Below are 57,256 nucleotides of genomic sequence, written 5' to 3' on the forward strand. Positions count from 1 at the left end.
GAGCGGATCCGGTTCCCCGAGGCGGCCCGCCACCTGGCGTTCGAGGTCTTCTCCCGCAGCTTCTTCGCCGATCCGCGCCACCTGTCGGCCGCCGAGCTGACGGTGATGTTCCACATCTACTTCCTCGGCTCCTCCGAGGGGCTGCTGTTCGACGTGCCGGGCGAGCCCTACCCGCAGGCGCTGTGGGAGCCGCTGGGCGGGTACCTGGAGGGGCTCGGCGCCGACGTGCGCACCGGGACGCCGGTGCGCGCCGTCCGCGCGGACGGCGCCGACCTGGTGGTGGAGACGGACGGGGGGCGCGAACGGCACCGGGCGGTGGTGCTCGCGCCGGACGCCGGCGGGCTGCGCGCCCTGGTGGCGGCGTCTCCGGGGATCGGCGGCACCGCGTGGCGCGGGGACGTGGCGTCGCTGCGGGACGCGCCGCCGTTCCTCGTCTCGCGGCTGTGGCTGGACCGGCCGGTGCGCCGGGACCGGCCCGGGTTCCTCGGCACCAGCGGCTACGGCGGTCTGGACAACGTCAGCGTCCTGGAGCGCTGGGAGGGCGAGGCGGCGCGCTGGGCCGCGCGCACCGGCGGTTCGGTGGTGGAGCTGCACGCGTACGCCGTCGATCCCGGCGCCGAGCGGAAGGACGTGCAGGACCGGCTGGTGGAGCGGCTGCACGAGGTGTACCCCGAGACGCGGGACGCGCGGACCGTCGACGCGCGGCACGAGTGGCGGGCGGACTGCCCGTTGTTCCCCGTCGGCGCCCACCGCCGGCGCCCCGCCGTCCGCACCGCGCACCCGCGCGTGGTGGCGGCGGGCGACGCGGTCCGCTGCGACCTGCCGGTCGCCCTGATGGAGCGCGCGGCCACGACGGGGTTCCTCGCCGCCAACGCGCTCCTGGCCGGCTGGGGCGTGCGGGGGCAGGTGCTGTGGACGGTCCCCCGCTCGGGGCGGACCGCCGTGCTGCGGGCCCTCGCCGCACTGGCCGGGGAGGGCTGACCGCGGGTCCCACGCCGGGGAGGGGCGCGCCCGCCTCCCCGGCGGGCGCGGTCAGCCGGGGAGGCGGCCCGCGTCGCGCAGTGCCCGGAGCCGTTCGGCGTAGGCCAGGTCGTCGCGCCAGAGCCGGCCGGCCGCCCGGCGCACCACCGGGCGCAGCAGCGGGGCAGCGGCCCGTGCCAGCGCGAAGCCGCGCCGGTCGGAGGCGGCGACGACCGCCTCCACGACGGCGGTCCTCGGGCGGGGCGAGCCGGGCGCGGTGAGCGGGGTGGCGTGCGTCTCCACCACGGAGCCCGCCCCCTCGCCCCCGGTGATGCGCATGACGACCGTGCGCGGCCCGGGGGCGGTGAACTCGGCCCGCACGGGGACGACGAGCCGCCCCGCCACCCGGAACGCCACCTCCACCGAGAACGCGTCCCGCCCGTCCTCCCGCGGCGCGTCCACGACGCGCAGGTCGACGAACGAGTACGGGTGGAACCACGAGCCGTGCCACGGGTCCAGCCGGTTGGCGACCACGTCCCGCGGCTCGCACCGCCCCACCGCGGTGAACACGGCGTCCACCGCGCCGCCCGGCGCCGGGCGCTCCGGGACCGCGGGGCGCTCCAGCGGCTCCCCGCCGCCCGCCCCGTCCAGGCGGACCCAGACCAGCACCCCGTCGTCATGCGCCGGGAACGGCTCCCACCCGGCGGACGGGCGGCCGTCCAGGGCCAGTCCGTGCCAGTGGCACAGCAGCGTCCCGCAGACGACCCGGCCGTCGCGCAGCGGGGCGCCCAGGTGCGGACAGGCGCCCGGTCCCGCCCGCAGCCCGCCGTCCTCCGCCCGCCACAGGACGACCTCCACCCCGGCCACCGTCCTGCCGTACGGGCGGCCGGCCGCGACGTCCCGCGAGGCGCCGACGACGAACCAGTTGCCCGACGGCCTCGCGGCGGCCCGCGCGAGCGCGTCGGCGATCAGGGCCGGTTTCGCCTCCCGCCAGGTGGGCCGCTGCTCGTTCCAGCGCGGGGCCCGGCGGATCCTCAGCGGAGGGGTCCAGCTGGTCCCGCCCCCGGTCCCGCCCCCGGTCGCGCTCATCGGACGCACCCCTCCCGTTCCGTCGTCCCCCGGCCCGCCGGTGCGGGCGCGGGGGCCGCCGCCCGGGCGCGCACCCGGGCGGCCAGGACCTGTACGAGCCCGGCCGCGGCGGTGGCGGCCCGGCGCCGCCGGGGCACCGCCGAGCGGTGGTGCAGCACGGCGTAGCCGTCGTCGGCGATCGCGTCGAGGATGCCGCCGTACAGGACGCGGGCCGCGCGGATGCAGGGCCGCACGCGGGGGTCGAGCATGGCGATGCCCGGCTCGGCCTCCCGGTACACCCCCGCGTGAGGTGCTCGGCGGCGACGAGCGCGGCGCGGATCCGCCGGTCGCGGCGCCCGGTGCGGCGGCTCCACTCCAGCAGGGGGCGGTCCACGCCGTGGGCGGCGAGCAGGTCCGCGGGGAGGTAGACCCGGCCGCGGTCCAGGTCCTCCCCGACGTCCCGGAGGAAGTTGGTGAGTTGGAAGGCCACCCCGAGGGCCGCCGCGTGCGGGGCGGCCTCCTCGCGGGGGACGACCGTGCCGAGCACCGGCAGCATCTGCAGTCCGATCACGGCCGCCGAGCCGTGCATGTACGCGCGCAGGTCCGCGTAGGTCGGGTAGTCCGTGACGCTCAGGTCGCTGCGCATGGAGGCCATGAAGTCGGTGAACAGCCGGTGGTCGACGGCGTACCGGCCGGCGGTGTCCGCCACCGCGCGCACCACGGGTTCGCCGCCTCCGGTCCCGCGCAGCCCGTCGGCCAGGTCGTCCTCCAGGGCGCGCAGCCGCCGGTCGCGCTCCGCGGGGGTCAGCCTGCGGGCCAGGTCGTCGACGATGTCGTCGGCCCAGCGGGCGAAGCCGTACAGGGCGTGCACGGCGGGCCGGCGCTCGACGGGCAGCAGCCGGGTGGCGAGGAAGTAGGTCCTGCCGTGCCGGGCGTTGAGCTGCCGGCACCGCGTGTACGCCGCGCGCAGGACGGGGTCGGCGATCCCCGCCGCGTCCAGTTCACGACGGGTCATCGGCGCCGCCTTTCCGGGAGGGCACGGTGGTGCGGACGGGCCGGCCGGGCCGGGCGGCCCCGGTGATCCGGGCGGCGGCGAGCTTGCCGCTGACGAGGACCGTGGGGACGCCCACGCCGGGGGTGGTGCCGCAGCCTGCGAGGACGACGTTGTCCCAGCCGCGCATGAGGTTGCGCGGCCGGAACGGGCCCGTTTGCGCGAAGGTGTGGGAGACGGAGAACGGGGTGCCCGCCGCGTGGCCCTGCGCCGCCCAGTCCAGGGGGGTGACGAGCAGTTCCCGGTCGACGGAGGCGGCGAACCCGTCCAGTCCCCGGCGTTCGAGTTCGGCCACGAGGCGGTCGCGGTAGCGGGGGCCGAGGTCGCGCCAGGACTCGGGCGCCGGGCCGGTCGTCGTGTTGGGGCAGGGGGCCAGGACGTAGTGGAGGTGGCGCCCCTCGGGGGCGAGGGACGGGTCGTGGGTCGTGGGTCGGGTGATCAGCAGCGACGGGTCGCTCATCAGGCTCCCCCGCCGCGTCAGCTCGTCGAAGGTGTCCTCCCAGGCCGCGCCGAAGGAGATCGTGTGGTGGGCGAGCCCCGGCCACGTGCGGCGGGTCCCGGCGTGCAGGACGACGGCGGACGGGGAGTGCCGCAGCCGCACCGGCCGCCGGGGCGCCCGCCCCAGCAGGCGGTGGACCACGGGCAGGTCGGGGGTGAGCACCACCGCGTCGCAGGCGATCCGCTCCCCCGTCGACAGGTGGACCGCGCGGACCCGGCCCGCACCCCGCTCCAGCCGCGTGACCTCCGCGGACCAGCACAGCCGCGCCCCCGCCTCACCGGCCGCGTCCGCCATGGCCCGCGGGAGGGCGTGCACCCCGCCGCGCGGGAAGTACACGCCCGCCACGGTGTCCATGTAGGCGATGACCGCGTACGCGGCGAGTGCCCGCGCGGGGGCCACCCCGGCGTAAAGGGCCTGGAAGGAGAAGACCCGCCGCAGGCGCCGGTCCGTCAGGAAGGCGCCGACGCGCGGCGCCAGCCGGCCGAAGCCGCCCAGGGCCGCGAGCCGGGCGAGGTCCGGGTGGAGGAGCTGGAACGGGGAGTCGAAGTTGGCGTCGATGAAGCGGCCCATCTGCACCCGGTACAGGCGTTCCAGCCACTCCCTGAGCCTGCGGTAGCCCTCGGCGTCGGCGGGTCCGGCGAACCGCCGCACCTCCTCCTCCATGGCGTCGGCGTCGGTGTGGACGTCGAGGGCCGAGCCGTCCGCGAAGCGCGCCCGGTACGCCGGGTGCAGCGCCACCAGTTCCAGCCGCCGGTACAGGCTGTCGCCGACGGCGGCGAACGCCTCGTCGGCCAGCTCCGGCATGGTGAACACGGTGGGACCGGTGTCGACCCGGTACCCGCCGAGCTCCACCCGGCCCGCCCGGCCGCCCGGCCCGGTCTCCCGCTCGACGACGGTGACCCGCCGGCCCGCGCCGAGCAGGTGGAGGGCTGCGGCGAGGCCGGAGAGCCCCGCGCCGACCACGACGACGTGGCCGGTCGGTCCGGGCACGGTCTTCACGCGGCCTCCCCGCCGTGCATCGGCGCGGTGCCGGACGCGATCCCCACCGAGGCGGCGAACTCCTCCCGGACGGCGCGGTCCGCGCCGGTCCGGGCGAAGTGGCGCACGCCGGCGGCCGCCAGTTCCGCGATCTCCGCCTCGACGACCGTGCGCGCCCCCGTCCGCTCCATCGCGGCGCGCATCCGGTCCACCTCCTCGTCCGTGAGCGGCTCTCCCCCGGGCCGCAGGGCCCCGATCGCCTCCTCGTCGCCGGACGACTCCGCGAGCGAGGAGGCGACGGCGAAGAGGTAGGTGAGGCGGCGTCCGCGCAGGTCCTCGCCGACCGGCTTGCCCGTGGCCGAGGGCTCCCCGAAGGCGCCGAGCAGGTCGTCGCGGAGCTGGAAGGCCAGTCCCGCGCACCGCCCGGCGGAGCGGAGCGCGTCCAGGACGGCCGCGTCGGCGCCGGCCAGGACCGCGCCCAGGGCGAGGGGCCGCCCGACGGTGTACAGCGCGCTCTTGAGCGCGGCGATGGCGACCGCCTCGTCCACGTCGGACGCGCCGGTCGCCTGGGCGTGGACGTCGCGGTACTGCCCCGCGACCATCTCGCCGCGCATGGCCCGCCACTCGGCCAGGAGGGCCGCCGCGCGGGGGTGCCGAGCGCCGTCTCGGCGAGCAGGTCGTCCGCCCAGGCCAGGGCCAGGTCGCCGGCGAGGACGGCGGCGGCGGTCGAGAAGCGCTCCGGCGCGCCCCTCATGCGGCCCGCGGCGTGCATGCGGGCGAAGTCCGCCTGGACGGACGGCGCCCCGCGGCGCGTCGGCGACCCGTCCATGACGTCGTCGTGTATCAGGGCGCACGCCTGGACCAGTTCGAGGGCCGCGCCCACCCTCAGCACGGCCCGCGGGTCGCCGGTCCCGCCGGCCGCACGCCAGCCGCACCAGGCGAAGGCGGCGCGCAGGCGCTTCCCGCGGCGCCGGGTGAACGCGGCGACGCGGCCCGCGACGTCGCGGGCGTGCACCGGATCCACCTCGCGCGCCTCGCGCAACCGGACGCCGAGGTGCTCGTCGAGGATCGCCTCGACGGCCGCGACGGCGTCGCGCGCCGTGCGCGGCGCGCCGTCCCGCCCGGTCCGGCCGCCGCCGGCCGTGTTCGTCCGCGTACCGGGCATGCCCGTCCCCTTCGTTCTCTGGTCCCTGTCACCCGTGCTTTCCGTCTCGGGCCCCGGCACGGATGCGCTTATCCCTGCCCCGTACGCGGCCCGGCCCCGAACGGCTCACCGGTACGGCCCACAGGTGCGGGTGCCCGGGCCGCCCGCCGCGGCCGGCGGGCGGTTCCGGTGCCGCGGTGCGCGGCCCTCCCCGCGGCTCCGCGCCCCACGCCTCCGGCGCCCGCCCGGTCGAGGGCGGCGCGGCGCGGCGGGAGTCCCCCGGCGGACGCGCCGGACAGGCATGGGGGCCGGTTCGCGGGGCAGGCGGATGTCACCCATCGGCCCCCGTACGGGGCGTAAGGAGGAGCGTGACGTGCACACGGACATCTGGGCCTGTCCCGAGGCTGCGAACTACGTTCCCGGCACCGACCTGACCGGGTACGGGGTCGAGGCGGTGGACGGCTCCATCGGCAAGGTCGACAAGCACTCCGCCGAGGTCGGCGCGTGCTACCTCGTGGTGGACACGGGACCGTGGATCTTCGGCAGGCAGGTCCTCCTCCCCGCCGGAGTCATCACCTCCGTGGACGACGAGCAGCGGGTGGTGCGCGTCTCCCGCACCAAGGAGGAGATCAAGAACGCTCCGGAGTACGTTCCGGACAGGCACGACCACGACGGCGGGCACCGCATGGAGTTCGCGGACTACTACCTGGCGTTCTTCCGCTGAGGGCCCGCCCCGCATCCGTACGAGAAGGAGATGACATGTCCGGTCTGATGAATCGGCTCAAGGAGTTCGGCCGCAGCCCGCAGGGGCGGAAGCTGGCGGACCAGGCGCGGCGGGCCGCCGCCGATCCGCGCAAGCGGGAGCAGGCCCGGCGGCTGCTCGGCAAGCTGCGCGGCGGCCGCCACTGAGGCGGCCTCCCCGCCCCCTCACCCGCACGGACGGCGGCGTCCGTGCGGGTGAGGTCGTTCTCCGGGGTATCCGGGCGTGCGGGGCACGCCCCGAGTGCCCCGCCGCGCACGCCCGGGTACCCGGCGCTCCGGTGTGCAGACCTCCAGTCAGGTCGTCCCGGCGCGAGGGGACTTGCGGCCGCGGCCCCACGGGGGCGGCGGTGCGGGAGGCGCGGGCACAACCGTTCGCGGGGGCCGTGTGTCGTACGTGGTGCGGGTGGTTCCGCGGGAGGCGTTCCCCGACCGTCCCCGTGCCGGCGCGCATCCGGAAGACGCCGGTACGCGCACACGTCCGGCGCGGCCTGTTCCGGGGCCGAAGGATACGAGGAGATCCCGTGACACCCCTGCTCGGGCCGGTCCGTGCCCCGGCCGTCCGGCGCCCCCCGCGGCTGGCGGCGCTGGACGGCCTGCGCCTGCTCGCCGCCCTGATGGTGCTGCTCTTCCACTACGTGGGCCTCGGCCACGGGTGGAGGGCCCCCGCCCGGACGCTGTTCCCTGAGGTCTTCCCGTTCGCGGCGTACGGGTGGCTGGGGGTGCAGTTGTTCTTCCTGGTCAGCGGGTTCGTCATCTGCATGAGCTGCTGGGACCGTTCGCTGGGGGACTTCTTCACCTCGCGCGTGGTGCGGCTGTACCCGGCGTACTGGTTCTGCGTACTCGCCACGACGGCCGTGCTGGTGCTCGTGCCGGGCGGTTACGTCCGGCGGCCCTGGCACGAGGTGCTGGCGAACCTGACGATGGTGCAGGCGTTCCTCGGGGTGGAGCCGGTGGACCCGGTGTACTGGACGCTCTTCGCCGAACTGCGGTTCTACCTGCTCTTCGCGATCGTCGCCTGGGGCGGGCTGACGTACCGGCGCGTCCTGCTGTTCTGCTGCCTGTGGGGGACGGCCGCGCTGGTGCTCGACCGGTTCGGCGGGGAGTCGTTCGGCCAGTTCCTGATGCCCGAACACTGCTGGTACTTCATCGCCGGCATCGCCTTCCACCTGATGTACCGCTTCCGGCCGACGGCGCTCCTGTGGGGCGTCGTCCTGATGTCGTTCACGGCCGCGGTGCCGACCGCGCGTGCGACCTGGCGGGCCTCCGTCGGGAACATGGGCCAGTGGGTGCCGTTCTGGCCGGTGATGGCCGTGCTGGCGGTGTCCTTCGCGGCGATGGCCCTGATCGCCACGGGCAGGACCGACCGGATCACGTGGCGCTGGCTGCCGGTCGCCGGATCGCTCACCTATCCGCTCTACCTCCTGCACCAGTACGTCGGCTGGGAGCTCATCACCCACGTGGAGGGGAACTTCCGGATCCACCCCGCCGTCCTGCTGGGGGCGGTGGCCGGCGGGATGGCGGCGGCCGCCCTCCTGGTCCACCGGTGCGTCGAGGAGCCCCTGGGCCGCTGGCTGAGGCCGCGGGTCCGGGCGGGCGTCGAGGACGCCTCGTCCCGTGCCGGGCGGCTGCGTCCGCAGGCGGCGGACCTCCGGGACGCGGGGACGGGGCGGGCGCCGGGCCCGCCCCCGGCCGGCCCCGGCGCCGCGGTGCCCGGCCCGCGCCGGGAGGCGGCCGTCGCGCGGGCTCCGGGGAGCGACCGCGGCGGCCCGGTGTGCACGTCCGGCTGCGGGCGGCCCGTGCCGTCCCGAGCCGGTGCGGGCGAGCCCGGCTGAGGAGCGGCGGCCCCTGCCGGGGCGCGCCGCGGCCCGGTCCGCGGCGGTCCGGACGGCGCCGGCCGGTCAGCGCGCCCCGCCCGTCTCCCCCGCCGGCACCGGCCGCCGGAGCAGGTAGACGCCCGCCGTCGACACCAGAGCGACCATGCTGGCGATGAACACCAGTCCGGCGCCCTCCAGGCCGATCGGCCCGGACAGCAGCCCCACCCCGATGACCGGCACGGAGATCCCCGCGTAGGCCACCACGAACAGCGACGAGATCACGGCCGCGCGCCGGTCGGCGTCGGACGCCCCGGCGACCGCGGACAGCGCCCCGCGGAAGGCCAGGCCCTGTCCGATCCCGCCGACGACCGCGCTCAGCACCACCAGCGGCAGCAGGTCCCACCACAGCGCCCCCGCCAGCAGCGCCAGCCCGCCGAGGAGCGCGGCGCAGCCCAGCGGCAGCGACCGGCCCACGCCGAGCCGGCCGACGGCCAGCTGCCCGGCGGTCGAGGCGAAGAAGGCGAGTGCGACGACCAGCCCGCTCACCGCGCGGTTGTGCACGTCCAGGGACTGGGCGAGGAAGGACGGACTGACCGATGTGAACACCCCGAAGAGGGCGAACCCCACGAAGGCCGCGGTCGCCGCCGGGGCGAAGACCGCCCGCACCCGCGGGGGCAGCCCCGGCCGCTGCGGCCGCACGGTGCTCAGCGGGCGCCGTTCCCGGACGGTCTCCGGGAGCCGGAGCAGGACGGCGGCCGAGCAGGCCACCAGGGCGAGGTGCACGGCGAACGGCAGGTGCAGCGGCCAGTCGGCGTACTGCGCGAGGACGCCGGCGAGCAGCGGGCCGCAGCCCAGCCCGCCCATGTTCACGGAGGTCGCCACGAACGTGGCCCGCGAGGCGCCCCCGGGTGGTGCCAGCTCCATCACGTACGCCGTGGCGGCCCCGGTGAACAGGCCGGCGGACAGGCCCGACAGCAGTCGCCCCGCGTACAGCCAGCCCAGGGCGGTGGCCCCCAGGAAGCAGGCGGCGCTCGCGGCCGCGAACCCCAGCCCCCACCACAGCACCGGACGCCTGCCCACGCCGTCCGAGGCGTTGCCCGCCAGCAGCAGCGCCCCGACGACTCCGAGGGCGTAGACGGCGTAGACGACGGTGACCGTGAGTTCGGCGAAGCCGAACTCCTCCTGGTAGAGGCCGTAGAGGGGGGTCGGCAGCGTCGTGCCGGCCATGCACACGGCGAAGACCGCCCCGCCGAGCAGGCACGGGCGCCAACTCCGGAAACCACCGTTCATACCGGTGACGGTAACCCCGGCCGCGGCCCGCGGCCCGGTGTGCCGCGCCGCCGTGTCCTCCGTCCGCCGCCCCGGCCGCGCCCTGCCCCTCCGTACCGCGGGGGTCAGGCGCCGGATCCCGCGGAGGCGGCCCCGACCAGGCCGTCCAGCCATGCCTGATGGCCGTTGAGCATCGGGTTGGGGACCTGGCGGGCCAGTTCCGCGGCGAGTCTGCCGGTCTGCGTCTCCTGGGTGAGGACGCGGACCCGGCCGCCGGGCAGGTCCTCCACCAGCCAGGCGTGCAGCACCTCGAGCCGCTCCTCGGGCGGGCCGTCCTGGTGGGCGGCCCAGGACAGGCGGCCCGGCGTTCCCTCCGCCGGGGCCCGGAACTGCACGACGCGGGCGTGCTGGGTGCGCACGGACGGGAAGCCGACGGGGTCGAAGGTGAAGACGGTGCCGTCGCTCAGGACGGGACCGCCGCCCTCCGGGAAGGAGATGCCGGTGATGTTGTCGTAGTACGACTCCCAGGTGGAGGTGTCGGTCAGGTAGCGCCAGACCCGGGCGGCGGTGAGACCCCGGACGATCACCTCGTTGGAGACGAAGTTGTCGCCGGTACCGGGCAGCTGGTCCTCGGGCCAGTCGATGGCGTTCTGGACGGTCATGAGGGGGTTCTCCTTTCGCGGACCGGGGCCGGGCCGGCGGTGCCGGGCGGGGCGGGCTCCCGCGGGTGGACGCGGTCCTCACCGGTCACCGGTACCCGCGCCGGGTTCCCCGTCGGGCGCTGTCACCCGAACGTCGGCGCGCACCCGGGTCACGCGCGCCCGCCGGCCGGGAGGCGGCGCGTGGGCCGTCGGCGCAGAGTGGGAGGCATGAGGGACCACGGCGGAGCCGCGCCGACGGCGGCGGTGCGGGGGCTCGACCCCCTGGTCTCGCTCGCCATGTGCGTGCAGGCCGGGCCCGGCGTGTACGCGCTGCTGCTGGGCGCGGGCGTGTCGCGGGACGCGGGGGTGCCCACCGGGTGGGAGATCGTCACGGACCTGGTGCACCGGGCCGCCGTCGCGCGCGGCGCGGACGAGGAGCTCGCCGCGGCCGATCCGGAGTCCTGGTGGGCCCGCCACGGGGACGGCGGGCCGCTCGGCTACTCCGCCCTGCTGGAGGCGCTGGGCGGCACCTCCGCCGCCCGGCACAAGCTGCTGCGCGGTTACTTCGAGCCGGACGACGCGGAGTGGCGGGACGGGCTCAAGCTGCCCGGGGCGGCGCACCGGGCGGTGGCCCGGCTGGTGGCGCAGGGCTGGGTGCGCGTGGTGCTGACCACTAACTTCGACCGGCTCACCGAGCAGGCCCTGGCGGCCGCGGGGGTGCAGCCGCAGGTCGTCCACGGCCCCGGCAGCCTGCGCGGGATGACGCCGCTGGCGCACGCCCGGGCCACGGTGGTCAAGCTGCACGGCGACCTGACCGACCTGGAGGCCCGCAACACCGAGCGCGAACTGGAGCGGTACCCGGCTGCCTGGGCCGGGCTGGTGGACCAGGTGCTGGACGAGTACGGGCTGATCGTCTGCGGCTGGTCCGCCCGGTGGGACCACGCGCTGGTCGCCTGCTTCGAACGCCGCGCCACGCGCCGGTACCCCGTGTTCTGGGCCGCCCCGCACGGGGTGCGGGGCAGGGCCGCCGAGCTCGTCGCCCGGCACGGCGCCGTGGTGGTGCGGGGGCTGACCGCGCAGGAGTTCCTGCCCGGCCTGCTGGCCCGGGTGGAGGCCCTGGCGCACCGGGCGGAGCCCGCGCCCACCCGCGAGCTGTCGGTGGCCCGTCTCAAACGCGCGCTGCCCGACCCGGTGCGCCGCATCGACCTGTACGAACTGGTGGACGCCGAGGCGGCGCGCGTGGTGGAGCGCGTCTCGGACGGCGACCGGTACCCGGCCGGCGTGCGGTTCCCGGATCCGCGGGCGTACCGGGAGGTGCTGGAGCGCTACGAGAGCGACTGCGACACGCTGCTGCACCTGATGGCCGTGGGCGCGTTCCACGACGAGTCCGGGGCGCACACCCGGGTGTGGGTGCGCGCGCTGCGGCGGCTGCTCAACGCGGGCGGGGGCGCCCGCGGCGGGAGGGACGGCGAGCCGCACCTCTACCCGGCCCTGCTCGCCCTGTCCGCCGCGGGCGGCGCCGCCGTACTGGCCGGGCGCGACGACCTCCTCGGCCGGCTGTTCCTCGAACCGGTCCCGGTCCGCCCCCACCGGGCCGCCGCCGAGTCCGGGCCCGCCGTGCTCGCCCTGCGTGCGGGGGGAGGTCCTCGGCCCCGGTGAACGCCTCAACGCGCTGCTGGGGCGGCCGCACCCTCCGGCCGCCGTCCGGGCGGCGCACAGCACCTGGCTGCGGGAACGGCTGCGGGACGTGCTCGCCGAGCCGGCCGCCGACAGCGACCGCACGATCTCCGACGCGCTGGACTGCTACGAGTACCTGGCCGCGCTCCTCCAGGCCGACTTCTCGGAAGCCCCCGACATCTCCGGTGAGTTCGCCCTCCCCGACCGCTGGGACGTCGACGGGCGGCTCCGCGTCGCCGTGCGCGTGCAGGCCCGGTTCTCCGAGACCTGGCCGATGCTCCGCAGCGGCGCGTTCGGCGGCGAACTCCAGCGGGCCCACACGGCCGCGGCGGTGGTGGACGCGCTGTCGTGGGAGCGTCACGCGGAGGCCGCGGGGGGGCCGTCGTGATGACGCGGTGGTCGTGCCCGGTGTCCGCCGTCCCGCGCTCCGCCGCTCCCCGCGCCGGCGCCGCCGGCGATGCGCTCCTTGAACTCCGCGTGGCAGAACTGGTAGACGGGGCCGACTCGTCTGAGCAGGCCGAGCAGCCGGGCGTCCTCCATGAAGGACAGTGGCCGCCGCGGCAGCCGCCCGGTCGCGGCGAGCCGCAGGCCGGTCTCCCGGTACGCGAAGTAGGCGGTGCTCGACACGGCCAGGAGGCCGGCGGCGAGCCCGACCGAGAGGTTCGACTCCAGGGGCAGCAGCGAGCGGCCCACGGCCTGCACGCCGGGGATGTCGCTGTCGGCCAGGCCCCCCTGCAGCGTGACGGCCCATTTCGTCAGGAGCGGCACCACGCTGACCACCAGGAGCGCGACGGCGACCGTGCGGTCGCCCTGCAGTGTAGACTGCGGGGTCTCCTGCTCCAGGTCGGCGGGGACGCGGGCCCAGCGCAGGATGGCGTGCCCCGTCCCGAACAGGAGGCCGAGGAAGACCCCGAAGAGTCCTGTCGCGACGCACCTCTCCCACCAGGACAGGTCGAAGATCCAGGGTGCCAGGAAGGCGAGCGAGACCCCCAGGCAGACGCCCACCAGGAGGCCCCGGCCCAGGGACGCCGGGAACATGGCCCACAGCAGCCGCTTCGACCCGTGGAAGTCCAGCCGCGTCGGACGGGACGGGCCGCCGGCCGGATCGAGCCCCACCATGATGCCGGTGATCAGGAGGAAGACGCAGGCGTGGAAGGCCGCGTCCTGGCTGAGGAAGACCACGGACTCGTAGGGGGCGAGGAACGACACCTCCCCGGCGGGTCGTCCGGTCGCCTGGCGGACGGACATGAACAGGAGCAGGCCCGCGAGTTCGGCGCCCAGCCAGAAGAGGAGGAAGAACGCCAGGACCCTCCGCACCCGTGCGGTGCGGTGCCCCGCGGTGCGCGGACGCTCCCCCGACCGCCGGCGGAGCAGTGAGGAACCCAGCGCGCCGAGGGCGAGCAGCGCCATGCACGAGAACCAGGCGACGCCCGCCTTGAGCCCGGTGTACGGCGCCACGCCGATCTCGAACCCCGTGTCCATCTCCTCGACCCTCCGCGCCCAGCGCTCGGTCACCGCCCCCACCCCCGCGCAGAGCGGCAGGACGACGGCGCATCCGGCTCCCAGGCGGCGCGCGGCCTCCGCGAGGGCGCGCGGCCGTCCCCGGTCGCCCGGCAGGGGCCCGGAGGGCTCGGCCGGCCCTCCCCGGTCGGCCACCCGGGCGAGCCGGATCACCACCGTCGCCGCGACGCCCGTGGCCAGCGTGACGGCCAGGAAGTACCCGAACCGTGCGAGCGGCGGGAACGTCCAGTAGAAGTAGTCGGCCGCCGTGCAGCCCGCGCCCAATCCGATCACCGCGCCGGCCACCGGCCCGGACAGCGGGCCCGCCGGGTCCGGCCGCAGCGCGCGGCGCAGCTCCCACCAGGCGATGTCGTCGGTGCCCTGGCGTTCGACGTGCGAGGCGAAGAAGGCGAGCGTCGTGCGGGCGTCGTACGGGTGCCAGCGGGCGGCGGCGGTACGGCGCGGGTCGGGGGCCGACGGGTCGGAGGCGGCCGGTTGCGCGGTGAAGACCGCCGGGACCAGCGCGTCGAGCAGGTGGTGCCGGAGGCTTTCCGCGTCGCCGAAGCGGGTCAGCTCGGCGGGGTCGGCCGCCGGTGAGGTGTAGACGGTGCGGGCGAGCCAGACGTTCAACGGAACCGACAGGGCACGGGCGACGGGCCCCTCGGGCCGCAGCGTGAGTTCGTCGATCACCGGCTGCCATGCGGGCAGGCGCCTGGGCGGGACGGCGCTGCGCAGGTAGCCGGCCACGTCGGCCGCCGCCACCGGTTCCGCGACGACCACGGCGGCGGCGGTGAGCACGTCGGTGTCCGCGACGGCCCGGTGGTACTCGGCCCTGCGGGAGGCGAGGATCAGCGGGCCGTGCACGGCGACGGCGTGGTTGACCGCGGTCAGCGCCCGGGCCCGCAGGTCGGCGGGGAGTTCGTCGAGACCGTCCAGGACGGGCAGGACGCGTCCTTCGGCGACCAGTTTGCGGGCGGCGTCCCGGCCGTAGGCCTGTTCGTTGCGCAGGGCCGGGTAGTCCTCGTGGATGCGGCGCGCCATCCAGCTCAGCAGCGGCTCCTTGCGGGGGTTCCACGGGGCCAGGTCCAGCAGGACGGGGACGGGCTCCCCGGCTTCCGGGGCGCGCAGGAGTTCGCGTACGAGGAGGACGACGAGGGAGGTCTTGCCCGCCCCGGGGTCGCCGAGGACCACCAGCCGCCGGTGGGGCAGGGCGCGGAAGGCCGCGGCGAAGGCGCGGACGTCGTCGCTGCGGCCGGACAGGGCGCGGCCGACCATCCGCGCGTGGTCCCCGGCCTGCGCCTGGTCGCTGCGCCAGCGCACGGCCAGCGGGTGCGGGTCGAGCAGTCCCTGTGCGGCGGCCTCCTCGCTCCACTGGTGGCGCACCATGGCGGCGAGCGCCTCCGCGGCCTGTTCGAGTTCGGTCCGGGTGGCCGGGGTGGCGGGTCGGGTCCGCTGCCAGGACCAGCCGACCAGGCCGACGGTGGCCGAGATGATGACGCTCAGGGAGGTCACGGCGACCTCGCCCGCACCCGCCACCACGGTCACCACGACGACCAGCGCCGCGACGCCGGCCGCTCCGACGCACCAGGGCCACAGCGGTCTACGGTTTCTCATGGCGGTGGGTGTCCGGGCGTCCGGTGCGGGCGGGGCTCTCGGCACGCGGGGTGGTCACGGCCGGCCGGCCGCCTGCTCGATGTCGTTGCGGAACAGGCAGAGCTTGGCGTCCTCCGCGAGGAAGTACTTGTCGACCTTGTAGGCGATGGTGGCGAAGTCGAGACGGCCGTCCCCGTCGAAGTCGCCGATGGCGATCCGCGCGGCGCTGTCCGAGGAGACCCGCCACTTGGTGAACACCCCGGCGGCGATGTCCAGCGCCTTGTAGTAGAAGACTCCCTGCCAGGGGTACGGGCCGCGCAGTGCGACGAGGAACTCGTCGTCGCCGTCGCCGTCGAAGTCCGCGCAGACGATCTGGTGGCTGGGGCCCTCGCCGAGTTCGTTGGGGTCGCCGAAGACGTCCAGCACGATCCGGCGCCAGGACGCCTCGGCCACCGGTGTGCCGGGCTGCTCCTTGACGTAGGCCGCCACGGTGTTGCCGTGGAAGGGCTCGGTGGCCACGACGTAGGCGTGCGGGTCGTCGCCGATCCGTCCGGCGCCGACGTCGCCGCTGCCCTTGAACCCGGTCCGCTCGAACCGCTCCTGTTCGCCGGAGCCGATGCGCGTGGTGGTGAACCGGCCTTCGCGTTCGTCGTAGTGGAGCCAGGTCACGCCCTCCTCGGAGGCGAGCAGGACCGAGTCGAGGTGTTCGCTGCCGGGCAGCGGGTTCTTCCGGATCTCCGCACCGTGGATCATGCGGAAGTGGCTGTCGTCGAGGATCCGCTTGTTCCAGGGCCGGCGCACGTCGTCGTCGGGGCTGAACAGCAGGACGGGGACGAGGGCGTGGACGTGCCGGGCGCCCACGGTCGGCAGGGCCATCAGCTCGGGTGTGCGGGTCTGGGTGAAACGGCCCAGGCGCAGCCGGTGCATGGCGGTCTGCCGGCCGATGTAGTGGCGCTTCCAACGGGTTTCGGAGCCGAACTCGCCGGGGTTCTCGATCCAGTCGATCTTCCCGCCCTCGGGGTCGGGGTCGTCGATGCGGCCGCCCGCGCCGTACAGCTCGTAGCAGACCACGACGTCGGGGCGGCCGTTGCCGGTGACGTCCCCGTAGTGGGCGCCGATCGGCATGTGGAAGCCGTCGGCGACGAGCCGCCGCTCCCAGCCGGGGTTGCGGTACCAGTAGATCTCGCCGAGGTACAGGCCGTGGCCGACCAGGTCGGGGCGGCCGTCCCCGTCGACATCGGGGGCCTCCAGCCAGTAGCCCTCGATGAGGTTGTCGTGGAGGACCTCCCGGGTGAACCGGGGGACGCGGATGTCCAGGGGGGTGCTTGCGCCCATGGGGATGCCTTTCCGGTGAGGGGTGCGGTCGGGGCCGGGTCAGCCGAGGGCCCGGGCCAGGTAGGCGTGGGCGGTCTGGGCGTAGTACAGCGGTGGGTGCCCGCCGAGCGGGTTCTGCTCGGCCTCCACCACCAGCCAGCCGCGGTAGGACTCGCCCGGCCGGAGGACCGCGAGGAAGGTGTCGAAGTCGATGTCGCCGTCGCCGTCGCCGGGCACGGTGAAGATGCCCGCCTCGATGTACTCGCGGAAGCTGCCGTCGGACAGGGTGCGGTCGGCGTGGACCGTGCCGCGGACGTTCTTCAGGTGGACGTGGGCGATGCGGTCGCGGTGGCGTTCGACGACCCCCGCCGGATCGGCGCCGGCCCAGGTGAGGTGGCCGGTGTCCAGTAGGAGGCCGACGTGGCGCGGGTCGGTGTGCCGCATGAGCCGGTCGACGTCCTCCCCGGTCTGGACGCCGGTGCCCATGTGGGGGTGGTAGGCCAGGGTGAAGCCCTGGGCGGCGGTGATCTCGCCGATCTTGTTCAGTCCGTCGCACAGGTCGGCCCACTGCTCGTCGGTGAACTCGGGTTTGTTGCCGCGCAGGCTGAGCGCCTGGAGGTGGACGGATCCGCCGAACTCGGCGACGCCGATGATGCGGGTCTTCACCGGGGGGTCGCAGGCGTTGAACCGCTTCAGGAACTCCAGCACTTCCAGCAGGTGCCGGGCGGTGCGCGCGGGGCCGTCGGGCACGGTGAGGTAGGTGCTCACCCACGGTTCGCTCACGCTGAGGCCGCGCAGGTGCATCGCGGCGGTCAGCGCGGCGACGTCCGTGGTGAAGGTGTGGCCGATGCTGCACCCCTCGAACCCCGCGAGGGCGATCTCGCTGAGGCACTGCTCCATGGGGATGTGGTTGCCGATGAGCGGGAAGTCGTCGTTGGTCCAGCAGGTGGGGGTGATGCCCAGATGGATGCCGTCCGGGCCGCGGGTGGTCTGTGCCGGCATGGTGGGGTCCAGGGGGTCGGGGGTCAGCGTCCGGGGTGGCCCTTGACGATGGTGTCGGCCGCGCGCAGCGCCATGGCGACGCTGGTGAGCGTGGGGTTGGAGGCGTTGCCGAAGGGGTGCAGGCCGTTGCCGCCGAGGTAGAGGTTGTCGATGTGCCACACCTTGGAGTGCTCGTCGACGACGCTGTCCATCGGGCTCGTCCCCATGCGGGTGGTGCCCGCGATGTGCAGCGGCAGGCCCGGGGCCAGGAAGACGGGTTCGGAGCCGGGCATGAAACCGCCGAGCGCGGCGGCGGTGTGCAGCATGTGCTCGTTCATGCGGTCCGTCTCCTTCCGTTCGGCCTGGTCGAGGCAGAAGTGGAACGTGGGCTGCGGCATGTCGAGGGTGTCGCGGAGCCTGCGGGAGAAGGTGACCCTGTTCTCTGAGCGGGGCCGGCAGATGCCGAACCAGCGCAGGTCGACGATGAGCCGGGGGTCGATGTTGGGCGGTACGGCGCCGTAGGTGAAGGCGTCGCGGTGGATCTGGCAGTGCCAGGGGCGGCGGCCGGTCACCAGCAGGGCCAGGTTCGGGTCCCGCTCGGTGGGCGGGAAGGGCACGGGGTCGGCGCACCTGTCGCCGGAGTGCAGGCGCTTGAGCTGTGCGGCACGGTAGCGGGCGACGCGGTCGGCGGCGGCACGGGCCGGGTCGTCGTCGCCCGGACCGGCGCGCAGGACGTCCTCGATGTGGTCCACGTGCTCCTGCTGGAGCACGACCTGGCAGAACGACATGGGCTGCTCGGTCAGGTAGCGGCCGAGGGCGGGCAGGGTGACGCCGGAGTTGAACAGCAGCTGCGGGGTCGGGACGGCGCCGCAGGCCACGACGTACGTCTCGGCCCGCAGGCGGATCTCCTGGCGAACGTCGCGCAGGTCGCGCACCACGGCGTACCGGACCTCCTGGTGCTTGTCCGAGCCGGCGATCTCCAGCCGTACGCACTGGTGCTCGGGCAGCAGGGAGAACGAGCCGCGCGGCGGTGTGTGGGCGGGGTCGGCCAGCTCGCCGAGGACGGTGTCGGCGGCCGACCAGGTCACCGCGGAGGTCTGGTCGGAGTCGGCCCGGTCGCGGACCGCGAGGGGCAGTTCGGTGATGTCGGCGCACTCCTCTCCGGCCCGTTGCAGCACCCGCTTGACCAGCAGGTGCCGGGCGGAGGAGGCGAAGACGGAGGTGCTGCGGGCGAGCAGGCGCTCCGCCTCGTCGTAGAGCCGGTCCATCTCCTTCTCGCCGATGGGGTAGGGCTGCCCCCCGTACTGCCGTTCCACCTCGGGGTGGAAGCGGGGGATCGCGCAGGTCCAGTGGGTGGCCATGCCGCCGACCGCGTAGGTGGCCGCCGCCGCGGGCAGGTTGAGGTGCTTGCGCTGCTCCGGGTTCTGGTTGCGCATCGAGAAGCCGGCGTACTTGTCCGGGTCGTAGGAGAACGCCGACGGGTCGAGCGTGAGCACCGGCTCCCTGTTGGTGGCGGTCGACAGGGGGAGCAGGTGCCCCCTGATGACCGAGACGAACAGGTCGATGTTCTTCTGGAACAGGTAGTTGTTCTTCAGGTGTTCGCCGTAGCGGCGGGAGAGCTGGGAACCGGCGTCGATCATCAGGACGCTCTTGCCCGCGGCCACCAGCTCGCGGGCGAAGGCGCATCCGACGGGGCCGCTGCCGATGATCAGCACGTCGGCCTCGCGGGGGGCGGGCGCGGCGGTGTCGTTCATGGACGTCCTTTCGGCCGGGCCGCGTCAGCGGCGCGGGCGGTCGTGGTGTGCGGCCGGTGCGGCGGCCCCGGTGCCGGGGCGCAGGCTCCGGCCGTCCACGGCGCTGATGTCCGCCGTACGGCTGAGCCACAGCGCGCTGTTGACGAGACCGACCATGCTGAACGCCTGCGGTGTGTTGCCGAGGTGGCGGCCGGTGGCCGGGTCGTACTCCTCCGCGAGCAGCCCGACGTCGTTGCGCAGGTCCAGCAGCCGCTCGAACAGCTCCAGGGCCTCCCGGTGGCGGCCGACGCCGTGCAGTGCGTCGACGAGCCAGAAGGAGCAGACCAGGAAGGTGGCCTCGGAGCCCGGCAGGCCGTCGACGCCGCCGTCCGCCTCCGGCCGGTAGCGGTGCAGGAAGCCGTCCTCGCCCAGTTCCCGGCACACCGTGTCGACGGTGCCGCGGACGCGCGGGTCGTGCCAGGGCAGGAAGCCGATGCGCGGCAGCAGCAGGAGGGCGGCGTCCACGCCCTTCGAACCGTAGAACTGCGTGAAGGTGTTCCGTTCGGCGTCGAACCCCTCCCGGCAGACCTCCTCGTGGATGCGGTCGCGCAGCCGCTTCCAGCGGTCCACCGGACCCTGGCGGCCCTGGTGCAGCACCGCGCGCACCGCCCGGTCCACGCCCGCCCACGCCATCGCCTTCGAATGCACGAAGTGGCGTGGCCCGCCGCGGACCTCCCACAGGCTGAGGTCGGGTTCCCGCCAGTTGCCCTCCAGGAAGTCCAGCAGCGCCTGCTCCATCCTCCACGCCGTGTCGCTCGCGGGCATCCCGGCCTCGCGGCCCACGTAGAAGCACTCGAGTACCTCTCCCCACACGTCCAGCTGGAACTGGCGGGTGGCGGCGTTGCCGACCCGGACGGGGCGCGAGCCCCCGTACCCGGAGAGCCAGTCCAGCTCGTACTCGGGCAGCCGCCAGGTGCCGTCGAGGCCGTACATGATCTGAAGGTCGGCGGGGTTGCCCGCGACCGCGCGCAGCAGCCAGTCCCGCCACCGGGTCGCCTCCTCCAGGTAGCCGGTGCCGATGAGCGCCTGGAGGGTGAAGGTGGCGTCGCGCAGCCAGCAGTAGCGGTAGTCCCAGTTGCGCGGGCCGCCGGGCTGTTCGGGCAGCGAGGTGGTGGCCGCGGCGAGGATGCCCCCGGTGGGCCGGTACGTCAGGGCCTTCAGGGTGATCAGGGAGCGCCGTACGGCCCCCTCCCACCGCCCTCGGTAGTCGCACGCGTCCGTCCAGCTCCGCCAGAACCGCTCGGTGGCCCCGATCGCCGGCAGTGCGTCGACCGGCTTCAGGCGGCTGACGAGGTGGGACGGCTTGTGGGTGAGGACGAAGGGCACCCGCTGTCCGGCCTCGACGGTGAACTCCGCCCGGGTCGCCAGGTTCTCGCCGTGCACCTCCACCGGGGTGTGCAGCCAGAAGGCGTCCGGTCCGGCCACGGCCCGCAGCCCGTCGCCCGCGCGGTACACCCACGGGATGATCCGGCCGTAGTCGGGGCGCAGCCGCAGGTCCATCCGCATGGTCACCCGCCCGCTGACGCCCTCGACCAGCCGCACCACGTCGGCGCCCTCGCCGCGCAGCGGCATGCAGTCCACGACGCGCACCCCGCCGTCCGCGGTGTGCCACTCGCTCTCCAGGACCAGGGTGTCGTCCCGGTACCGGCGTCGCGTCGCGGGGCCGCCCCCCGCCGGGGCCAGCAGCCACCGGCCCGCCTCCTCGTCGTGCAGCAAAGCGGCGAAGCAGGCCTGCGAGTCGAACCCGGGCAGGCACAACCAGTCGATCGACCCGTCGCGCCCCACCAGCGCGCCCGAGTGCAGGTCGCCTATGAAGGCGTAGTCCTCGATGGCATTGGCCATTGCGGCGCTCCCTCACATCGGCCGGTGACCCCCGTCCGCCGACGGTGTCCGCGGCACGCGGTGCCGGCATCGCGGGGGGCCGCACGGGGCCCGCGGTGCGGGTCGACGGCCCGGCCCGGCCCCGGGCGACGGGGCGGGCGGGGCGGCACGGAGGTCGGGGGTACGGGCAGGTGATCGACGGCCCGTCCGACGGCGGTGCCGGGTGCACGCCGGGCACGGTGGACGGGTGAGCCGTCCGGGCACGTTCGCGGTGCCTCATTCACAGTGGCACAGAGCCGGGACCGGCGCGAGTCGGCGTACCCGGCCGGCCGGCCCGGCCCGGCGGACGCCTCCGGGCCCGGCCCGGGGCGCTCCGGCCGGGCCCGGGCGGGCCGGGTCCCGTCTCGCCCGGGCCACCGGTACGGGCCTGTCGCAGCCGTCCCCGCGGGGCCCCGTCCTCCGGCCGCGCCGTCCGGCGGGCCGGGCCCCCCGCTCTCCGCCGCCCCGGTCCGCCTTCCTGCTGAAAATTCCTTTTGTTCACCGTGTCTTCGCCACTTCGGACCCCGACCGACATTACACTTCGTTGACCCGGCCTTTAAGTGCTCTTGGTGAAGCCGGGGTCCGTGGTCGTGGAGGGGAGAGGGAGGGAGCATGCGGTCGCCGAAGCCGGCCGGTACGGCCCCGTCCGCCGTCTTAGCCCTCCTCGTCCTGCCCCTGGTGGCCCTCGCCCTCGCCGTCGTGCAGACCTCGGCCCTCGCCGCCGCGGTCCGGGCCCGGGCCGCGGCCCCGCACCCCGCAGCCCAGTCGCCCCTCGTCCACGCCCCGGCGGCCGGCCGGCAGACGAGCGTCGGCGCCAAGGAGTGCGAGCAGTCCGGACCGGCCGTCAACGGCGCGCCGCGCGGCCGCGACCGGCACCGGGCCGGCACCCGGGCGCCGCTGCCCCCGACGGCCGCACACCCCTCCCGCACGGCCGACCCGCCGGGCGGCCTCCCACGGGCCGGGCCGCTCGTCCGGTCGGGCCGGGAGGGACCGCGCGCCGCCCCCACCCTCGCCGACCTCCAGGTCTTCCGCTGCTGAGCGGCGCCGTCCACCCGGTCCCGTCTCTCATCGGTCCGACGCGCCGTCGCGCGCGCCAGGAGGAATCACCTGATGCAACCCCTCATCGACAACGCCCGTACGTTCGGACAGCGCCCTGAGGAGTTCGCCGAGCTCGCCGAGGGCCAGTCGCCCGAGGTCCTCTTCATCACCTGCTCCGACTCGCGGGTCGTCCCCGCCCTGATCACGGGCGCCCGCCCCGGCCAGCTGTTCGAGCTGCGCACCGCGGGCAACATCGTCCCCCCGTACACCACGGGCCGCCCCACCGGCGAGGCGGCCACGATCGAGTACGCCGTCGAGGTCCTCGGCGTGCGCGACGTCGTGGTCTGCGGCCACTCCCACTGCGGCGCCGTGGGCGCGCTGGTGCGGGGCGAGGACCTCAGCGCCGTACCGGCGGTGCGCGAGTGGCTGGCGCACGCCGCGCCCGAACCGGCGGCCGGGCCGGCCGACGACCCGGCCGTCGCCGAGGCCGTGCAGCACCACGTGCTGGCCCAGCTGCTGCGGCTGCGCTCGTACCCGTGCGTCGGGCGGCGCCTGGAGGACGGCCGGCTCACGCTGCGCGGCTGGTACTACGAGGTGCACACCGGGTCCGTACGGGAACACCGCGCGGCCACCGACGCCTTCGAGTCGCTGTGAAGGGGGCGAACACCATGTCGTCCCGCTTCCCCCACCTGCGGCAGGACTTCGCCGCCTCCCTCGTCGTGTTCCTCGTCGCCGTCCCGCTGTGCCTGGGCGTCGCCGTCGCCTCCGGGGTGCCCGCCGAACTCGGCCTGGTCACCGGCATCGTGGGCGGCCTCGTCACCGGCCTGATGCGCGGCAGCAGCATCCAGGTCTCCGGGCCGGCCGCGGGCATGACCGTGCTCGTCTTCGAGGCCGTCCACGAGTTCGGCCTGCCCGCCCTCGGCGTGATCGTGCTGCTGGCGGGGGCGATCCAGATCGCCCTGGGCGCGCTGAAGTGGGGCCGCTGGTTCCGGGCGATCTCCCTGTCCGTGGTGGAGGGCATGCTCGCCGGCATCGGCCTCGTCATCATCGCCGGGCAGCTGTACGCGGCCGCCGGGATGAAGGCTCCCGCCTCCGGACCGGACAAGCTCGCCGGCCTGCCCGGCGCGGTCGTGGAGGTCCTCGGCAGCCGCTCGGCGCTGGTCTCGCTCGCCGTCGGCGCGGGCACCGTCGCCGTGATCGTGCTGTGGCGGCGCCTGCCCGGACGGGCCCGCGCCGTGCCGGGCGCGCTCGCCGCGGTCGTCCTGGCCGCGGCCGTCACGCAGTTGTTCGCGCTGCCGGTGGCGACCGTGGAGGTGGACGGGCTGCTGGGCGCCCTCCAGCCGCCGGGGCCCGACGCCTTCGGGCAGCTGGGCGACGTCGCCCTGCTCGGCACCGCCCTCGCGTTCGCGCTGATCGCGTCGGCGGAGTCGCTGTTCAGCGCGGCGGCCGTGGACCGGCTGCACGACGGTCCGCGCACCCACTACGACCGGGAGCTGATCGCCCAGGGCACGGGCAACGCGGTCTGCGGCGCGCTCGGCGCGCTGCCGATGACCGCGGTGATCGTCCGCAGCTCGGCCAACGTGCAGGCGGGTGCCCGGACGAAGGCGGCCCGGGTGCTGCACGGCGTCTGGCTGCTGCTGTTCGCGGCGCTGCTGCCGGCCGCCCTGGGGCTCATCCCCCTGGCGGCGCTCGCGGGCATCCTCGTCCACGCGGGCTGGAAGCTGATCCCCTTCCGGGCCGTCCTCTCCCTGTGGCGGGCGCATCGGGGGAGGCGCTGATCCTGGTGGTCACGGCGGTGGCGATCGTCGCGGTGAACATGTTCGAGGGCGTGCTGATCGGGCTCGCGCTGTCCGTGGTGAAGGCCGCGTGGGACGCGTCGCACATCCGGCTGACCGTCGTCGACAAGGGTGCCGGCCCCGTCCAGGCCCACCTGTCGGGCAACGCGACCTTCCTGCGCCTGCCGAAGATCCTGGACACCCTGGAGGGGCTCCCCCACGACCGCCCGGTGGAGCTGGACCTGTCGGGCCTCCACCACCTCGACCACGCCTGCCGCACGGCGCTGGAGAGCTGGTCGGAGCGCCACAGCGCGACGCTCTCGGCCTCGTCGGCCCGCCCGGAGCCGTCCGCCCTGTGATCCGGGGCGCCCCGGCCTCCCGGCCCCCCGCCCGCGGGCTCGCACCTGCGGGCGGGGGGCGGGCTCAGCCGGTCGGCCGCCTCGCCTCGGCGCGCACGCCGAGCACCCTCCGCGCGGTGGCGGTGAGGTCGACGGAGTCGGGGTCCGGGGCGGTGCCCGGAGGAGCCGGGAAGGCGACGTAGGCGATCGTGTTCGCGTCCCCCCACGCGCAGACGGGGACCGTGGAGGTGCCTGCCGCCTCGTCGAGCAGCAGGACCGTGCACCGCAGCTCGACGTCGGAGCCGGGGGGGCCTGACCGTCCTCGACGGGCGGGCCTCCCTGACCCCGTCCGCCTCGCGCATCCCCTTCAGGAACTTGTCGCGCTGCCGCTCCGGCTTCTCGAACCGCCCGGACATCCCGACGAGCGTCAGGCGGCGCTGCACGTCGGCGGCGGTACCGTCGTACGTACCGACGACGGTCGACGTGATGCGCCAGCCCGGCCCGTCGGAGTCGGTCTCCTTCCGCGCGCGTGCGTCCATCTCCTCCGAGCGGTCCTCGGCCAGCCGGTAGTCGCCGTCGAGGAGGGTGCCGGGAACGGTGAGCCGGTACTCGGCCGCCGGGAGCGGACGCGCGGTGCCGCCGGCGCCGACGACCCTCCCTCCCAGGTACGCCAGTCCGGCGAGGACGGAGACGGAACCGAGGACGACGCCGACGACCGGTAACGTCCGCTTCCTGCCCGGCGGCGGCGCGACGGGCGGCGGCGCACCCCAGGGCCCCGCCGCCCGGTGGGCGGGGTGCGGCGGATACTGCGGCGGGTGCACCCCGTAGGGGCCGGGCTGCGGCGGATGTGCCGGGTGGGCACCCGGCTGCGGGGGAAGCCCGTAGGGAGCGGGCGGCGGCGGATATGCCCCGTGGGGGCCGGGCTGCGGGGGCGTGGGCTGGTTCATGGTCACAGGCTAGGGGAGGCCCGCGGGCGGCCGTCGGGCTCCGCCCCTCCGGCGCGGGGGGGGTGCTGCCGACCGCCCGGTCCGGCGCGGGCGGCGCGTCGGGACCCGCCCTCGCGGAAAGCGCCCCCGCCCCGTACCATACGGTACGGTAGGTCACGCATCAGACGGCGCGAGCAGGCGGGAGCGGCCCATGGCGAGCAGGCGGGACTGGCTGGAGGAGGGCCTCCGGGTCCTGGGCGAGGAGGGGGCGCCCGCACTGACGGTGGACCGGCTCGCCGCGCGCCTCAAGCTCACCAAGGGCTCCTTCTACCACCACTTCAAGGGGATGGCCGGGTACCGGAGTGACCTGCTCGCCCACTACGAGGCCGAGCACACCGGCCGGTACGTCGCCGACGCCGACCGCCGCGGCGGCGACACCCCGCGCGCCCGGCTGCTGTACCTGCGCGAGCTGGTGCTGGACGACAAGGACGGCAGCGACGCGCTGGAGATCGCCGTGCGCGCCTGGGCGCTGCAGGACCCCGAGGTGCACGCCCTCCAGCAGCGGGTGGACCGGACGCGCGTCGGCTACCTGCGGGAGCTGGTGCGCGGCGCCGGCGGGGACGCCGACGCGACACCGCTCGCCCGCCTGCTGTACCTGCTGCTGGTCGGCGCCCAGCAGGTCGTACCGCCGCTGCCTGCCGAGGAGTTGCGGGAGGTCTACGACCTGGCGCTGCGCCTGGCGCCGCACGGGGAGGAACCGGTCGCGTGAACGGCCCGGCCCGCTGGACGCCCCGGCTGATCATCGCGACGGCCGTGCTGCACTTCGTCTGGGCGTTCGCCCAGCCCAACGACTGGGCGGGCATCGCCGCGGACGGCTTCTTCCGCACCTCCGTCGACGCCGGGGCGTCCCACCACTTCGCCCGCGAGGCGAGCATCTGGTTCATGGCCGGCGGGGTCGCGCTCCTGGCCCTGGGCACGCTCACCCGGCACGTCCTGCGGGCCACCGGCCGCCTGCCGGCCCAGGTCGGCTGGTACCTGCTGGCCCTGGGCGTCCCGCTGTGCGTCTTCTCCTTCCCCGTCAGCGGGGGCTGGGCGCTCGTCGCCATCGGCGTCCTGGCGCTGGTCGCGAGCCGCCGCACGGCGGCCGGCCCTCCACGGCGGGACCCCCCGTGACGGCCCCGGAGGCCGTCCGGTTCCGTGCCGGGGGCCGCTGCGCGCGGCACGGGGCCACCGGGACCGGGAGCGGTCGGCCGGATGGAGCGACGTGCGCGGGGCGACGGGCCGGCGGGCCGGCGGATCGCCGGGGTGGCGGGCCGTCAGGGCTCCGGGCCGTCAGGCCGACCGGCCGTCAGACCGACGGGCCGGAACCGTGCAGGACCGCCCGCGCCCGCTCGGCGTGGCCGCCGCGCGCGATCACGTCGTACCTCGACGCCGCGAGGCTGCGGACGGACGAGAAGTCCCGGCGCCCGCCCGTCGCGGCGTGCCCGGCGAAGCCCCACACGGCGCCCCAGACGGCACCCAGGAGAACACCGCTGAGCAACAGGCCGAGCCAGGCCGGTCCCGGCGTGAACAAGCCGAGGAGGATGCCGATGAACAGGCCGAACCACGCGCCGCTCGCGGCGCCGGCGGCCGCCGCCCTGCCCTTGGTGACCCGGCCGGTGACGTGTTCCACCAGCCGCAGATCCGACCCCACGATGTCGATGTTCTCGACCGGGAACTTCTCGTCGGAGAGGCGGTCGACGGCGGCCTGCGCCTCCTCGTACGAGTCGTAGCTGCCGACCGTGTTCCACGCGGCGCCGACAGGGTCCAGCGGTCGGGGATCGATGCTCGCCATGGGTGTGCCTCCGTCCTCGGTGTACTCGTTGACTCTGCCCGGACCGCCTCTCCACCTCTCCGCGTTTCACTCCTGCGGCCGTGCGCCCGGCCGGCCCGCCCCCGCCGGACCCCAGGGGGCGACGACGGCGGCGACCGTCCTCCCGAGCGCCTCGGGGGTGGGAGCGGGGCCCGTGCGGTCGGCGTACAGGAGGTGGCCGGCGCCGATCAGCGCTGGGGCGAGCGCGTCCACGTCGGCGTCGGGTGCGAGGCGGCCGAGGTCCCGTTCGGCGGCGAGGTAGTCGGCCAGGGCCGCCGCCGCCTCCGCCAGGAGCGGGACCCCCGTCGGCCGGGTCCGGCGCAGCCGCGCCCGCAGTCCGTCCCGGCCGGCGACGAGTCCGACGACCGCGACGGCGACCGTGCCGAACAGGTCCGTCAGGGCGCCCGTCAGGTTCCCGGCGACCGTGCCGGTGCCGGCGCGGTCGCGCAGGGCGGACGCACGGGCCTCGATCCCGGCGGCGCGGTCCTCCACCAGACCGGCCAGGAAGTCGTCGAAGTCGGTGAAGTGGCGGTGCAGGACGCCCTTCGCACAACCGGCCTCCGCCGTGACCGCCCTGCTGGTCAGGCCGCTGGGGCCGGCCCGCAGCAGGACGCGCTCGGCGGCGTCGAACAGCTGCCGCCGCACCTCTCGGATCGCCACTCCTGTCGGCACCGTGCGGTCCTCCCCGTGCTCGAAGGTTCTTCACCCGTTGACGAGTGGGCATGTGCCCACTCATAGTGGGCACATGCCCACCTTACCTCCGGGGGAACCGGCCCTCCCCCGCTCCAGCCCCCTTCGCGCACACGGTGTCGCCGAGTCGTTCGGCGTCGACCCCGAACGCTACGACCGGGCCAGACCCGGCTACCCCGGCGCCCTGATCGAGGCGGTCCTCGCCGCCGCGCCCGGCGGGGACGTCCTCGACGTCGGCATCGGCACCGGCATCGCGGCCCGCCGGTTCCGGGCGGCCGGCTGCACGGTGCTGGGCGTGGACCCCGACCCGCGGATGGCCGACCGGGCGCGGCGGGACGGCCACGAGGTGGAGGTGGCCGCGTTCGAGGCGTGGGACCCGGACGGCCGGTCGTTCGACGCCGTGATCTCCGCGCAGGCCTGGCACTGGGTGGACCCGGTCGCGGGCGCGGCGAAGGCCGCGGAGGTGCTGCGGCCCGGGGGCCGGCTGGCCGTGTTCTGGAACGACGGCCGGCCGCCGCGCGACCTCGCCCGGGCCTTCGCCGAGGTGTACGGGCGGTTCGCACCGGACGCGCCCGCCGCCCGCCTCTGGAGGGCGGCGGGCGGGGAGGGGGAGCACCCGGGGTACGCGGCGCTTTCCGTCCGGGCGGCCGACGGGATGCGGGCGGCGGGCGCGTTCGACGCGCCCGAGGTGTGGCGGTTCGCCTGGGAGCAGGCGTACACGCGGGACGCGTGGCTCGACCAGCTCCCCACGACGGGCGGCCACTGCGGCCTCCCGCCGGCCGTACTGGCCCGGCTCTCGGCGGGCGCCGGTGCCGCCGTCGACGCCGTGGGCGGCGCCTTCACGATGCGGTACACCACCATCGTGGTGACGGCGGCACACCGAGGGCCCGGTCGCACCCGGCCTCCCGCCGACCGCGGGTGACCGCGGCTTCGGGCCGTGCGCCACGCCGGGCGGATCGCGCCGGCGGTGCGGCCCGAAGCCCTATGCTCGACGGGTGGAGACCTCCAAGTGCACCCAGTGCGGGACCGTCGGTCTGGAACCCGGATTCGTCGAGGACGACGGCGAGCACTCCCGCGGTTACGCGCGCTGGATCGCCGGCCCCCTGGAGCGCGGCATGCTGGGCGGCGCCAAGCGCATGGGCCGCCCCCGCTGGCAGATCGACGCCGGCCGCTGCCCCCGGTGCGGCCACCTGGAGCTGTTCGCGCACGAACGCGCCTGACGGCCCCGGTTCCGCGCCCTTCACCGGAGCTTTCCGGCGGCCGCCGGACGCCCGGGGCCCGTACGCCCCGTGGGCGGGGGACGGCAGCCCGCGCCTCGGCGGCGGAGCCGGCCCGACAGGATCGCGCGTCCGCGCGGGAGGGGCGGCGGACGGGGCGCGCCGGCCGGCGCCGTACCGCGGACGGCGTACCGCGCGGTGCCGGAGCCGCGTACCGAACCGGCCGCGCCGACGGCGGCCTCGCAGCCCCCGCCCCGGTCGCCGCGCCCGCGCGGCGGGCGTTCGCTCAGCCTCCCCCGTCCGCTCACCGGCCGCAGGGGTGACTCGGGGCAGTTCGGCGGCCGGACGGGGGACGACGGCCGGTCCCGCGTGCGGCACGGAGCCCTCCTCGCCGTGCCGCACGCGCACGGGCCCGCGCTGGCCCCGATCCGCGGGCTTGCGGGACGGCGTGGTACCGCGACCCCGCGAGGTCCCCCGGACGGGCCCGGCCCCCGGGCCGGCACCTCCCCCGCCCCCGGGCGGCCGCGGGGGCGCTGTGCCATGCTCGGAGGGTGGACGAACCGCGTGTCCCGACGGACGGCGACACCTCGGACGTGGTGGCGCTCGCCCGGCTCGTCGCGAAGCTGCGCGCCCGGGTCGAGGAACTGGAGGGGAGGGTGGCGGCGACCGCCCTCGGGGAGCGGGCGAAGGGCGTCCTCATGGCGCGGGAGGGCCTGTCGGCGCCGGCCGCGGGCGCCGCGCTGGCCCGGCGCGCCGGGGAGCGGGGCCGTACCCTCGCGGAGGAGTGCTGGGCGGTCCTGGTCGCCGCCCGGAGGCGTGCCGCACCCGTTCCGCCCCTCCCCCCTGCCCCGGCGGGAACCGGCGCGGCCGGACCGGAGGCCGACGCCGTACAGGCCGTGTTCGACGCCCTCCCGGGCCCCGCCCTGCTGCTGACCCCCCTGCGGTCGCCGGTCTCGGGCGGGGTGGAGGACTACCGGATCGACGCGGCCGCCCCCGGAACCCCGGGCCCCGGCGGCCTGCGGGGCGGGCAGCTGGTCGGCCGGCGCGTCCTGGAGGTGTACCCCGCGGTCGCCGGTACGGAGCTGTGGCGCGGTTGCGCCGGCGCGCTGGCCGCGGGCGTGCCGTACGAGAGCGGCCCCCCGCCGGGCGGGAGGGCCGTCGGCGACTCCCCGCAGGAGTCCCGGGCGGTGCGTGCCGCGCGGCTGGGAGGACGGCTCGTGGTCTCCTGGACCCGGCAGGACGGGGCGGGTGCCGAGGCGTGTCGCCGGATGGAGCGCCTCGGCGGTCTCGGCCGGATGGAGTGGGACGTGCGCACCGGCGAGGCGGTCTGGTCCGGGCAGGCGTACCGCATCTTCGGTCGCGACCCGGCGAAGGCGCCGCCCGCCTGGGAGGAGCTCTCCTCGCGCGTCGTGCCGGAGGACGCCGCGCGCCTCGCGGACGCCGCGCGGAGGCTGCTGCGGGAGGGGCGCCCCCTGGACGGGACGTTCCGGATCGCGACGCCGTCCGGGATCCGGTACCTGCGGCTCGTGGCGGAGCCCGCGACCGGTGCGGAGGGCGCCGTCGTGGAGGTCCACGCCCTGTGCCAGGACCTCACCGCGCTGCGGCGGGCCGAGCAGGCCCTGCTGGAGTCGGAGCGGGAGGTCCTCGCCCAGCAGGGCCTGCTGGCGGCGGAACGGGCGCTGGCCTCGCGCCTCCAGGACGCCCTGCTGCCCCGGCAGGACGGCCCCCTGACCGTGGCCGGGCTGCGGGCGGAGGCGTCCTACCTCCCCTCGCAGGCCGGGCTCAGTGTCGGGGGCGACTGGTACAGCGCCGTCGGGCTGCCCGACGGCGGCGGGCTGTTCGCGATCGGGGACGTGGCCGGGCACGGCATCGACGCGGTCGCCACGATGGCGCAGCTGCGGTTCACCGCCAAGGGCATGGTCGTCACGGGTTCGCCGCTGCCGGACGCCCTGGCGCGGCTGAACGCGCTGCTGCTGCACGCACCGGAGGGGCGTCACCCGACGGCGACGATGGTCCTGGCGCGGTACCGGCCGCAGGACCGCACCATGACCTGGGCCCAGGCCGGGCACCTGCCGCCGCTCCTCGTCCGCGGCGGCGGGGCGGGATACCTGGCGCGGCCCGCCGGGATCGTGCTGGGCGCCGGCCCGGACCCCTCGTACGAGGAGCGGCGGTTCACCGTGCTCCCGGGGGACCACCTGCTCCTCTACACCGACGGGCTGGTCGAGCGGCCGGGCGAGGACCTCGCCGCGGGCCTCGACCGGCTCGCCCGGCTGGCGGGCGGCGCGGTGCGCGACACGGGCGGGGCGGAACACCTCACCGCGCGGCTGGCGGACGCGCTGTCACCCACGCGACGCGACGACGTCTGCCTGCTGCACCTCACGCTGCCCGGCGATGGCGTCTGAGGCCGGACCCGCGGGTATCGCCGCCCCGGCCAGCAGGGAGTCGTCCTCGGGCCGGGCGCCGGGCAGCCGGTGGCGGGCCGCGATGAGCGCCGCGTCGACGTCCCGCGTGCCGGTGGAGACGCACAGGGTGTAGGCGACGTCCTCCAGGCGCTGCCGCACTTCCGGTCCGCCGTTGTGGGCGTCGAGCTTGCTGAGCGCGGTGTACTCCTCGATCAGCTTCGTCAGGACGGCGGGGTGGGCCATCAGCACGACACGGCTCCTCTCCTACGGTCGGGAACGTGCGTGTACCCGGCTTCCCCCCGGTGACACGCGGGCCCGCGGGTCAGGTGAGGAGCAGCCGCCCCGCCGCGCCGTCGTGGTCCCGGCGGGGCCGGGAGAGGGTCGCCGGAGGGCGGGCGGCGGCGGGCAGGCGCAGTTCGATGAGGGAGCGGACCGCGGGCCACTCCTCCCGGAGGACCGAGTAGAAGGCGGTGTCGCGGACCGCCCCGTCCAGGCCCCGCGCGTGGGCGCGGCGCACCCCCTCGCAGGCGGCGCCGAGGCGTTCGATCGCCGCGCGGGAGCGGACGTTGCGCGCGTCGGCGCGCAGCGTGATCCTGCGGACGCCCCAGGTCTCGAAGGCGTGCCGGAGCATGAGCAGCTTCGCCTCCGCGTTCACCCCCGTGCCCCGCGCGCAGCCGGCGATCCGGGTGTTGCCGATCTCGGCGGCGTCGGGCACGGCGGTGAGCGGGTCGCCGTACGGGGCACCGGTGACCGGGGGCCACACCACGGGGCCCCGCCAGTAGTCCAGCTCCAGGAACCTGGTCGAGCCGACCACCCGCCCGTCGAAGGCGGTGACCAGGGCGAACGGCAGCGCCCGGCCGGCCGCCTGATCGGTCAGCGCGCGGGCGACGTAGTCGTGTGCCGCCTCCGGGCCGTCGGGCACCGGGGTGTAGGCGTACGCGGCGCGGTCCTGCGCGCCGGCCAGGGCGAGGCCCTCCGCGTGGCGCACGGCCAGCGGCTCCAGGCGCACGGTGCGCCCGGCAAGGACGACGGGTACGGGCACGGTCCTCGGGTCTTCCAGGAGCATCTTCCAGGAGCAGGGAGCCTCCCGCGCCGACGGGGCGGCACGCGGATGGCGGGGGTGCTCGCCTTGCCGGGACCGTCCGCGTCACTGGAGGCACGCGGGCGGACGGACCGCTTCGGCACCGGAGCGAGGAGGAACAGTATGCAGCCGGCGCCGCTTCGGGGGCAGAACCCGGTGCGAACCCCGGCGCACATGCGGATGAAGCCCGGCTCCACGGCGTTCACCAGCGGTTACCCGGAGGTTCTCCAGGCGCCGGGACGGGCGCGGCGAGGACGTCCGGGACGGTCGGCGGCCGTGTCCGCGGCGGCGGCCCGCGGCTCGGACGGGGCGGGCGCGGGCGGGGCGGGGGAAGGGGCGGTCCCGCGGCCGCGGTGTGCGGCGGATCGGCCGATGGGGGGCGTTTTCTGACGACTCGTCGGCAGGGCGGTTCACGGGGGCGGGCGGAGGGGCAGCTTTCCCGCGTCCGGTGCGGGTGGTCCCGACGCGTGGAGGTTCGTGGTCGTGAGAGGTCTGTGGCGGCGGGCCGGCGTGCTCGCCGTGCTGCTGGGGAGTGCGCTGGCCGGGGCGGGGCTCGCGACGCCGCCCGCCGCCGGGGCGACCGGGCGGGCGGCGGGCGCGGCCGCCGCACCGGAGGCGCGGGCGGTCGCGCCGGGGGTCGGGTACCGGGTGGTGGACGTGCCCTCGCCGCGCGGCACCGCCCGGGTGCACCTGCTCTCGGCGGACCTGCGCGACCAGCGGGTGTCGGTGGGGCTGCTGTACCCGGGGGCGGTCGCGGCACGGGCTCCGCTGTCGGCGCTCGCGGACGGCGCGGGGGCGGTCGCGGGGGTCAACGGCGACTTCTTCAACCTGTCGGAGGCCCAGCACCCGGGCGTGCCCGCGACGGGTGCCCCGGTCGGCCCGGCGGTGGCGGACGGGCGGGCGCTGAAGGCGGCGGTTCCGCGCGGCCAGCGGTTCGGCCCGGCGCTGCCGCCCGGCACGAACACCCGCATGGTGCTGGGCGTCGACGGCGAGGGGCGGGCGCGCCTCGGCGAGCTGGCGCTCGACGGGGAGGTGCGGACGGCCGACGGGCGGCTTCCGCTGGGCGGGCTTAACCAGTACGCCCTGCCCGTCGGCTCCGTGGGCGCGTTCACCCGCGACTGGGGGACCGTGTCGCGGCTGCGGGCCACGTGCGGTACGGACACCGACCGGGGGGCGCCGTGCAGTCGGGAGACGTACGAGGTGAGGGTGCGCGGCGGCCGGGTCGTCGCGGTGGCGGAGGCGCCCGGGGCGGGGGCGATCGCGGCGGGCACGCAGGTCCTGGTGGGCCGCGAGGCGGGCGCGCGGTGGCTGCGGGGGCTGGTGGTGGGCGACCTGGTGGCGGTGCACCACCGGCTGGTGCCGGTCGGCGCGGAGCCGGGGGTGTCCTTCCGGGTCGCGGTGGGCGGGTACCCGGTCCTGCGCGACGGGCGTCCGCTGGCGGGGATGGACGCGGCGACCGCCGCGGTGCGCTCGGCGGCGGGGGTCGCGGACGACGGGCGGCGGCTGCTGCTCCTGGCGCTGGACGGCGGCCCGGGGTTCCGGGCGGGGCTGACCGTCGTCGAACTGGCGGCGCTGCTGCGGGAGCTGGGCGCGTCGGACGGGGTCAACCTGGACGGCGGAGGGTCGTCGACGCTGGTGGCCCGCGCGGACGGCGCCGCCGCGGTGCGGGTGCTGAACCGCCCCAGCGGCGGCGCCGAGCGGCCCGTGCCCAACGGGATCGGCGTGTTCGTCCACCCCTGAGGCGCGGCCCCGCTCGCGGACGGGCCGCCGGTGTGCTAAGGCCTGACGTTGCCGACCACCTCGGCGGTGGCGGAGACCCCGTTGTAGATGGTCGGGGCGAGGCTCGTGCCGGCGAGGAAGAAGCCCAGCAGGCCGCAGACGATCGCGTGGGAGAGCTTGAGGCCGCCGCTGCGCAGGAAGACGACCGCCAGGATCAACAGAAGCAACACGACGGAGATGGTGACGGCCATGTGTCGTCCTCCTCGGCCCGGTGCCGTACGGGACGTACGGCGTTCGGCGGCCAGTCTGGCCCAGCGGCGGCGCCGGACGGCCGTACGGCACGTGGGCCGAACGGGTACGAATCAGACATCCGTCACGCGCCCGTCGCGGCGTCCGCGCCCGGGAGCGCGGTGGCCGGGGCCAGCGACGCCCAGTGCACGGTCCGGTCGCACCAGCGGTCCAGCAGGACCCGGTCGTGGCCCACCGCGAGGAGCCCGGCGCCGTGTTCGCGGCGGTACTCCTCGACGACGGCGACCAGCGCGGCCGTGGTGGACGCGTCGAGCATGGCGGTCATCTCGTCGCACACCAGCCAGCGCGGGCGCAGCGCCAGGGCGCGGGCGAGGCAGGCGCGCTGGAGCTGGCCGTCGCTGACCTCGTGGGGTCGGCGGGACAGCAGGTCGCCGGTGAGGCCGACGCGGTGGGCGAGTTCGGCGGTGCTCCCCGCGGCCTCGGCGCGGCGCCCGGTGGCGCGCAGGGGTTCGGCGATCAGGTCGCGCAGGCGCAGCCGGGGGTCGGCGGCGGAGCGGGGCTGCTGGAAGACGACGCCGACCGCGGTGCGCAACTCGCGCGGTGCGCGGTGGCGCCAGCCGGGCACCACCCGGCCGTCGAGGACGACGCGGCCCGCGTCGGGCCGGTGCAGCAGGGCGGCGACGCGGGCGAGCGTGGACTTGCCGCAGCCGCTCGGGCCGAGCAGGCCGACCGCCTCGCCGGGGGCGACGGTCAGCGAGACGTCCCGGAAGACGGGGGCGCGGCGGTCGTACCCGGCGGTGAGGGAGGCGAGCTCAAGCACGGGTGGCCTCCCCGGCGGCGGCGGAGGCGGCGCCGCCGGACGGGCCGCCGTCCGGCGCGGCGTGGTGGCAGGCGACACCGCCGGTGAGGCGCGGCAGCACCCGGCAGGCGTCCGTGCGGCGGTCGCAGCGGGCGGCGAAGGCGCAGCCCTCCGGCAGGGCGTCCAGCTCCGGGGGCATGCCGGGGACGGGCGTGAAGTCCCGTTCCGGCAGGGCGGCCAGGAGGCCCCGCGCGTACGGGTGGCGGGGGCCGGCCGCGCCGAAGAAGCGGTCGGCGGGGGCCGTCTCGACGATCCGGCCCGCGTACATGACGGCGACCCGGTCCGCGATCCGCTCGGCCGCCGCCAGGTCGTGGGTGATCATCAGCAGTGCCCGGCCCTCGTCGGCGTGGCGCCGCAGCTCGTCGACGGTCCGTTCGACGAGGTCGCGGTCGAGGCCGGTCGTCGGTTCGTCCGCGAGCAGCAGCGGCGCGTCCCCGACGAGGGCGAGCGCGGTGGCGGCCCGCTGCGCCTGGCCGCCGGACAGCTCGTGCGGGTGGTGGTCGAGGAGCTCGGCGGGGAAGGAGGCCCGCCGGGCCGCCGCGACGACCGCGGCGCGCAGCTCCCCCCTCGGGGTGCCGGCCAGCTCGCGCAGCGTCTCCTCCAGGTGGGCGCGCACGGTCCGCACGGGCGTCAGGTGGGCGGCGGGGGACTGCGGTACGAGGCCGACGCGCCGCCCCCGGACGGTGCGGGCGAGGGTGCGCTCGTCGGCGGCGAGCAGGTCGACGCCCGTGCCGGGGGCGTCGTCCGGGCCGGTGAGGACGGCGGTTCCGGCGGTCTGGGCGTTGCCGGGGAGGAGGCCGAGCAGCGCGGAGGCGAGGACGGACTTGCCGCACCCGCTCTCGCCGACGAGGGCGAGGCACTCCCCCGCGGCGAGGTCGAAGTCCACGCCGTCGACCGCGGCGACGCGGCGGCCGCCGCGCATCCGGAAGCGCACGGACAGGTCCCTGACGGACAGCACCGGGGTCACAACATCAGCTCCGATCGGCGGCGGGGGTCGAGCCGTTCCCGCCAGGCTCCGGCCAGGCCGGCGACGGCGAGGGTCGGGACGACGAGGAGCAGCCCGGGGAACAGGGTCGGCCACCAGTCGCCGGCGAGCAGCGAACCGCGCGCCGTCTGCACCAGGTTGCCGAGGCTCGCCTGGTGGGCGGGGAGGCCGAGGCCGAGGAAGGAGAGCGCGGACTCGTGCCACATGGCGTGCGGCACCATCAGCACCGCCGCGAGGCCCGCCTGCGGCAGGACGGCGGGCAGCAGGTGGCGCACGGTGACGCGCAGGCGGGACGCGCCGCCGGAGACGGCGGCGTCGACGTACGGGCGGGACCGCAGCGACAGCACCTCGGAGCGGACGATCCGGGCGGTGGACAGCCAGTGGGTCACCGCGACCGAGACGATGACGGGCCACACCCCCGGCCGGAACATCGCCACGACGAAGACGCCGAGCAGCAGGTGCGGCACGGAGGCGAAGGTGTCGACGACCCGCATGACGAGCCGGTCGGTCCGGCCGCCGAAGGCCGCCGCCAGGGTGCCGACGGCCGTGCCGACGACGGTGGCCGCGAGCGCGGCGACCAGCCCGACGAGGAGCGAGACCCGCAGTCCGTAGACGCAGCGCAGCAGCAGGTCGCGGCCCATGTCGTCGGTGCCGAAGGGGTGGGCGGCCGAGGGCGGCCTGAGCCTTAGCGACAGGTCGACGGCCTGCTGGTCGAGCTGGACCAGCGGCGGTACGAGGAGCACGGCGAGGAGGACGGCGCCGGTGACCGCGGCGGAGAGGGCGACGCGGACGGTCCGGGTGGAACGGCGCGTACGGCCGTGGGACCTCCAGGCGCGCGGCGCGGCGGCCTCGCCCACGGGTCCGGCGGCCTTGCGGACGGGTTCAGCCATCGAAGCCCACCCTCGGGTCGGCCAGTCCGTACAGCAGGTCGGAGAGGAGGTTGCCGAGGAGGACGGCGACGGTGGCGAGGACGGTGAGGGCGGCCAGCAGCGGGAAGTCCACGGACGTGGCGGCCTGGACGGTCGCCGCGGCGATGCCGGGCCAGCTGAAGACGGTCTCGACGAGCAGCGCGCCGGTGATGAGTTCGGGCACGCGGGTGCCGACGAGGGTGAGCACCGGCAGCATGCCGGACCGCAGCGCGTGCCCGAGCAGGACCGTGCGTTCGCGCAGGCCGCGGGCGCGGGCGCCGCGCACCGGGTCCTCGTCGAGCGCGTCGGCGACGCCCTGCCTGACGTACAGCAGGAACCAGGGCAGCTGGGAGGCGCCGAGGACGAGGGCCGGCAGGACCAGGTGGGGGGCGACCTGTCCGAAGGTGACGGTGTCGCTGGCCGTGTCGGTGAGGCCGCCGGCCGGCAGGACGCCGAGCTCCAGCGCGAACAGCCAGACGGCGAGCAGTCCGAGCCAGAACGCCGGGGCCGCTTCGAGGGTGTAGGCGAGGCCCGTGGCGGTCCGGTCGAGCGCGCCGCCGGGGCGCCGGGCCGCCAGGACGCCGAGGACGGTGCCGAGGAGGACGGCGACGGCGAACGCGGTGGCGGCGAGCAGCGCCGACCAGCCGACGCGCTCGGCGATGACGTCGGCGACGGGCTGCCGCATGGTGCTGGAGTCGCCGAGGTCGCCGGTGAGGGCGGAGGTGAGCCAGTCCCACCAGCGGGAGACCAGCGGCCGGTCGGCGCCGAGGTTGGCGCGGAGCTGGTCGAGGTTCTCCTGGGAGGCGGTGAGGCCGGCGGTGCCGGCGTACGCCCTGACGGGGTCGAACGGGGACGCGGCCGCGACGGCGAACACGCCGAAGGTGACGAGGAGGAGGACGGGGACGGCGGACAGGGCCCGGCGCCCCGCCATCCGGGCCATGGGCCCCCAGGGCGGGCGCCGGGTCACCTCGCGGCGCCCTTGGGGGTCCAGTCCTCGACGTTCCACCAGGGGCCGGCGGCGAGGCCGTGGTCGTGCGGCTCGACCTGGGTGGACGGGCCGTCCCACCGGTCGGCGAGCACGTACAGGTGGTCGATGTGGGTGAGGAAGGTGTAGCCGGGGTTCTTCACGAGCTCCCGCTGGACTACGTCGTAGGCGGCCTTCCGGGCGGCCTTGTCGGCGGTCCTGCGGCCCTTCTCCAGGGCCGCGTCGACGGCCGGGTTGTCGTACCGGGCCATGTTGTTGAAGCCGTCGCCGGCGAGGGTGGACTTCAGCAGGAGGTACTGGTCGAAGTCGGGGTCGCCGGGCGAGCCGCCGCCGGCGAGGACGGCGTCGTGCTCCATGCGCGGTTCGATGACCTCCCACGTGCCGGCCTGGGTGGTGATCTCGATGCCGATCCTCTTGGCGTCGGAAGCGTAGGCGAGGGCGTGGTCCTGGCGGAGCTTGTCGCCGGAGACGTACCAGAGCGGGAAGGAGGCGCGGACGCCGTTCCTGACGCGGACGCCGTCGGGTCCGGGCTTCCAGCCGGCGGCGTCGAGGATCCTCCTCGCCCCCGCCGGGTCGTGGCGCCGCTCGGTTCCCCCGGTGAACCACTCGCTGCCGGTGGGGACGGGGCCGTGGGCGGGCCTGCCGGCGCCCTCGAGGATCTCGTCGACCATGGCCCGGCGGTCGACGGCGACGTCCAGGGCGCGGCGGACGGCGGTGTCGCCGGTGACCTCGTTGCGGGTGGGCAGGGTCACGGTCCGGTAGTCGTAGCTGGTGGCGGCGTACGTCTTCCGGCCGGGGTCGCCCTCGAAGCCCTTGGCGAGGGCGGGGGGCAGGACGGCGCCGTCGAGGTCGCCGGAGCGGAGCCGGGTGGCGCGGACGTCGTCGTCCTTGACGATCGCCATGGTGAGCTTCTTCACCTTCGGCTCACCGCCCCAGTACCGGGGGTTGGCCCTGAAGGTGAGCTTCTCCCCCTTGGACCAACCGGTGAGGACGTACGGGCCGGTGCCGACGGGCCTGGTGGTGAACGGCCCGGAGTTGACGTCCTGGCGGGCGGCGGCGTGCCGGGGGGCGATGGCGTGGACGGTGCGCAGGGCGAAGGGCGCGTAGGGGTACTTGAGGGTGAAGACGACGGTGTCGTCGCCGACCGCCCTGACGTCCCGGAGCGCGTCCAGCTCCGCCTTGGACGGGTTGTTGGTCCGCTCGTCGAGGATGGTGCGGTACGTGAAGACGACGTCCTCCGCGCCGAACGGCTCGCCGTCGCTGAAGGTGACGCCCTTGCGGAGCCGGTAGGTGTAGGTCAGGCCGTCGGCGCTCACCTCGGGCAGGGCGGCGGCGAGGGCGGGTTTCAGCCGCATGTCGGCGTCGAGGGCGAGGAGGCCGTCGAACACCTTGGAGTTGCCGTCCTTGCCGTAGCCGAGGAGGGGGCTGAGCGTGTCGGGTTCGTGGGCGATGCCGACGACGACGCCGTCCTGAGCGGCGGGGCCGCCGGAGGCACCCGGCTTCGAGCAGGCCGCCGCGGTGAGGGCCAGGGCCGCGGCCGCGGCCGCGGCGACCGCGCAGCGTATCGGCCGGACGGATCGGACGGTCATGCTCCACGCCCCTTGTCGAAGATCGGATGTTGTTGCGAGCGGTTCGCAATTAAACCGTATGTACAGGGGCATGTCGCCAAGGGCCTCTTACGGGCGGGGGCGAGGGGGCTCGCGGGGGTGGAGAGGCCCGCGGGGCGGGGACCGCGGGGCGGGGACCGCGGCGTGGGAGGCGGCGAGGGCGAGAGGGCGCGGGGGCGGCCGGGGTGCCGTCGCGGCACGGGCCGGCCGGTCCGTGCCGGCGGCGCGGTCGCACGCCGGACGTTCCCCGCCGCGCCGCCGGGAGGGGCGGGAGGGGCGCGCCGTACGGGCCGGGTCCCTCCGGGAGGAGAGGAGGGGCGGGGGTCAGCGCGGGAACAGTTCGAAGGTGACCGCGGGCACGCCGCCGAACAGCCCGGCGGCCGACCGGGCGCCGCCGGTGAGGAGGTCCCGGCAGTACGCCTCCGGCTCCCGGTCCGTCAGCGCCCCGATGTACGTGCGGTGCTCCAGCAGGGAGCGTACGGCGCGTTCCAGGCCGGGCCGCGCGTCGACGGCGTGGGTGGGGCGGGGTGACCCCGCGACGGCCACCCAGCGGACTCCGTCCCACGGTTCGAGGCCCTGCTCGGCCTGTTCGGGGAAGATCCAGCGGTTGCCCGCGTCGGCGGCCGCGTCGAGCACGGCGCGCCCCACGGCGACGTGGTCGGGGGTGTTCCACGCGCCGCCGCCCCAGGTGTCGTGGTGGTTGAGCGTGACCAGCAGCTCGGGGCGGTGGCGGCGGATCGCGGCGGTGACGTCGCGGCGCAGGCCGACGCCGTACTCGACGACGCCGTCCCGGTGGCCGAGGAACTCCACCTCGCCGACGCCGACGGCCGCCGCGCTCGCCCGCTGCTCCCGCTCGCGCAACGGCGCGCAGACCGGGGGTGCCAGGCCGTCGATCCCCGCCTCGCCGCGCGTGGCGAGCGTGTACACCACCTCGCGCCCGGCGTCGGTCCAGCCCGCGACGGCGGCGGAGCAGCCGTACTCCAGGTCGTCGGGGTGCGCGACGACGGCGAGCGCCTTCCCCCAGTCCTCGGGCATCGGCCGCAGCCGGGCGGCCGCCGGACGGTCCGTCGGCGGGCTCTCCTGGTCCCTCATGCGCGCAGGATACGGCCGTCCCGGCTCCGCCGCCCTCCGCCCGGCGGGGGCGGCGGGGCGGGCGCCCGGGCCCCGCGGACGGATGCCGCCGGGCAGGGGGCGGGCCGTCCCTCCGGCGCGAGGGCCCATCCGCCGGGGCACCGCCGGTCGGAGCGGCGGACCGGAGGCGTGGGACGGCGCCGCCGGGACCCGCCCCCCGGAAGGGTGACAATGGGCACGTCCGTACGCCCCACCGGTGAACCCCGCACAGCCCGTAGGAGATCCCCCGCCGTGTCCCCCCGCACCCCGCACACCGACAGAGCCGATCTCCGGGCCGACTGCGCCGACTGCTTCGGGCTCTGCTGTGTGGCGCTGCCCTTCGCCCGGTCCGCCGACTTCGCCGCCGACAAGCCCGCCGGCACGCCCTGCGGGAACCTCGGCGACGACTTCCGCTGCGGCGTCCACGCGCGGCTGCGCGACAGCGGCTACACGGGCTGCACGGTCTTCGACTGCTTCGGGGCGGGCCAGAAGGTGTCCCGGGTGACGTTCGGCGGCCGTGACTGGCGGGCCGACCCGGAGTCGGCGGGCACGATGTTCGCGGTGTTCCCCGTCGTGCGGCAGTTGCACGAGCTCCTGCGGTACGCGGCGGAGGCCCTGGACCTCGCGGCGGCCCGGCCCGTCCACCGGGAGCTGCGCCGCCGCCACGACGAGATCGACGCCCTGACCCGCCGCGACGCGCGGACCCTGCTGACGCTGGACGTCCCGGCGCTGCGGGCGGAGGTGAACGCCCTGCTGCTGCGCGCCAGCGAGCTGGCCCGGTCGGGCGTGCCGGGGCGCCGCGAGGACCACCGGGGCGCCGATCTGACGGGGGCGCGGCTGCGCGGCGTGAGGCTGCGGGGCGCGAGCCTGCGCGGTGCCCGTCTGATCGCCGCCGACCTGACCGGCGCGGACCTGCGCGAGGCCGACCTGACCGGCGCGGACCTGCGGGGCGCCGACCTGTCGGGCGCGGACCTGACGGGGGCGCTGTTCCTGACGCAGCCCCAGCTCACCGCCGCCCGGGGCGACGGCGCGACGCGGGTCCCCGCCGCGCTGCGGCGCCCGGGGCACTGGGCGGCGTAGCCCCCCGCGGGGACCGCCCGGCCCGGCCCGGCGGGCGGGGTCACAGGCCCAGGGCGCGGCGCAGGCCGAGCCGGTCGGTGCCGAGCTTGGTGAACACCGCCGACATCAGCTCCGAGACGGTCCGCCCGTCGCTCCCGAGCCGGGCGGCGACGGCCGTGTCGTCGAGGCCCTCCGCGGCGAGCAGGGCGGCCGCCTCCTCGCGGGCGGTGAGGGTGTTCCGCTCGTCGGCCGGCGGGCGCCGGGGCCGCAGGCCGGCGGCGGCCAGCTGGTCGCGGGCCCGGGCGGCGAGGGCGTCGGCGCCGCAGGCGACCGCGGCCTCCATGCCGCGGTGGAGCTGCCGCGCGGCCGCGCCGAGGGCGCCGGCGGAGCGCAGCGCGGTGCCGTGGTCGACCAGCGCGTGCGCCAGTTCGTACCCGGCGGGCGACTGCTCCAGGCGGTCGACCGCCTCGGCGAGCAGGGGGAGCCCGCGGGCCGGTCCGCGGACCGCCGCGGCGACCCGCAGGGCCTGGCCGACCGCACCGGCGGTGCCGAACGCGCGGGCCCGGGCGACGGCTTCGTCGGCGTGGCGCCGCGCCTCCCCGGGCCGGCGGCCGGCCAGGGCGAGGGCGAGGTCCAGCTGCCAGGGGCTCCAGGCCGGGTTGGGCGTACCGCGCTGCTCGAGCCGTTCGCCGGCCGCCGCCAGCTGCCGGACCGCCTCGTCGGTCCGGCCGAGCGCCAGCAGGAGCCTGCCCCGGACGGCCTGCGGGTCGGGGGAGACGACGGTCCCGGGGGGTTCCTCGCCGAACCGGTAGTCGTCGGCGATCCGCCGGGCCTCCTCGACGCGGCCCCGGGCCAGGAGCGTCTCGACCAGCGTGCCCACCGCGTACAGCTGGGCGGGGACGCCGCGGCCGGCCCGGTCGGCGATCCGCAGCCCGCCGCGCACGAAGTCCTCGGCCTCCGCGAGCCGTCCGCGCCGGAAGCGGATGTAGCCCAGGAGCGTGTACGCGAAGGAGAGGTGGGCACCGCGCCAGCCCTTCGCCTCGAACTCGGCGATGCCGTCGTGGAACAGCTCCTCGGCGCGGCCGGGCTGGTCGCAGTACATCAGCGTGAGGGCGACGACGGCCGGCACCTCGAAGCCGAAGTCCTGGTCGGTCCAGCTCATCCCGCCGCACAGGGCCTGCTCGGCGTGGTGCAGGGACCGGGCGGCGGGCTCGCCGCGCAGGGCGGCGTCCCAGGCGCGCAGGCCGAGGATGTGCCGTTCCGCGAGGCCGCGTCCGGTGAGGCGGTCGGCGAACCGGGACAGCAGCCGGGAGCGGGCCCGCGAGTCGTGTTCGGCGGCGTCGACCGCGTTCCACTTGAACTGCTCGGCCCGCATCCGCAGGCGCGTGCGGGCGCTGGTGGTGCGGCGGGCCTCCTCGTCGAGGAGGCCGGTGGCCTGTTCCATGCGGCCGGTGTGGGCGAGGGCCTGGGCGAGCCGGTACGTGACGGCCTCCCGGAGGTCCTGCTCGATCCCGGGCTCCTCCAGTGCGGCGCGCAGCTGGTTGACGGTGGTGGCGGGTTCGTGCGGCAGGTTGGCGGAGCCGAGTTCGAACAGGACCCGCGCGCGCTCCCCGGCGTCCGGGGGTTCGCGCAGGGCGCGGGCGAGGTAGCGGCGGGCGGCCTCGGGCGCGCCCGCGGAGAAGCTGTCGCGGGCGGCGCGGCGGAGCTGCCGGACGACCCAGGGGTCGCCCTCCGGATGCATCTCCAGCATGTGGCGGGCGGCGGCCGCGGCGCCGTGCCCCTCGTCGACGAGGGCCTGGGCGGCCACGCCGTGCATGCCGACGCGTACGCCGTGCGGGATCGACCGGTACACGGCGGTGGCGATGAGCGGGTGGCAGAACTCGACGACCGGCTCGCGCTCCGGACCGGGCCGGGCGGTCAGGATGCGGGCCGCCTCCAGCCGCCCGGCCGCGTCGCCGAACTGGGCGCCGCCGAGCGCGGCGACGGTCCCGACGATGCCGGCGGGGCCGCCGTCGCCGACGACCGCGGCGGCCCAGGCGAGGCGGACGGCGGAGGGGCCGAGCTGTTCGAGGCGTTCCACGAGTCCGCCGCCCTTGACGGCGGAGGCGAGGTCGCGGAGCTGCGGGATGCTCTCCTCGCGCGGGACGAGGCCGCGGTCGCCGCCCTTCGCGGTGAGCTCGACGACTTCGAAGGGGTTGCCGCCGGTGACGGCCCAGCACTCGCGGCAGAACGGTTCGTCGGCGTCCTCCCCGAGGGCCGCGCGGACGATGCGGCCCACGGCGGCGGCGGTGAGCGGGAGCAGTTCGTGGGCGCGGGAACGGTCGCGTGCGACCAGGTGGTACAGGGGCAGGGCTTCGGACGGGAGCTCGTCGGGGCGGCAGGCCACCGCGATCAGCATGCCGAGGTCCCCGGCGCGGGCGGCGAAGGCGGTGAGCCAGGCGAGGGACTCGGGGTCGGCCCAGTGGACGTCGTCGATGACGAGGACGACGGGGCCGCCGCGGACGGAGAGGTTGGCGACGACCCAGTCCAGGCCGTCGCGGACGCCCTGCGGGTCGGGGTTGGCGCCGGGTTTGGGCGCGGACAGCCCCGTGGCCGGGGCGACGATGTCGTACCAGTCGCCGAGCACCCTCCGGCGCTCGTCCTCCGGCATGGCGGCGAAGACCGGCTGGACGAGCCGGCGCATCACGTGGAACGGGACCCGGCGTTCCTGCTCGCCGCCGCGTGCGGACAGCACGGTGCAGCCGCGGGCGGCGGCGGACCGGCGGAGGAGGGCGAGGAGCGTGGTCTTCCCCAGTCCCGCCGCTCCGGCGAACCCGATCACCCCGCCCTGCCGGGACGCGCGTCCCCCGCCGGGGGGCTCGCCGCACAGCTCGTCGAGCGCGCGCTCGACGGTGAGGAGTTCGGGTTCCCGTTCCAGCAGCGGGACCGCCCCGCGTCCCCGTCGTTCCCCGGCCGTCGCCATGTCCCGCCCCCTCCAGCACGTGCGGCCGAGTGTAGGGGGAAGGGGACGGGAGGGGTCGCGGGCCGCCGCTCCCGCGGGAGCACCGCTCTCCGTGCGGGGGCGGTGCCCTTCGTACGGGGGCTGCGCCCTTCGTACGGGGCGCCGAGGGGCCCGCCTGACGGTGTGCCGGACCCGGCGCCCCGTGAGGCTCCGGCTCCGGCTCCGGGGCACCGCCCACCCGGGCGGCGCCGCGCCGCGCCGCCCGGACGTGCGGGGCGGCGTGGTCGGCGTGCAGGGGGTGCGGGCGGGCCGCCCCTCACCCCGCCGGGACCAGGTCCGGGCGCGTGTACGCGGCTTCGAGGCCCGCGGCGAACCGCTCGTCCCGGTACCGCGTGCAGTCGTGGCGCTGCCAGAGGTCGGCGCCGATCATCCAGTCCTCGTAACCGCGGACGCGGTGTTCCACCGCGGTGCGGGCGGCGGAACCGGTGACGCCGAGGGCGTCGAGGGCGCGGGGCAGGTCGCGGACGGCGGCGAGGAAGTCCCCGACGCGGGCGCGGATGCGCTCCTCGACGGCCCGCACGGCCTCGGGCAGGGTGAGGCCGTGCCACCGGACGAGGAGGACGGCGAGGTTGTTGGTGTCGCCGCAGGAGTGCTCCTTGGGGAGGGAGAAGACGTCGTTGCCCCAGGAGATGACGTCGATGGCGCTCCGGGCGAGCTCCTCCAGGGCGGGGCTCGTGTGGACTTCCCCGGGCACCTCGACGCCCCGGGCGGCCTCCACCATGTTCATCATGGGCAGGAGCTGCGAGCTGTGCCGGCGGGTCAGGACGTACTCCTCGACGGTGGGGCGGTGCCCGGGACGGCGGTTGGCGGCCTCCTCGTCCAGGGAGCGCAGCATGCGCGGGACGTGGTGGCGGTGGCGGTCCCGGAGCAGAGGGGTCATCCCCGCCACGACGCGGTCGTACAGTTCGGCGAAGGAGGACACCAGCGGGTTGCCGCGGGCGGCGGCCGGCGCGTCGGCCGGCCTGCCGCGGGCGTGGTGCGCGATGGCGTCGGAGAGGGGCCGCCAGTCGTCGAGGCGGTCGGCCCTGATGAGCAGGTCGTGCTGGTCGTCGAGGACGAACGACCAGGCCATCCACCGGGCCAGCAGGAGCAGTCGCCCGGGGGGCGCGCCGCGGCCCACGCGTGCGGCGAGGTGGCCGAAGCCGATGCCCGCGAACTGTTCGGCCGCCTCCGCCTCGATCAGGCCGCGGTCGACCGCCCAGGCGGTCGCCGCGGCGTTGGCGCGGTCGCCGCCCGGCGCCCCGCCGTCCTCGAAGGGGAGGTAAAACTCCGGGACCGTGAAGGTGTCCTGACGGGGCATCGGTCCCTCTCCGGAGGAAGTCTCGGTCCGCGCCACCGCGTCCGCCCGCTCCCCGCCGGAGGCCGGATCCGGGCCCTCGGCCGGAAGGCCGGGCGGGAGGGCCGGGCCGCGCCGTGAAGCCGCTCGCGCCGATTAACCCGCACGGCGATCGGCGCTGTCAACGCGATCGGGTGTTCCGCGGCCCGGACCCCCGCCGGTCGGGCTCCCACCGGCCCCGGTCCTCGCCGGTCCGGTCCCCGCCGGTCGGGCGGCGCGCCCGGCGGGGACCGGGGGTCGGGGCGCGCCCGGCTCCCCCGGGGGCCCGGCCCACCCGGGGATCCGGGGCGCCCGGCGGGGCCGGGCGGCGGTCCCCGCCCTGCCGGTTCGGCGGCGGCTCCGGGTCCGGCCCCGGCGGGAGGCGGCACACCGTGTGCCGGCGGGCCGGGCGCCGGCACACCGCACTCCCGCGGGCCGGGCGCGCGCCGGCACGGGTGCACGGCGATCCGGGGAGGGACGAAAGCCGGATATGCAAGGAAATTTCCCGTCAATCACCAACCGGCGTTCACATAGCGGACGTTGGACCGCGCCTTCAGGACAAGAACTGGTCAAGAAGTTGACCGATATCTGTCAAACCAAAGTCATCTCCTGTCACTCTCGTCCGCATCCCCGATCCCACTCCCCACGGAACGAGAGAAGGAGACCACGTGTCCCCCCACTCCCCCACGTCGCGGCGCACCTCCCTGCGTGCCGCCGCCCTCGCCGCCACCGCCGCCATGGTCGTCGTGGGCGTGCAGTCCGGCACCGCCGCGGCCACCGACGCCGGGTCCGCCCCCGCGGACCGCGCGACGGCCCCGGCGGCCGTCCCGTTCTCCGCGGGCGACCGGGTGGCCGCCATCCGTTCGGCGCAGGCGGGTGCCGCCGCCACCGCCGAGCGGCTCGGGCTCGACACGGCCCGCGAGAAGCTGCTCGTCCGCGACGTGGTGAAGGACGCCGACGGCACCGTGCACACGCGCTACGAGCGCACCTACGAGGGCCTCCCGGTCCTCGGCGGCGACCTCGTGGTCCACACCGCCGAGGACGGCCGGAGCAAGGGCGCCACCAAGGCGGTCCAGGCCGGGATCGCCGTCGCGGGCACCGACGCCGCCGTCGCCCCGGCCGCCGCGCGCAAGACCGCCCTGGCCGCGGCCGCCGCCGAGGAGGAGACGACCGGCACGCCGTCCGCCGCCGCGCCCCGCAAGGTGGTGTGGGCGGCGAGCGGCAAGCCGACCCTGGCGTACGAGACGGTCGTCCACGGCCTGCAGCACGACGGCACCCCGAGCGAGCTGCACGTCATCACGGACGCCGCGTCCGGCAAGGAGCTGTACTCGTACCAGGCGATCGAGACGGGCAGCGGCACCAGCCAGTACAGCGGCACCGTCCCGCTCGGCACCACGCCCACCGCCTCCGGCTTCACCCTCACCGACGGCGCCCGCGGCAGCCACCGGACGTACGACCTGAACGGCGGCACGTCCGGCACCGGCACGCTGTTCACCGACGCCGACGACGTCTGGGGCACCGGCCTGCCGACCAACCGCCAGACCGCCGCCGTCGACGCCCACTACGGCGCCGCGCTCACCTGGGACTTCTACAGGAACGAACTGGGCCGCAACGGCATCGCCGGTGACGGCAGGGCCGCGTACTCCCGCGTCCACTACGGCAACGCCTACGCCAACGCCTTCTGGTCCGACTCGTGCTTCTGCATGACCTACGGCGACGGCGCGAACAACGCCAAGCCGCTGACCTCCATCGACGTGGCCGGCCACGAGATGACCCACGGCCTCACCTCCCGCACCGCGGGCCTGCGCTACAGCGGCGAGTCCGGCGGCCTCAACGAGGCGACGTCCGACATCCTCGGCACCTCCGTCGAGTTCTACGCCAACAACGCCAAGGACCCCGGCGACTACCTGATCGGCGAGAAGGTCGACATCCGCGGCAACGGCACCCCGCTGCGCTACATGGACAAGCCCAGCAAGGACGGCAGGTCGGCCGACTACTGGTCCTCCTCCGTGGGCGGCCTCGACGTCCACAACTCCTCCGGCGTGGGGAACCACTTCTTCTACCTGCTGTCGGAGGGCAGCGGCGCGAAGACCATCAACGGCGTCAGCTACAGCTCGCCGACCTACGGCGGCGTCTCCGTCACCGGCATCGGCCGCGCCAAGGCGTACCGGATCTGGTACCGGGCGCTGTCGGTGTACATGACGTCCACCACCACCTACGCGGGCGCCCGCACGGCGACGCTCCGGGCGGCGTCCGACCTGTACGGCTCGACCGGCGCCGAGTACCAGGCCGTTGCCAGGGCGTGGACCGCGGTCAACGTGAAGTAACGATTCATCTCCACTCCCCCGCGGTACCGGGGCGCACGGGCGCCCCGGTACCGTGGGCCCCCGGGGAGGTGGAAGCGGTGTCCACGGAAGGCGTCTGGAGCATCGGGGAGCTCGCCGGGCGTGCGGGCACCACCGTGAAGACGGTGCGGTTCTACTCGGACCTGGGGCTGCTGCCGGAGGTCTCCCGCAGCGCCGGCGGCCACCGCCGGTACGGCCCGGAGGCGCTCGACCGGCTGCGGACGATCCGGTCGCTGCGCGGTCTCGGCCTCCCCGTCGCGGAGGTCGGCCGGGTCCTGGACCGGGAGGACGCCCTGGAGGACGCCATCGCGGGCCGGCTGCGCGAACTGGGCTCCCGGATGGCCGAACTGCGCTGGCGCGAGGCGTCCCTGCGGCTGCTGCGGGACTGCCCGGCGCAGGAGCGCGCCGAACGGCTGCGCCTGATCGGGGCGATGGACGCACCGCCCGACACCACCGTGGTGGCCCGCTTCCTGCGGCGGTTGCTGCCGCCGCGGCTGCCGGCCCGGCTGGTCTCGTCCATCACCGAAGCGGTGGTGCCGCCGCCGCCCGACGACCCGACCCCCGCCCAGGTCCTGGCCTTCGCCCGGCTCAACGCCCTGGCGGCGGAGACGGCCGGTGCGATCGGGGTGTGCCGTCCGGTGGCGAGCGCCCCGGACGGGGAGTGCCGTCCGGCGGTGCTGTACGACGGGCTCACCGAGGCGTTCGCACTGGCGGCGCCCGACGTGCGGGCCGGGCGCGAGCCCTTCGCCGGGGAGGCGCTCGACTGCTTCGCGGCCGCCCACGCCGGGATGCGCGGCACCCGCGACACCCCGGAGTTCCGGCGGCGGCTGAGCCGTTTCCTCGACGACCTCGCCCATCCCCGCGTCGACCGCTTCTGGCGGCTCACCGCCGAGGCCGCCGCCTCGACCGAGCCGACGGTCGGCGCCGTGGACGACTGGCTGCGGGCCGCGCTGGCCCGGCAGCTCGCCGAAGCGTCCCGCTGACCTCCCCCGGGCCGGTGGCAAGGGACTTTCCGGCCGTCGGGTGACGGCCGGGTGACGAGACGGCCGACGACTTCCGGCGAAACGGTACTTCCCTTGACGCGCCGCCGGATGAGATCTTTCGCGTCTACCACTTCTTCACCCGGCCCGGCCGACGCCACCCGCGTCGCCGGGCCTTCGGAGGACACATGCTTCCCCACATATCCGCCGGGCTCAGGCGCTCGGCCGCCGTCGCCGCGCTCGGCGCGGCCGTCGCCCTCGCGGTCCCCGCGGTCCCCGCCGCGGCGGTCCCGCAGACCCCGGCCGCGGCGCCGGCGGCGGTGCCGGCCGCCGCGGCGGCCCCGTCCGGCGCCCGGGCCGCGGGAACCCGCGCGTACCTGGTGATCACCTCTCCGGGAGACACCTCGGCCGTACGCGCCGCCGTCACCGGCAAGGGCGGCACGGTCTTCGCCCACTACGACGCGATCGGCGTCGTCGTGGCCCACTCCTCGTCCGGCACCTTCGCCACCGCGATGCGCGGTGTCACCGGCGTGCAGCAGGTCGGCGCGACCCGCACCTCCGACGTGCCGGCCGACGCGTACGCCCCGGCCCTGCCGGCCGCCCCCGCGCAGACCCCGACGACGCTCACCGAGACCAACCGCTGGGACATGACCCAGATCAAGGCGGACCAGGCGTGGGCGGTGACCACCGGCTCCGCCGCCGTCAAGGTCGGCGTCCTGGACACCGGCGTCGACGACCTCCACCAGGACATCGCGCCCAACTTCAACGCCGCCGACTCGGTCTCCTGCGCCTACGGCAGGCCGGACACCCGCTTCGGCGCCTGGCGCGACGTGGACACCCACGGCACGCACGTCGCGGGGACGATCGCCGCGGCGAAGAACGGCAAGGGCGTCGTCGGCGTCGCCCCCGGCGTGAAGATCTCCTCGGTCCGCATCGCCGAGCCGGGCACCGGGCTGTTCTACGCGGAGAACACCATCTGCGGGTTCATGTGGGCCGGCGACCACGGCTTCAAGGTGACCAACAACAGCTACTACACCGACCCGTGGATGTTCAACTGCCCGGACGACCCCGACCAGGCCGCCATCATCGAGGGCGTCCGGCGGGCCCAGGCGTACGCCGAGGGGAAGGGCTCCCTGCAGGTCGCCGCGGCGGGCAACTCCGACTACGACCTGGCGAACAAGACCACCGACACGTCGAGCCCCGACGACTCGACCCCGGTGACCCGCCGGATCACCAACGCCTGCCTGGATATCCCGACCGAGCTGCCGGGCGTCGTGACCGTCTCGTCCACGGGCCGCGGCAGCGTGAAGGCGTCGTACTCCAACTTCGGCCGGGGCGTCGTCGACATCGCCGCGCCGGGCGGCGACGGCTCGTACGGCGTCTACTCGACCCTGCCGGGCGGCAAGTACGGCAACATGAACGGCACCTCGATGGCGTCCCCGCACGTGGCGGGGGTCGCGGCGCTGATGGCGAGCGTCAACCCCTCCCTCACCCCGGCGGACCTGCGGGCCCGGCTGGCCTCGCAGGCGGCGGACACGGCCTGCCCGGCGGACGGCCGCTGCACGGGCACGACCGCGAACAACGGCTTCTTCGGCGAGGGCCAGGCCGACGCGCTGAAGGCGGTCGGCGGGACGGCGCCGGGCAAGTACTTCGAGAACCTCACCGACGTGAACGTCCCGGACAACACGACGGTGGAGAGCCCCCTCCCCGTCACCGGTGTGAGCGGCTACGCGCCGGCCGCCCTGAAGGTGGGCGTGGACATCGAGCACACCTACCGCGGTGACCTCGTCGTGTCGCTGGTCGCCCCCGACGGCACGGTCTACCTGCTGGAGGACTTCGCCAACGGCGACAGCGGCGACGACGTGGTCAAGACGTACACGGTCAACGCCGCCTCGGAGATCGCGGCCGGAACCTGGAAGCTCCGCGTCCGGGACGTCGCGACGCGGGACACCGGCAGGATCGACGCCTGGAACCTCACCTTCTAGTCCCTTGCCCACCGGGCCCGTTCCGCCCCCGGCGCACCCCGAGCGGGTGGCCGGGTCGGGACGGGCCCGGTGCCCGCGCGGGACCGTGCCCCGGCGCACCGGGCCCCGGATCCGCCGCGCTCCGGCCCGGCCGCCCGGGCGGCGGCTACTCCTCGTAGTCCTCGCGCTTGACGCCCGCCTCCTCCATCGCCTCCCGCAGGGAGCGGCCGGTGGCGCCGGGCTGCTCCTCCGGCCGGTCCTCGGTCCCGGTGGACTCGACGACCTCGTCCGTGGTGGTGGTCTTCGGCCGGTTCTCCTCGGGCACGGTCACCTCGATCCCTCCTTCTTCGTCGGATCCTGCGCGTGGGTCGGCGGGTACCCGGACGGCCCGGCACGATGCCCCCCGGCGGGCGGGCCCCCCTCGCCGGACACCGGGCGCACGGCGAACCCTCCGCGGCCGTCGAACCGGACCTCCAGCACGGCGTCGAACCCGTCGGAGCGCGACGGTCTGCGCAGCCGGCCGAACGTGGCGTACAGGCCCGCCTCCGGCACCCGCTCCCGTCCCCGCCGCGCGGCGTTGCGGCGCAGCGAACCCGCCACGTCCGGCGGGAACCAGTAGGCCGTGGCGGTCGCGCCGTGGGAGCGGGCCAGCGCCACCAGGGGCCCCACTCCTCGGGGGACGGATTGGTGTTGTCGACGGCCACCGGCCGGCCGCCAGGGTCTCCTCGGCCAGGGCCGTCTGCCGCCGCTGCCTGTTCCGGGCGCCGCGCGGGAAGAGGTCCTTGCTCACCAGGTCGTACCGGCCTGCGAGGCACCGGCGGTAGAACGTGGACTTGCCGGACGCCTGCAGTCCCACGAGGACCGCCACGTCCGGTGCCGCCTCCCGCTCCCGCATCCGCGCGCCTCCTCCCCGGCCCTCCGCCCGCCGTCCGGCGGGGCCGCACCCCGCCATACCAGCACGGTTCCCGCGGCGGCCGCCACGGGAGCGCCGCCGGGCCGCGGGCGGGCCCGCCCGCGGCCCGGCGGCGGAAGGAGTGGAGCGGGTCCGCACGGGTACTCCGTCCGCGTCCGTGTCACCGTCGAGGAGCGTGCCGGAGGTAACCGTGCGCATCAAGGGCCTGGCCGTGGTCGTCACCGGGGCGTCCAGCGGGATCGGGAGGGCGACCGCGCTGGAGTTCGCGCGGCGCGGTGCCTCGCTGGTGCTCGCCGCGCGCGGGACGGAGGCGCTGGAGGAGGTCGCCCGCGAGTGCCGGGCCCACCGGGGCGCCCGGGCGGTCGTCCAGCCCACCGACGTGGCGGACGAGGCGGCCGTCTCGGAGCTCGCCCGGCGCGCGGTGCGGGAGTACGGGCGGATCGACGCGTGGGTGAACGCGGCGGCGGTCGCCGTGCTCGGCACCGTGGAGGACGTACCGGCCGCCGAGGTGCGCCGCGTGCTCGACGTGAACGTCCTGGGGTGCGTCAACGGGGCGCGGGCGGCGCTGCCGGTGATGCGGCGGCAGGGCGGGGGCGTGCTGATCGACGTGGCGTCGGTGCTGGGCCTGGTCCCGTCGCCGTACAACAGCGCCTACACGATGTCGAAGCACGCGCTGCTGGCGTTCGACGCCTCGCTGCGGCAGGAGCTGCGGCTGGCGGGCGAGCGGGGCCTCCGCGTGTGCACGGTGCTCCCGGGGACCGTCGACACGCCGTTCTTCCACCACCTGGCCAACCGCACCGGCCGCCGGGTGCGGGCCATGCCGCCGGTCTACACGCCGCGCCGCGTGGCCCGGGCGATCGTGGGGGCCGTGCGCAGGCCGCGGCGGGAGGTCTTCGTGGGCGTGTCGACGCGGTCGCTGCGGCTGCTCGCGGCGGCCTTCCCGGGCACGCTGGAGAGGCTGCTGGCGGTGAAGGTCGACCGCACCCTGTTCGTACGGGGACACAGGGCCCCGCGCGACGGGGGGGACCCTCTTCGCCCCGCCGCCGGGGCCGGGCGGCGTGGACGGCGGCTGGCACGGCGCGGCCCGCACCGCGGGGCGGCGCGCCGGCACGGCGGCGGTGGTCGCGGTGGCGGCCGCCGGGGCGCTGCGGCGGGCCGGACGCCGCTGACGGCGGTGTCCGGCCGCGGCGGCCCGAGCGGCCGGACACCGCCGCGGGCCGGTCGGCCGGGGCGGAGGCAGGGGGGGCGTCCGGGGGCAGGGCAACGCGTTCAGGGCACCGGGCGGGCCGGGGCGTTCGGGAACCGGGGACCGGTCGGCGTGTTCGAGGCGGGAGCGGCGCGGCCGGTTCTTCCGGAACCCGGCGGGGACCGTCAGCGGCGGCGGGCCAGGAGCCGCTGCCCCGCCGTGAGCAGCGCCGACGTCGACGCCCCGCCGGTACGCAGCGCCGCCCGCGCCGCGTTGGCGCCGGGCGCGCCGTGCACGCCGCCGCCCGGGTGGGCGGAGGCGGACGCCAGGTACAGGCCCCGCACCGGTGTCTCCGGGCGGCCGGTGCCCGGAGCCGGCCGGAACACCAGTTGCTGGTGGAGCGCGGAGGTGCCGCCGTTGACGGCCCCGCCGTCGAGGTTGGCGTCCATGGCCTCCAGCACGGGCGGGACCAGCACGCGGCGGGCCCGTACCGCCGCGCGGAAGCCGGGCGCGTGCCGCTCGACGACCGCCTCCACGCGGTCCGCCATCCGCTGCCGGTCGTCGTGCGTCCACGCGCCGGTGATGCCGTCCGGGCCCGCGTCGCCCGCGATCGTGCGCGGCACGTGGGTGTAGGCCCACGCCGACTCGGTGCCGGCGGGTGACCGGGACGGGTCGGCAGTGGTCATCTGGCCCATCACCAGGAACGGCCGGTCCGGGACGAGGCGCATGGCGATCTGGGCGGAGAAGCGGGTGAGTTCGTCGACGCCCTCGGCGAGGTGGACGGTCCCGGCGCGGGACGGCCCCTCCGCGGCCCAGGGGACGGGTCGTTCCAGGGCCCAGTCGACCTTCACCGTCGCGAAGTCCCACTGGAAGCGGCGCATGTCGTCGCGGAGCCGGGCGGGCAGGTGGTCCCAGGAGACGAGCCCGCCGTACAGGGCGGGCGCCGACACGTCGGCGAGGACGGCCCGGCCCGCCGCAACGGTCTCCCCGTCGGCGGTGCGGACGCCGCACGCCCGACCGTCGCGCACCGTCACCTCGGTGACGCGCCGTCCGCAGCGGACGGTGCCGCCCCGGTCGGCGAGGCGGCGGACCAGTGCGTCGGTGAGGGCTCCCGCGCCGCCGGCGGGGACGGGGAAGCCGAAGTCCTGGGCGAGCATGCACATCAGCCAGCCGAAGCCGCCGCCGAGGGCCGTCTCGGGCGAGAGGTCGGCGTGCAGGGCGTTCCCGGCGAGCAGCAGCCGCCCGCCCTCCCCGGAGAAGGTCTCCTCCCCCAGCCGCCGTGCGGGCAGCAGGCCCATGCGGACGAGGCGCAGCCCGTCGGCGACGCCCAGCCGGCCGGCGAGCCGCAGCCCCGGCCGCACCGGCGGGAACGGGGTGAACAGGGCGCGCAGCGCGTCGGGGCCGACCCGCTCCCAGAGGTCGTACAGGCGCTGCCAGGCGGCGCCGTCGCCGGGTGCGAAGGACTCCAGTCCGGCGGCGGTGCGCTCCGGGTCGCGCTCGAGGACGGCGCAGCGGCCGTCGAGCAGCGGGTGGGCGACGACGGCCGGGGCGTGGCTCCAGCGCAGGCCCCACTCGTGGAGGTGCAGGGCGCGGACGACCGGGGAGGCCGCGGTGAGCGGGTAGAAGGAGCTGAACAGGTCGCTGACGTGGCCGGGGTCGACGCCGCGGTCGCTGCGCACGGCACCGCCCGGCTCGTCCTGCGCCTCCAGGACCTCCACCGTCCAGCCGCGGTCGGCGAGCAGGTTGGCGGCGACCAGTCCGTTGGGCCCGGCCCCCACGACGACGGCGTCGAGCATGGCGGATTCCTCCCGCGTTCGGCGTCGGCGGATCAGGGGGCGGAGGTGGTGCGCACGCCCTCGACGACCTCCGCGAGACGGCGCAGCATGCGGCGGTGGCGGAGTTGGAGGGCGGCGTCGAAGAGCGTGTTGTGGAGCCGCGCGCCCGGACCCCGCAGGGGGTGCTCGTCGACGACGACGAGGGTGGCCGCGCCCCAGGGGATGACCTCGATGGCGATGCGGGCGGTCCCGGCGGGGCCGCTCTTGGCCTCCAGTTCGAGCCGGTTCGGCGGTTCCAGGCGGCGGACGACGGTGGAGCCCCTGAGCCGGACCGGGCCGACCGCGACGGTGTACTGGAGGGCGGCGCCGACCTCGGGCCACGTACCGTCCAGGGGGCGGGTGTCCTCGGTCCCGACGACCCATTCGGCGTACCTGTCGGGGTCGCTGAGGACTTCCCACACCGCTGACGGCGGGCTCTGTATGAGGTGGTGCCGTACGGCCATGCCGGCTCCTGCGCGGTCGGGTCACCCTCGGGGCGCGGGGTGACGGTCTGCGTCGACGGGACCCCTCACGGGTGACCCGGCGATCGGCTGTCAAACCGGGGGCGCCGGGTCGTTCCTCCCGGGGCCGCGGCCCGGGCGCCCCGGAAGGGGCGCCCAGCGGCCTGCCGGAGGAGGCCGCGGGCCACGTCACCCGCGGAAGAGGCGGGACCCGCGCCCTTGGCAGGGGGCGCGCTCGCGGCGTCCCGGAGAGGGGCGGGACGCCGGAGAGGCGCAACGCCGTGGGCGCTCCGCGGGCCCGCGGTCGTGGGACCCGGTCTGGGGGGCGTCCCGTGCATGACCTCTGATGGACCTGGTGGCCTGTTGGTTTCCGCGCCACCCGGTAAGGGCGGGGTCGTGCAGGCGGGCGGTGCCGAGCACGGTGTGGTGGACGCCGTCGCCTTTCGGGCGGAGACCGGCCCGGACACCCCGGACGGCGGGGCCGGTTGGCGCGGGGTCAGGTTCGTCCGCCGGCGGGCGGCGACCGGGAGCACGCGGTCCCGAAGCGGCGGGTTCCGGGGCCGGCCCCTGCGCACCGGGTCCGCGCCCCCGCGCCGCAGTACGGCGACCAGCTCGCCGAACCGGCGCGGGCTCGGCCCGGTGGACGGGGCCGCCCGGGAGGGCCCCGACGCCGCGGTCGCACCGGACGCGGAAGGACCGTCCCCAGCACCACCGGGTGGGGTTTCCTGCAAGGCCGGTCACACCGGACGCGGAAGGATCGTCCCGTCCATGACCAGCAGTTGCGGCACAACCCCCGGCGGGACTTCGCCGGCCCTCCCGGTGCGGCCCGTTCCCCGGCGCGTCGGGGAGGGACGCACCCGGGGCGAACCGCGTCCGGGCGGGATCGGCGTCGTACGTGGCTGAGGTGTCCGCCCCGGCGTCGCGCGAGGACCGGCGGGACGAGGTGACCGCTGCCTGCGGGGGCCGACGCCGGAGGGCCGCCGCGAGCCGATCCGGGCCGGGGCTTCGGGGCCGCCGGACGGCGGCGGACGGCCCCGGCCCGCCCGGCACGGGACGCCCTCGTCCCGTGCCGGGCGGTGCCCTCGTCCGGCGGGGCTTCGTGAGCCGCCTTCCACCTGTTCCGGCAGGGGGTCCCCCGGGTCGACCGGGGGAGGGGGTGGAGCTGCCGGTGGGCGGGGTGTCAGCCGGGAGCGGCCTGCCCGCCCGGAACTCCGGCTGCCTGTCCCCCCGTCAGGGCCCGGACCGTCCGGTTCGCCCCTGTGGTTCCCGGCCGGGGGACCGGCCGCCCGGCGCCGTGAGCGCGGAACACGGCGGCGGCTCGGACCGGTCCGGTGCCGGTCCCGGCCCGTCCGTGCCGTGGACGGGCCGGAACCCACCCGTGGGCGGGTCCTGCGCCGGCCTCCCCACCGGGCGGCGACCGAAGCGGGCGAGCACCGGTGGACGCTTCCGGCCGCGCTCGTCCCCGGCCTCGCAGGGACCGCACGAGACGCCTCCCGCGCAGCCTCCGTGGTCCCGGAGGGCACGGCGCCGCCGATCGACCGCGTCGCCGTCCACCGCCCCGCCTCCCCGGGCG

The 57,256-nt window shown here is 76.5% G+C and carries 44 protein-coding genes and 4 pseudogenes (1 of these 48 cut by a window edge); 20 read left to right on the forward strand and 28 right to left on the reverse strand.

Features of this window, described 5'->3' with window-relative positions:
• Positions 1 to 981: the 3' portion of an FAD-dependent oxidoreductase gene (locus tag LUW75_RS01030; RefSeq protein ID WP_284453791.1), read on the forward strand. Its footprint begins 579 nt before the window's first position; the window shows 981 of its 1,560 coding nt (coding positions 580-1,560); its start codon lies off the left edge, out of view; it ends in the stop codon at positions 979 to 981.
• 51 nt (positions 982 to 1,032) lie between these two features.
• On the opposite strand, the gene LUW75_RS01035 is transcribed toward LUW75_RS01030, so the two are convergent.
• The 4 genes and pseudogenes from LUW75_RS01035 to LUW75_RS01055 form a co-directional block, all read right to left on the reverse strand.
• Positions 1,033 to 2,049 carry a DUF5914 domain-containing protein gene (locus tag LUW75_RS01035; protein ID WP_250333925.1) on the reverse strand — a complete coding sequence of 339 codons (1,017 nt, stop codon included), beginning with the start codon at positions 2,047 to 2,049 and terminating at the stop codon, positions 1,033 to 1,035.
• Positions 2,046 to 3,043, reverse strand: a pseudogene (locus LUW75_RS01040) (phytoene/squalene synthase family protein). The gene LUW75_RS01035 and the pseudogene LUW75_RS01040 overlap by 4 nt, the downstream one beginning before the upstream one ends.
• Complete coding sequence (gene crtI, locus LUW75_RS01045) at positions 3,030 to 4,577, reverse strand: phytoene desaturase family protein (protein WP_284453792.1); 1,548 nt, start codon at positions 4,575 to 4,577, stop codon at positions 3,030 to 3,032. The pseudogene LUW75_RS01040 and the gene crtI overlap by 14 nt, the downstream one beginning before the upstream one ends.
• Positions 4,574 to 5,721: pseudogene (locus LUW75_RS01055) on the reverse strand (polyprenyl synthetase family protein). Before LUW75_RS01055 ends, crtI begins: the two are co-directional and overlap by 4 nt.
• 352 nt (positions 5,722 to 6,073) lie before the next feature.
• Here LUW75_RS01055 and LUW75_RS01060 point away from each other — a divergent pair.
• The 3 genes from LUW75_RS01060 to LUW75_RS01070 all read left to right on the forward strand — a co-directional run bounded on the left by LUW75_RS01060 (position 6,074) and on the right by LUW75_RS01070 (position 8,294).
• Positions 6,074 to 6,424, forward strand: coding sequence for a PRC-barrel domain containing protein (locus LUW75_RS01060; protein WP_250333926.1), 351 nt, complete (start codon positions 6,074 to 6,076; stop codon positions 6,422 to 6,424).
• Positions 6,425 to 6,459: 35 nt separating this feature from the next.
• Complete coding sequence (locus tag LUW75_RS01065; protein WP_250333927.1) at positions 6,460 to 6,609, forward strand: hypothetical protein; 150 nt, start codon at positions 6,460 to 6,462, stop codon at positions 6,607 to 6,609.
• Between the two features lie 374 nt (positions 6,610 to 6,983).
• On the forward strand, positions 6,984 to 8,294 hold the full coding sequence (locus LUW75_RS01070) for an acyltransferase family protein (protein ID WP_250333928.1): 1,311 nt from the start codon (positions 6,984 to 6,986) through the stop codon (positions 8,292 to 8,294).
• Positions 8,295 to 8,360: 66 nt separating this feature from the next.
• Here LUW75_RS01070 and LUW75_RS01075 read toward each other — a convergent pair whose 3' ends face one another.
• A complete protein-coding gene (locus LUW75_RS01075; protein WP_250333929.1) occupies positions 8,361 to 9,566 on the reverse strand; it encodes an MFS transporter in 1,206 nt (401 codons plus the stop codon).
• Between the two features lie 104 nt (positions 9,567 to 9,670).
• Positions 9,671 to 10,207 carry an SRPBCC family protein gene (locus LUW75_RS01080; protein ID WP_250333930.1) on the reverse strand — a complete coding sequence of 179 codons (537 nt, stop codon included), beginning with the start codon at positions 10,205 to 10,207 and terminating at the stop codon, positions 9,671 to 9,673.
• Between the two features lie 207 nt (positions 10,208 to 10,414).
• Here LUW75_RS01080 and LUW75_RS01085 point away from each other — a divergent pair, with 207 nt between their 5' ends.
• A complete protein-coding gene (locus LUW75_RS01085; protein WP_250333931.1) occupies positions 10,415 to 11,845 on the forward strand; it encodes an SIR2 family protein in 1,431 nt (476 codons plus the stop codon).
• Positions 11,817 to 12,251, forward strand: coding sequence for a hypothetical protein (locus tag LUW75_RS01090; protein ID WP_250333932.1), 435 nt, complete (start codon positions 11,817 to 11,819; stop codon positions 12,249 to 12,251). The genes LUW75_RS01085 and LUW75_RS01090 overlap by 29 nt, the downstream gene beginning before the upstream one ends.
• Here the strand turns inward: LUW75_RS01090 and LUW75_RS01095 are convergent.
• Genes LUW75_RS01095 through LUW75_RS01115 form a run of 5 tightly spaced genes read right to left on the reverse strand, consistent with a single transcriptional unit; the run spans position 12,221 to position 20,886 of the window.
• Positions 12,221 to 14,977, reverse strand: coding sequence for an NACHT domain-containing protein (locus LUW75_RS01095; RefSeq protein ID WP_250333933.1), 2,757 nt, complete (start codon positions 14,975 to 14,977; stop codon positions 12,221 to 12,223). The genes LUW75_RS01090 and LUW75_RS01095 overlap by 31 nt on opposite strands.
• A gap of 54 nt (positions 14,978 to 15,031) precedes the next feature.
• Positions 15,032 to 16,291 carry an FG-GAP repeat domain-containing protein gene (locus tag LUW75_RS01100; RefSeq protein ID WP_250333934.1) on the reverse strand — a complete coding sequence of 420 codons (1,260 nt, stop codon included), beginning with the start codon at positions 16,289 to 16,291 and terminating at the stop codon, positions 15,032 to 15,034.
• A gap of 39 nt (positions 16,292 to 16,330) precedes the next feature.
• Positions 16,331 to 17,272 carry a myo-inosose-2 dehydratase gene (iolE, locus tag LUW75_RS01105; RefSeq protein WP_250333935.1) on the reverse strand — a complete coding sequence of 314 codons (942 nt, stop codon included), beginning with the start codon at positions 17,270 to 17,272 and terminating at the stop codon, positions 16,331 to 16,333.
• 23 nt (positions 17,273 to 17,295) lie between these two features.
• The gene (locus LUW75_RS01110) at positions 17,296 to 19,005 is read right to left on the reverse strand and encodes a GMC oxidoreductase (protein ID WP_250333936.1); all 1,710 of its coding nucleotides are present in this window, start codon (positions 19,003 to 19,005) and stop codon (positions 17,296 to 17,298) included.
• 24 nt (positions 19,006 to 19,029) lie between these two features.
• Positions 19,030 to 20,886, reverse strand: coding sequence for a glycoside hydrolase family 15 protein (locus LUW75_RS01115; protein ID WP_250333937.1), 1,857 nt, complete (start codon positions 20,884 to 20,886; stop codon positions 19,030 to 19,032).
• Between the two features lie 630 nt (positions 20,887 to 21,516).
• Between LUW75_RS01115 and LUW75_RS01120 the strand changes: the two genes are divergently transcribed.
• The 5 genes and pseudogenes from LUW75_RS01120 to LUW75_RS01140 all read left to right on the forward strand — a co-directional run bounded on the left by LUW75_RS01120 (position 21,517) and on the right by LUW75_RS01140 (position 26,154).
• Complete coding sequence (locus tag LUW75_RS01120; protein ID WP_250333938.1) at positions 21,517 to 21,942, forward strand: hypothetical protein; 426 nt, start codon at positions 21,517 to 21,519, stop codon at positions 21,940 to 21,942.
• Positions 21,943 to 22,014: 72 nt separating this feature from the next.
• Complete coding sequence (locus LUW75_RS01125; protein WP_250333939.1) at positions 22,015 to 22,596, forward strand: carbonic anhydrase; 582 nt, start codon at positions 22,015 to 22,017, stop codon at positions 22,594 to 22,596.
• A gap of 14 nt (positions 22,597 to 22,610) precedes the next feature.
• Positions 22,611 to 24,076, forward strand: a pseudogene (locus LUW75_RS01130) (SulP family inorganic anion transporter).
• 1,116 nt (positions 24,077 to 25,192) lie between these two features.
• Positions 25,193 to 25,750 carry a TetR/AcrR family transcriptional regulator gene (locus LUW75_RS01135; RefSeq protein WP_250333940.1) on the forward strand — a complete coding sequence of 186 codons (558 nt, stop codon included), beginning with the start codon at positions 25,193 to 25,195 and terminating at the stop codon, positions 25,748 to 25,750.
• Positions 25,747 to 26,154, forward strand: coding sequence for a DUF6463 family protein (locus LUW75_RS01140; protein WP_250333941.1), 408 nt, complete (start codon positions 25,747 to 25,749; stop codon positions 26,152 to 26,154). Before LUW75_RS01135 ends, LUW75_RS01140 begins: the two co-directional genes overlap by 4 nt.
• Before the next feature lie 175 nt (positions 26,155 to 26,329).
• On the opposite strand, the gene LUW75_RS01145 is transcribed toward LUW75_RS01140, so the two are convergent.
• Together LUW75_RS01145 and LUW75_RS01150 are read right to left on the reverse strand one after the other, a co-directional pair.
• The gene (locus LUW75_RS01145; protein ID WP_250333942.1) at positions 26,330 to 26,815 is read right to left on the reverse strand and encodes a YflT domain-containing protein; all 486 of its coding nucleotides are present in this window, start codon (positions 26,813 to 26,815) and stop codon (positions 26,330 to 26,332) included.
• Positions 26,816 to 26,881: 66 nt separating this feature from the next.
• Positions 26,882 to 27,505: a TetR/AcrR family transcriptional regulator gene (locus LUW75_RS01150; RefSeq protein ID WP_250333943.1), complete on the reverse strand. Its 624-nt coding sequence runs from the start codon at positions 27,503 to 27,505 to the stop codon at positions 26,882 to 26,884.
• Between the two features lie 73 nt (positions 27,506 to 27,578).
• Here LUW75_RS01150 and LUW75_RS01155 point away from each other — a divergent pair, with 73 nt between their 5' ends.
• From LUW75_RS01155 to LUW75_RS01165, 3 genes are all read left to right on the forward strand, one after another.
• Positions 27,579 to 28,445 (forward strand): class I SAM-dependent methyltransferase, encoded by an 867-nt coding sequence (locus tag LUW75_RS01155; protein ID WP_250333944.1) that lies wholly within the window; start codon positions 27,579 to 27,581, stop codon positions 28,443 to 28,445.
• 73 nt (positions 28,446 to 28,518) lie between these two features.
• Entirely contained in the window at positions 28,519 to 28,743 is a 225-nt protein-coding gene (locus LUW75_RS01160) for a hypothetical protein (protein ID WP_250333945.1), read from the forward strand.
• A 548-nt stretch (positions 28,744 to 29,291) separates the two neighbouring features.
• The gene (locus tag LUW75_RS01165) at positions 29,292 to 31,142 is read left to right on the forward strand and encodes a SpoIIE family protein phosphatase (RefSeq protein WP_250333946.1); all 1,851 of its coding nucleotides are present in this window, start codon (positions 29,292 to 29,294) and stop codon (positions 31,140 to 31,142) included.
• Here the strand turns inward: LUW75_RS01165 and LUW75_RS01170 are convergent.
• Together LUW75_RS01170 and LUW75_RS01175 are read right to left on the reverse strand one after the other, a co-directional pair.
• Positions 31,080 to 31,391: a DUF5133 domain-containing protein gene (locus LUW75_RS01170; protein WP_250333947.1), complete on the reverse strand. Its 312-nt coding sequence runs from the start codon at positions 31,389 to 31,391 to the stop codon at positions 31,080 to 31,082. The genes LUW75_RS01165 and LUW75_RS01170 overlap by 63 nt on opposite strands.
• Positions 31,392 to 31,464: 73 nt before the next feature.
• Positions 31,465 to 32,208, reverse strand: a complete 744-nt coding sequence (locus tag LUW75_RS01175; RefSeq protein ID WP_250333948.1) for a GNAT family N-acetyltransferase — start codon at positions 32,206 to 32,208, stop codon at positions 31,465 to 31,467.
• 525 nt (positions 32,209 to 32,733) lie between these two features.
• Here LUW75_RS01175 and LUW75_RS01180 point away from each other — a divergent pair.
• Complete coding sequence (locus tag LUW75_RS01180; protein WP_462933778.1) at positions 32,734 to 33,963, forward strand: phosphodiester glycosidase family protein; 1,230 nt, start codon at positions 32,734 to 32,736, stop codon at positions 33,961 to 33,963.
• Between the two features lie 35 nt (positions 33,964 to 33,998).
• Here the strand turns inward: LUW75_RS01180 and LUW75_RS01185 are convergent, their stop codons facing one another.
• From LUW75_RS01185 to LUW75_RS01215, 7 genes are all read right to left on the reverse strand, one after another.
• Positions 33,999 to 34,193, reverse strand: a complete 195-nt coding sequence (locus LUW75_RS01185; RefSeq protein WP_250333950.1) for a hypothetical protein — start codon at positions 34,191 to 34,193, stop codon at positions 33,999 to 34,001.
• 122 nt (positions 34,194 to 34,315) lie between these two features.
• The gene (locus LUW75_RS01190) at positions 34,316 to 35,011 is read right to left on the reverse strand and encodes an ABC transporter ATP-binding protein (protein ID WP_250333951.1); all 696 of its coding nucleotides are present in this window, start codon (positions 35,009 to 35,011) and stop codon (positions 34,316 to 34,318) included.
• Positions 35,004 to 35,972: an ABC transporter ATP-binding protein gene (locus tag LUW75_RS01195; RefSeq protein WP_250337507.1), complete on the reverse strand. Its 969-nt coding sequence runs from the start codon at positions 35,970 to 35,972 to the stop codon at positions 35,004 to 35,006. Before LUW75_RS01195 ends, LUW75_RS01190 begins: the two co-directional genes overlap by 8 nt.
• 41 nt (positions 35,973 to 36,013) lie before the next feature.
• Positions 36,014 to 36,925, reverse strand: coding sequence for an ABC transporter permease (locus LUW75_RS01200; RefSeq protein WP_250333952.1), 912 nt, complete (start codon positions 36,923 to 36,925; stop codon positions 36,014 to 36,016).
• Complete coding sequence (locus tag LUW75_RS01205) at positions 36,918 to 37,910, reverse strand: ABC transporter permease (RefSeq protein WP_250333953.1); 993 nt, start codon at positions 37,908 to 37,910, stop codon at positions 36,918 to 36,920. The genes LUW75_RS01200 and LUW75_RS01205 overlap by 8 nt, the downstream gene beginning before the upstream one ends.
• The gene (locus LUW75_RS01210) at positions 37,907 to 39,517 is read right to left on the reverse strand and encodes an ABC transporter substrate-binding protein (protein WP_250333954.1); all 1,611 of its coding nucleotides are present in this window, start codon (positions 39,515 to 39,517) and stop codon (positions 37,907 to 37,909) included. Before LUW75_RS01210 ends, LUW75_RS01205 begins: the two co-directional genes overlap by 4 nt.
• Before the next feature lie 342 nt (positions 39,518 to 39,859).
• Positions 39,860 to 40,627, reverse strand: coding sequence for a PIG-L deacetylase family protein (locus LUW75_RS01215; RefSeq protein ID WP_250333955.1), 768 nt, complete (start codon positions 40,625 to 40,627; stop codon positions 39,860 to 39,862).
• 270 nt (positions 40,628 to 40,897) lie between these two features.
• Here LUW75_RS01215 and LUW75_RS01220 point away from each other — a divergent pair, with 270 nt between their 5' ends.
• Positions 40,898 to 41,725, forward strand: coding sequence for a pentapeptide repeat-containing protein (locus tag LUW75_RS01220; RefSeq protein WP_250333956.1), 828 nt, complete (start codon positions 40,898 to 40,900; stop codon positions 41,723 to 41,725).
• Between the two features lie 40 nt (positions 41,726 to 41,765).
• Here the strand turns inward: LUW75_RS01220 and LUW75_RS01225 are convergent, their stop codons facing one another.
• Together LUW75_RS01225 and LUW75_RS01230 are read right to left on the reverse strand one after the other, a co-directional pair.
• Entirely contained in the window at positions 41,766 to 44,666 is a 2,901-nt protein-coding gene (locus LUW75_RS01225; RefSeq protein ID WP_250333957.1) for an ATP-binding protein, read from the reverse strand.
• Positions 44,667 to 44,961: 295 nt separating this feature from the next.
• The gene (locus LUW75_RS01230) at positions 44,962 to 46,005 is read right to left on the reverse strand and encodes a terpene synthase family protein (RefSeq protein ID WP_250333958.1); all 1,044 of its coding nucleotides are present in this window, start codon (positions 46,003 to 46,005) and stop codon (positions 44,962 to 44,964) included.
• A 683-nt stretch (positions 46,006 to 46,688) separates the two neighbouring features.
• Between LUW75_RS01230 and LUW75_RS01235 the strand changes: the two genes are divergently transcribed.
• The 3 genes from LUW75_RS01235 to LUW75_RS01245 all read left to right on the forward strand — a co-directional run bounded on the left by LUW75_RS01235 (position 46,689) and on the right by LUW75_RS01245 (position 51,330).
• Complete coding sequence (locus LUW75_RS01235; protein WP_250333959.1) at positions 46,689 to 48,347, forward strand: M4 family metallopeptidase; 1,659 nt, start codon at positions 46,689 to 46,691, stop codon at positions 48,345 to 48,347.
• Between the two features lie 77 nt (positions 48,348 to 48,424).
• Positions 48,425 to 49,348 carry a MerR family transcriptional regulator gene (locus LUW75_RS01240; protein WP_250333960.1) on the forward strand — a complete coding sequence of 308 codons (924 nt, stop codon included), beginning with the start codon at positions 48,425 to 48,427 and terminating at the stop codon, positions 49,346 to 49,348.
• Between the two features lie 185 nt (positions 49,349 to 49,533).
• A complete protein-coding gene (locus tag LUW75_RS01245; protein ID WP_250333961.1) occupies positions 49,534 to 51,330 on the forward strand; it encodes a S8 family peptidase in 1,797 nt (598 codons plus the stop codon).
• 145 nt (positions 51,331 to 51,475) lie between these two features.
• Here the strand turns inward: LUW75_RS01245 and LUW75_RS01250 are convergent, their stop codons facing one another.
• Both LUW75_RS01250 and LUW75_RS01255 read right to left on the reverse strand, forming a co-directional pair.
• On the reverse strand, positions 51,476 to 51,640 hold the full coding sequence (locus LUW75_RS01250) for a hypothetical protein (protein ID WP_250333962.1): 165 nt from the start codon (positions 51,638 to 51,640) through the stop codon (positions 51,476 to 51,478).
• Complete coding sequence (locus LUW75_RS01255; protein ID WP_250333963.1) at positions 51,637 to 51,966, reverse strand: hypothetical protein; 330 nt, start codon at positions 51,964 to 51,966, stop codon at positions 51,637 to 51,639. Before LUW75_RS01255 ends, LUW75_RS01250 begins: the two co-directional genes overlap by 4 nt.
• 467 nt (positions 51,967 to 52,433) lie before the next feature.
• Here LUW75_RS01255 and LUW75_RS24460 point away from each other — a divergent pair.
• Positions 52,434 to 53,141: pseudogene (locus LUW75_RS24460) on the forward strand (SDR family NAD(P)-dependent oxidoreductase); the annotation flags it as partial.
• A gap of 452 nt (positions 53,142 to 53,593) precedes the next feature.
• On the opposite strand, the gene LUW75_RS01270 reads toward LUW75_RS24460, so the two are convergent.
• Both LUW75_RS01270 and LUW75_RS01275 read right to left on the reverse strand, forming a co-directional pair.
• Positions 53,594 to 55,204 carry a phytoene desaturase family protein gene (locus LUW75_RS01270; RefSeq protein ID WP_250333966.1) on the reverse strand — a complete coding sequence of 537 codons (1,611 nt, stop codon included), beginning with the start codon at positions 55,202 to 55,204 and terminating at the stop codon, positions 53,594 to 53,596.
• A 32-nt stretch (positions 55,205 to 55,236) separates the two neighbouring features.
• Positions 55,237 to 55,686 (reverse strand): SRPBCC family protein, encoded by a 450-nt coding sequence (locus tag LUW75_RS01275; RefSeq protein ID WP_250333967.1) that lies wholly within the window; start codon positions 55,684 to 55,686, stop codon positions 55,237 to 55,239.
• Between the last annotated feature and the right edge of the window lie 1,570 nt (positions 55,687 to 57,256).

The sequence above is a fragment of the Streptomyces sp. MRC013 genome, from assembly GCF_023614235.1.
Taxonomy (GTDB): Bacteria; Actinomycetota; Actinomycetes; order Streptomycetales; family Streptomycetaceae; genus Streptomyces.

Coding starts and splice junctions, on each gene's coding strand:
- LUW75_RS01245 (WP_250333961.1), top strand. CDS start 49,534: ATGCTTCCCCACATATCCGCCGGGCTCAGGCGCTCGGCCGCCGTCGCC.
- LUW75_RS01080 (WP_250333930.1), bottom strand. CDS start 10,207: ATGACCGTCCAGAACGCCATCGACTGGCCCGAGGACCAGCTGCCCGGT.
- LUW75_RS01275 (WP_250333967.1), bottom strand. CDS start 55,686: ATGGCCGTACGGCACCACCTCATACAGAGCCCGCCGTCAGCGGTGTGG.
- LUW75_RS01225 (WP_250333957.1), bottom strand. CDS start 44,666: ATGGCGACGGCCGGGGAACGACGGGGACGCGGGGCGGTCCCGCTGCTG.
- iolE (WP_250333935.1), bottom strand. CDS start 17,272: ATGCCGGCACAGACCACCCGCGGCCCGGACGGCATCCATCTGGGCATC.
- LUW75_RS01120 (WP_250333938.1), top strand. CDS start 21,517: ATGCGGTCGCCGAAGCCGGCCGGTACGGCCCCGTCCGCCGTCTTAGCC.
- LUW75_RS01155 (WP_250333944.1), top strand. CDS start 27,579: ATGCCCACCTTACCTCCGGGGGAACCGGCCCTCCCCCGCTCCAGCCCC.
- LUW75_RS01230 (WP_250333958.1), bottom strand. CDS start 46,005: ATGCCCCGTCAGGACACCTTCACGGTCCCGGAGTTTTACCTCCCCTTC.
- LUW75_RS01195 (WP_250337507.1), bottom strand. CDS start 35,972: ATGCGCGGCGGCCGCCGCGTCGCCGCGGTCGACGGCGTGGACTTCGAC.
- LUW75_RS01210 (WP_250333954.1), bottom strand. CDS start 39,517: ATGACCGTCCGATCCGTCCGGCCGATACGCTGCGCGGTCGCCGCGGCC.
- LUW75_RS01075 (WP_250333929.1), bottom strand. CDS start 9,566: ATGAACGGTGGTTTCCGGAGTTGGCGCCCGTGCCTGCTCGGCGGGGCG.
- LUW75_RS01200 (WP_250333952.1), bottom strand. CDS start 36,925: ATGGCTGAACCCGTCCGCAAGGCCGCCGGACCCGTGGGCGAGGCCGCC.
- LUW75_RS01215 (WP_250333955.1), bottom strand. CDS start 40,627: ATGAGGGACCAGGAGAGCCCGCCGACGGACCGTCCGGCGGCCGCCCGG.
- LUW75_RS01175 (WP_250333948.1), bottom strand. CDS start 32,208: ATGCTCCTGGAAGACCCGAGGACCGTGCCCGTACCCGTCGTCCTTGCC.
- LUW75_RS01135 (WP_250333940.1), top strand. CDS start 25,193: ATGGCGAGCAGGCGGGACTGGCTGGAGGAGGGCCTCCGGGTCCTGGGC.
- LUW75_RS01125 (WP_250333939.1), top strand. CDS start 22,015: ATGCAACCCCTCATCGACAACGCCCGTACGTTCGGACAGCGCCCTGAG.
- LUW75_RS01270 (WP_250333966.1), bottom strand. CDS start 55,204: ATGCTCGACGCCGTCGTCGTGGGGGCCGGGCCCAACGGACTGGTCGCC.
- LUW75_RS01185 (WP_250333950.1), bottom strand. CDS start 34,193: ATGGCCGTCACCATCTCCGTCGTGTTGCTTCTGTTGATCCTGGCGGTC.
- LUW75_RS01085 (WP_250333931.1), top strand. CDS start 10,415: ATGAGGGACCACGGCGGAGCCGCGCCGACGGCGGCGGTGCGGGGGCTC.
- LUW75_RS01115 (WP_250333937.1), bottom strand. CDS start 20,886: ATGGCCAATGCCATCGAGGACTACGCCTTCATAGGCGACCTGCACTCG.
- LUW75_RS01065 (WP_250333927.1), top strand. CDS start 6,460: ATGTCCGGTCTGATGAATCGGCTCAAGGAGTTCGGCCGCAGCCCGCAG.
- LUW75_RS01035 (WP_250333925.1), bottom strand. CDS start 2,049: ATGAGCGCGACCGGGGGCGGGACCGGGGGCGGGACCAGCTGGACCCCT.
- LUW75_RS01100 (WP_250333934.1), bottom strand. CDS start 16,291: ATGGGCGCAAGCACCCCCCTGGACATCCGCGTCCCCCGGTTCACCCGG.
- LUW75_RS01145 (WP_250333942.1), bottom strand. CDS start 26,815: ATGGCGAGCATCGATCCCCGACCGCTGGACCCTGTCGGCGCCGCGTGG.
- LUW75_RS01110 (WP_250333936.1), bottom strand. CDS start 19,005: ATGAACGACACCGCCGCGCCCGCCCCCCGCGAGGCCGACGTGCTGATC.
- LUW75_RS01095 (WP_250333933.1), bottom strand. CDS start 14,977: ATGAGAAACCGTAGACCGCTGTGGCCCTGGTGCGTCGGAGCGGCCGGC.